At 37.3% G+C, this 46,489-nt stretch carries 44 protein-coding genes, 2 pseudogenes and 1 other annotated feature (1 of these 47 only partly in view); of the genes and pseudogenes, 10 read left to right on the top strand and 36 right to left on the bottom strand.

Annotation, left to right across the window (positions count from 1 at the left end; translation table 11 throughout):
• Positions 1 to 135: 135 nt before the first annotated feature.
• Complete coding sequence (locus tag CO726_RS11735) at positions 136 to 1,203, bottom strand: AI-2E family transporter (protein WP_099684356.1); 1,068 nt, start codon at positions 1,201 to 1,203, stop codon at positions 136 to 138.
• A gap of 176 nt (positions 1,204 to 1,379) precedes the next feature.
• On the opposite strand from CO726_RS11735, the gene CO726_RS11730 reads away from it, so the two are divergent.
• Positions 1,380 to 1,592: a hypothetical protein gene (locus CO726_RS11730; RefSeq protein WP_000242555.1), complete on the top strand. Its 213-nt coding sequence runs from the start codon at positions 1,380 to 1,382 to the stop codon at positions 1,590 to 1,592.
• A 35-nt stretch (positions 1,593 to 1,627) separates the two neighbouring features.
• On the opposite strand, the gene CO726_RS11725 is transcribed toward CO726_RS11730, so the two are convergent.
• From CO726_RS11725 to cymR, 7 genes are all read right to left on the bottom strand, one after another.
• Positions 1,628 to 1,756, bottom strand: a complete 129-nt coding sequence (locus tag CO726_RS11725) for a YrzQ family protein (protein WP_001053553.1) — start codon at positions 1,754 to 1,756, stop codon at positions 1,628 to 1,630.
• Positions 1,757 to 1,774: 18 nt separating this feature from the next.
• Positions 1,775 to 1,963 carry a hypothetical protein gene (locus CO726_RS11720; protein ID WP_000469281.1) on the bottom strand — a complete coding sequence of 63 codons (189 nt, stop codon included), beginning with the start codon at positions 1,961 to 1,963 and terminating at the stop codon, positions 1,775 to 1,777.
• Between the two features lie 127 nt (positions 1,964 to 2,090).
• The gene (recD2, locus tag CO726_RS11715; protein WP_099684355.1) at positions 2,091 to 4,427 is read right to left on the bottom strand and encodes an SF1B family DNA helicase RecD2; all 2,337 of its coding nucleotides are present in this window, start codon (positions 4,425 to 4,427) and stop codon (positions 2,091 to 2,093) included.
• A gap of 97 nt (positions 4,428 to 4,524) precedes the next feature.
• Positions 4,525 to 5,184, bottom strand: coding sequence for a tetratricopeptide repeat protein (locus tag CO726_RS11710; protein ID WP_099684354.1), 660 nt, complete (start codon positions 5,182 to 5,184; stop codon positions 4,525 to 4,527).
• 110 nt (positions 5,185 to 5,294) lie between these two features.
• On the bottom strand, positions 5,295 to 6,410 hold the full coding sequence (mnmA, locus tag CO726_RS11705) for a tRNA 2-thiouridine(34) synthase MnmA (RefSeq protein ID WP_099684353.1): 1,116 nt from the start codon (positions 6,408 to 6,410) through the stop codon (positions 5,295 to 5,297).
• Between the two features lie 16 nt (positions 6,411 to 6,426).
• Complete coding sequence (locus CO726_RS11700) at positions 6,427 to 7,572, bottom strand: cysteine desulfurase family protein (protein ID WP_099684352.1); 1,146 nt, start codon at positions 7,570 to 7,572, stop codon at positions 6,427 to 6,429.
• Positions 7,573 to 7,607: 35 nt separating this feature from the next.
• The gene (cymR, locus tag CO726_RS11695; protein WP_000704116.1) at positions 7,608 to 8,024 is read right to left on the bottom strand and encodes a cysteine metabolism transcriptional regulator CymR; all 417 of its coding nucleotides are present in this window, start codon (positions 8,022 to 8,024) and stop codon (positions 7,608 to 7,610) included.
• 445 nt (positions 8,025 to 8,469) lie between these two features.
• On the opposite strand from cymR, the gene CO726_RS11690 reads away from it, so the two are divergent.
• Positions 8,470 to 9,756 carry a replication-associated recombination protein A gene (locus tag CO726_RS11690; protein ID WP_099684351.1) on the top strand — a complete coding sequence of 429 codons (1,287 nt, stop codon included), beginning with the start codon at positions 8,470 to 8,472 and terminating at the stop codon, positions 9,754 to 9,756.
• A gap of 37 nt (positions 9,757 to 9,793) precedes the next feature.
• Positions 9,794 to 10,435 carry an RsfA family transcriptional regulator gene (locus tag CO726_RS11685; RefSeq protein ID WP_099684350.1) on the top strand — a complete coding sequence of 214 codons (642 nt, stop codon included), beginning with the start codon at positions 9,794 to 9,796 and terminating at the stop codon, positions 10,433 to 10,435.
• 334 nt (positions 10,436 to 10,769) lie between these two features.
• Here CO726_RS11685 and CO726_RS11675 read toward each other — a convergent pair whose 3' ends face one another.
• From CO726_RS11675 to CO726_RS11620, 13 genes and pseudogenes are all read right to left on the bottom strand, one after another.
• Complete coding sequence (locus CO726_RS11675) at positions 10,770 to 11,537, bottom strand: tRNA threonylcarbamoyladenosine dehydratase (protein WP_099684348.1); 768 nt, start codon at positions 11,535 to 11,537, stop codon at positions 10,770 to 10,772.
• A gap of 203 nt (positions 11,538 to 11,740) precedes the next feature.
• The gene (gene aspS, locus CO726_RS11670; protein WP_099684347.1) at positions 11,741 to 13,516 is read right to left on the bottom strand and encodes an aspartate--tRNA ligase; all 1,776 of its coding nucleotides are present in this window, start codon (positions 13,514 to 13,516) and stop codon (positions 11,741 to 11,743) included.
• A 12-nt stretch (positions 13,517 to 13,528) separates the two neighbouring features.
• Positions 13,529 to 14,800 carry a histidine--tRNA ligase gene (gene hisS / locus CO726_RS11665; RefSeq protein ID WP_033656406.1) on the bottom strand — a complete coding sequence of 424 codons (1,272 nt, stop codon included), beginning with the start codon at positions 14,798 to 14,800 and terminating at the stop codon, positions 13,529 to 13,531.
• 69 nt (positions 14,801 to 14,869) lie between these two features.
• Positions 14,870 to 15,101, bottom strand: a binding site (T-box leader).
• Positions 15,102 to 15,155: 54 nt separating this feature from the next.
• A complete protein-coding gene (locus tag CO726_RS31760; protein WP_016086173.1) occupies positions 15,156 to 15,332 on the bottom strand; it encodes a hypothetical protein in 177 nt (58 codons plus the stop codon).
• A gap of 82 nt (positions 15,333 to 15,414) precedes the next feature.
• A pseudogene (locus tag CO726_RS31755) lies at positions 15,415 to 15,577 on the bottom strand (YrdB family protein); the annotation flags it as partial.
• Between the two features lie 14 nt (positions 15,578 to 15,591).
• The gene (locus CO726_RS11655) at positions 15,592 to 16,287 is read right to left on the bottom strand and encodes an alpha/beta fold hydrolase (protein WP_099684346.1); all 696 of its coding nucleotides are present in this window, start codon (positions 16,285 to 16,287) and stop codon (positions 15,592 to 15,594) included.
• Positions 16,288 to 16,415: 128 nt separating this feature from the next.
• Positions 16,416 to 16,856, bottom strand: a complete 441-nt coding sequence (locus CO726_RS11650) for a D-tyrosyl-tRNA(Tyr) deacylase (protein WP_001266956.1) — start codon at positions 16,854 to 16,856, stop codon at positions 16,416 to 16,418.
• Positions 16,857 to 16,873: 17 nt separating this feature from the next.
• Positions 16,874 to 19,057, bottom strand: a complete 2,184-nt coding sequence (relA, locus tag CO726_RS11645; protein ID WP_099684345.1) for a GTP diphosphokinase — start codon at positions 19,055 to 19,057, stop codon at positions 16,874 to 16,876.
• A gap of 209 nt (positions 19,058 to 19,266) precedes the next feature.
• Positions 19,267 to 19,779 (bottom strand): adenine phosphoribosyltransferase, encoded by a 513-nt coding sequence (locus tag CO726_RS11640; RefSeq protein ID WP_000346214.1) that lies wholly within the window; start codon positions 19,777 to 19,779, stop codon positions 19,267 to 19,269.
• 47 nt (positions 19,780 to 19,826) lie between these two features.
• Positions 19,827 to 22,166, bottom strand: coding sequence for a single-stranded-DNA-specific exonuclease RecJ (gene recJ, locus CO726_RS11635; protein ID WP_099684344.1), 2,340 nt, complete (start codon positions 22,164 to 22,166; stop codon positions 19,827 to 19,829).
• 101 nt (positions 22,167 to 22,267) lie between these two features.
• On the bottom strand, positions 22,268 to 23,161 hold the full coding sequence (locus tag CO726_RS11630; protein WP_099684343.1) for a cation diffusion facilitator family transporter: 894 nt from the start codon (positions 23,159 to 23,161) through the stop codon (positions 22,268 to 22,270).
• Positions 23,162 to 23,316: 155 nt separating this feature from the next.
• Positions 23,317 to 25,581, bottom strand: a complete 2,265-nt coding sequence (gene secDF, locus CO726_RS11625) for a protein translocase subunit SecDF (protein WP_099684342.1) — start codon at positions 25,579 to 25,581, stop codon at positions 23,317 to 23,319.
• Positions 25,582 to 25,851: 270 nt separating this feature from the next.
• Positions 25,852 to 26,136, bottom strand: a complete 285-nt coding sequence (locus tag CO726_RS11620; protein ID WP_099684341.1) for a post-transcriptional regulator — start codon at positions 26,134 to 26,136, stop codon at positions 25,852 to 25,854.
• Between the two features lie 171 nt (positions 26,137 to 26,307).
• Here CO726_RS11620 and spoVB point away from each other — a divergent pair, with 171 nt between their 5' ends.
• Entirely contained in the window at positions 26,308 to 27,867 is a 1,560-nt protein-coding gene (spoVB, locus tag CO726_RS11615) for a stage V sporulation protein B (RefSeq protein ID WP_099684340.1), read from the top strand.
• 29 nt (positions 27,868 to 27,896) lie between these two features.
• On the opposite strand, the gene CO726_RS11610 is transcribed toward spoVB, so the two are convergent.
• Positions 27,897 to 28,544: a DUF421 domain-containing protein gene (locus tag CO726_RS11610; protein ID WP_099684339.1), complete on the bottom strand. Its 648-nt coding sequence runs from the start codon at positions 28,542 to 28,544 to the stop codon at positions 27,897 to 27,899.
• Positions 28,545 to 28,647: 103 nt separating this feature from the next.
• On the opposite strand from CO726_RS11610, the gene CO726_RS11605 reads away from it, so the two are divergent.
• Entirely contained in the window at positions 28,648 to 29,031 is a 384-nt protein-coding gene (locus tag CO726_RS11605) for a TIGR04086 family membrane protein (protein ID WP_099684338.1), read from the top strand.
• Positions 29,032 to 29,067: 36 nt separating this feature from the next.
• On the opposite strand, the gene yajC is transcribed toward CO726_RS11605, so the two are convergent.
• Genes yajC through ruvA form a run of 6 tightly spaced genes read right to left on the bottom strand, consistent with a single transcriptional unit; the run spans position 29,068 to position 33,401 of the window.
• Positions 29,068 to 29,328, bottom strand: a complete 261-nt coding sequence (gene yajC, locus CO726_RS11600) for a preprotein translocase subunit YajC (RefSeq protein WP_048531388.1) — start codon at positions 29,326 to 29,328, stop codon at positions 29,068 to 29,070.
• Between the two features lie 27 nt (positions 29,329 to 29,355).
• Positions 29,356 to 30,495 (bottom strand): tRNA guanosine(34) transglycosylase Tgt, encoded by a 1,140-nt coding sequence (tgt, locus tag CO726_RS11595; RefSeq protein WP_000125372.1) that lies wholly within the window; start codon positions 30,493 to 30,495, stop codon positions 29,356 to 29,358.
• A 12-nt stretch (positions 30,496 to 30,507) separates the two neighbouring features.
• Positions 30,508 to 31,560, bottom strand: coding sequence for a tRNA preQ1(34) S-adenosylmethionine ribosyltransferase-isomerase QueA (queA, locus tag CO726_RS11590; RefSeq protein WP_099684337.1), 1,053 nt, complete (start codon positions 31,558 to 31,560; stop codon positions 30,508 to 30,510).
• Positions 31,561 to 31,579: 19 nt separating this feature from the next.
• Positions 31,580 to 31,780 (bottom strand): DUF2905 domain-containing protein, encoded by a 201-nt coding sequence (locus CO726_RS11585; protein ID WP_099684336.1) that lies wholly within the window; start codon positions 31,778 to 31,780, stop codon positions 31,580 to 31,582.
• Positions 31,777 to 32,778 (bottom strand): Holliday junction branch migration DNA helicase RuvB, encoded by a 1,002-nt coding sequence (gene ruvB, locus CO726_RS11580; RefSeq protein WP_000344450.1) that lies wholly within the window; start codon positions 32,776 to 32,778, stop codon positions 31,777 to 31,779. The genes CO726_RS11585 and ruvB overlap by 4 nt, the downstream gene beginning before the upstream one ends.
• A 5-nt stretch (positions 32,779 to 32,783) precedes the next feature.
• Positions 32,784 to 33,401 (bottom strand): Holliday junction DNA helicase RuvA, encoded by a 618-nt coding sequence (gene ruvA / locus CO726_RS11575; protein WP_000464511.1) that lies wholly within the window; start codon positions 33,399 to 33,401, stop codon positions 32,784 to 32,786.
• Positions 33,402 to 33,589: 188 nt separating this feature from the next.
• Here ruvA and CO726_RS11570 point away from each other — a divergent pair, with 188 nt between their 5' ends.
• Entirely contained in the window at positions 33,590 to 34,534 is a 945-nt protein-coding gene (locus tag CO726_RS11570; RefSeq protein WP_099684335.1) for an iron-hydroxamate ABC transporter substrate-binding protein, read from the top strand.
• A gap of 27 nt (positions 34,535 to 34,561) precedes the next feature.
• On the opposite strand, the gene CO726_RS11565 is transcribed toward CO726_RS11570, so the two are convergent.
• The 3 genes from CO726_RS11565 to CO726_RS11555 form a co-directional block, all read right to left on the bottom strand.
• Positions 34,562 to 35,074 (bottom strand): BofC C-terminal domain-containing protein, encoded by a 513-nt coding sequence (locus CO726_RS11565; RefSeq protein ID WP_099684334.1) that lies wholly within the window; start codon positions 35,072 to 35,074, stop codon positions 34,562 to 34,564.
• A gap of 120 nt (positions 35,075 to 35,194) precedes the next feature.
• Positions 35,195 to 36,124, bottom strand: coding sequence for a DMT family transporter (locus CO726_RS11560; RefSeq protein WP_099684333.1), 930 nt, complete (start codon positions 36,122 to 36,124; stop codon positions 35,195 to 35,197).
• A gap of 67 nt (positions 36,125 to 36,191) precedes the next feature.
• A complete protein-coding gene (locus CO726_RS11555; protein WP_098760970.1) occupies positions 36,192 to 36,512 on the bottom strand; it encodes an ArsR/SmtB family transcription factor in 321 nt (106 codons plus the stop codon).
• Positions 36,513 to 36,958: 446 nt separating this feature from the next.
• Between CO726_RS11555 and CO726_RS11550 the strand changes: the two genes are divergently transcribed.
• A complete protein-coding gene (locus CO726_RS11550; protein ID WP_136699566.1) occupies positions 36,959 to 37,393 on the top strand; it encodes a branched-chain amino acid ABC transporter substrate-binding protein in 435 nt (144 codons plus the stop codon).
• 33 nt (positions 37,394 to 37,426) lie between these two features.
• Here CO726_RS11550 and CO726_RS11545 read toward each other — a convergent pair whose 3' ends face one another.
• From CO726_RS11545 to nadB, 5 genes and pseudogenes are all read right to left on the bottom strand, one after another.
• Positions 37,427 to 38,071 carry a YhcN/YlaJ family sporulation lipoprotein gene (locus CO726_RS11545; protein ID WP_099684331.1) on the bottom strand — a complete coding sequence of 215 codons (645 nt, stop codon included), beginning with the start codon at positions 38,069 to 38,071 and terminating at the stop codon, positions 37,427 to 37,429.
• 1,882 nt (positions 38,072 to 39,953) lie between these two features.
• A pseudogene (safA, locus tag CO726_RS33150) lies at positions 39,954 to 40,110 on the bottom strand (SafA/ExsA family spore coat assembly protein); the annotation flags it as partial.
• A gap of 374 nt (positions 40,111 to 40,484) precedes the next feature.
• Complete coding sequence (nadA, locus tag CO726_RS11530) at positions 40,485 to 41,591, bottom strand: quinolinate synthase NadA (RefSeq protein WP_099684328.1); 1,107 nt, start codon at positions 41,589 to 41,591, stop codon at positions 40,485 to 40,487.
• 30 nt (positions 41,592 to 41,621) lie between these two features.
• Positions 41,622 to 42,455 (bottom strand): carboxylating nicotinate-nucleotide diphosphorylase, encoded by an 834-nt coding sequence (gene nadC, locus CO726_RS11525; RefSeq protein ID WP_099684327.1) that lies wholly within the window; start codon positions 42,453 to 42,455, stop codon positions 41,622 to 41,624.
• Between the two features lie 19 nt (positions 42,456 to 42,474).
• The gene (nadB, locus tag CO726_RS11520; protein ID WP_099684326.1) at positions 42,475 to 44,004 is read right to left on the bottom strand and encodes an L-aspartate oxidase; all 1,530 of its coding nucleotides are present in this window, start codon (positions 44,002 to 44,004) and stop codon (positions 42,475 to 42,477) included.
• A 152-nt stretch (positions 44,005 to 44,156) separates the two neighbouring features.
• Between nadB and CO726_RS11515 the strand changes: the two genes are divergently transcribed.
• The 3 genes from CO726_RS11515 to CO726_RS11505 all read left to right on the top strand — a co-directional run.
• The gene (locus CO726_RS11515; protein WP_099684325.1) at positions 44,157 to 45,299 is read left to right on the top strand and encodes an IscS subfamily cysteine desulfurase; all 1,143 of its coding nucleotides are present in this window, start codon (positions 44,157 to 44,159) and stop codon (positions 45,297 to 45,299) included.
• A complete protein-coding gene (locus tag CO726_RS11510) occupies positions 45,299 to 45,841 on the top strand; it encodes a transcription repressor NadR (protein ID WP_000812272.1) in 543 nt (180 codons plus the stop codon). The genes CO726_RS11515 and CO726_RS11510 overlap by 1 nt, the downstream gene beginning before the upstream one ends.
• Positions 45,842 to 45,927: 86 nt before the next feature.
• Positions 45,928 to 46,489: the 5' portion of an MOSC domain-containing protein gene (locus CO726_RS11505; protein ID WP_099684324.1), read on the top strand. The gene runs 86 nt beyond the window's last position; the window shows 562 of its 648 coding nt (coding positions 1-562); its start codon is at positions 45,928 to 45,930; the stop codon falls past the right edge of the window.

The following is a 46,489-nucleotide window of genomic DNA, read 5'->3' as shown; positions in this document are numbered from 1 at the left end:
AAAAAAATCGCCTCTGCTTTCGTGTTTTTGTTGGTGTGGTTACTTACAATTATACAGGACAAGGCGATTTTTTTGTGCAAAAAAAGGGCTGCCCATAAGTCGGTTTCACCGACTTATGGGACAGCCCCTTTCCTATTACACATCTTCTTTTTTCCAAAGAGGCCTTACATGAACGATCACTGTACGAATGACAGCTAAAACAGGAACTGATATTAATAACCCTACAATTCCTGCCACTTCTCCCCCAACTAGTAATGCAAGCATAATAATAACAGGATGCATACGAAGTGACTTACCAACAATGTAAGGAGATAAAATGTTACTTTCAACGAATTGCAAAATAGCAATCGTAATCCCTGCCTTAATGAGTAAACTCGTTGATACAGTTGCGGCAATCATCAATGTCGGAATCGCCCCTAAAATAGGACCGAAGTACGGAATTATATCTGTTACTCCAATAATAATGCCAAGTAACAATGGATATTTCATACCGATAAACCAAAAAGAAAGAGCAGATACGCCCCCTAATACTAAACAAACAAATAACTGTCCTCGAATATAACTTCCAAGTGATTTATCAATTTCTTTCGCCAGCATTTGCCCCGTACTACGCCACTTACTCGGAACTAGTTTCCAAAAGATATGATAAAACTCACCGTAATCTTTTAATATGTAAAATACAATGAACGGAATTAAGAAAATAATGAGTAACGAATCCAGTACACCACGAGCTGTGCTCATCACTTTATTTAGAAGCGCTTGTATCTTCGTTTCTACTCCAACAAAAATTTGTTTCACCTTTTCATGAATAAAGGACGGGAAGTTCGCTGTCTGTTCCGTAACACCATCCATCCAAGAATCATACATTTTTGTAAACTGCGGAAATTGTTCATTGATTTCTTGTAATTGCTTAATCACAATTGGCGTTCCTTTATAAATTCCATAACCAATTCCGCCAAAGAAAAGGATGTAAATGAGCAAAATAGCGAGTGTGCGTGGCATCCCTTCCTTATGAATTTTTTCAATTAAAGGATGCAATAAATACGCAATAAAGCACGCAATAAGAAACGGTGTAATTGCCACTTTAAATACAAAAATAATCGGTGCCCATAGTGGCTTAATTTTTAAAAAGACGAGCAAACAAAGAAATACAAGTAATAATAACCCTAAACGATATATCCAAATGATTTTAAGATTCTTCACACGAAAAACCTCCTCCCCCTTTATTTTGAAAATAAATAGGGTAGGTTATGTGCAAAAGTTTTAAAATCTTTTCGTGCAGACCATACTGTTTTGTAAAGACGTACATATACATAACATAACAAGGACAACCACCCCTGAAAATGCAGCATGAGACAATATAATCAGGAGGGCTCATAATGGTTTTATTTATGCTCGTATTATCAGCACTTTTTATGATTCTTGAATGGGTTTGTATCGGATTTGGTATTTGGAAAGGTTTCTTTATTCGTTCCTCACGAAAAGAAAGAGCGAAGCAATTATTTCATTACGGCATGCTTGGCGTTGGATGTTACGGTCTATCTTATCTCTTCTCTGAAATTGGACTTTTATATTTGCATACAAGTGCATAAAAAAACTCCCTTATGATGAAGGGAGTTTTTTACGCTTATAAATAAGATTTAATCATCTTACGTGCTTTTTTCATATTGCGTTTTGAAAATACATCTTGTTTGCGAGCATATTGATACGCTGCCGCTCCAACACCTAATGCGATTAATGAATTGCGTAGATTCAAAGTAAATCCCCCTTTTCGTTATCCGATCGTTCTTTCATTCTCATCAAATAAATCATCAAGAGAGCTTAATGAACCATCTTCTTCTACTTGATGCGTATGGATTTTCCCCTTTGAAACCGATAATTCGATATAACAATTCCAGCAATAAAATTGGTTGACACCTATTTTTCCAATGTCTTTCCCTTTGCAATTTGGACAAATAAACATATGGCTTTCATCTCCTTACAGTCTCCCAGATTCTATTCGCCATTATGTCCAAACCGCATTCATTTATACATTACTGGAGCCTTTCAACGTTATACGTTTGAAAGTTTCACTATATAATTTCACCTTGTTACATGAAATCATACGGTGAAATGTTTTCCACGTCCATTTCTTCGCCATTAACTGTTACCATCTGTACTTCTCCTTGTGATTCCTGCAAGCGACTAGCTAAAGTCGTTTGACGCATTGCATCATCAAGACGATTTACACCAGACTGGAAAGCGGCTTCCTCCCCGCAAATAATAAGGAACTTCTTACTTCTTGTAATACCAGTATAAATTAAATTACGACGTAACATACGATTGTAACTTTTTACTATCGGCATAATCACGATCGGAAACTCACTACCTTGCGATTTATGAATCGAACAGCAATAGGCATGTGTAATTTGATTTAAATCTGGTTTTGTATATGTTACTTCAATTCCATCAAATGAAACGATAATCATATCTTGTTGTTCAACATTTTCTTTCGCATAAAACACCGAAACAATTTCTCCGATATCACCATTAAACACTTGGCTCTCCGGCTGATTCACGAGTTGCAGTACTTTATCGCCTCTTCGGTATACAACATCACCGTAAGCAATTTCTTTACTCTTTTCCCTTTTCGGATTAAACACTCCTTGCAACGCTTCGTTTAGCACATTAATACCAGCCGGTCCACGATACATTGGGGCCAATACTTGTACATCTCTTGCGCTAAACCCTTTTGTCTTAGCATTTTCACAAACCTTCTTAACAACCTCAACAATTTGAGTTCCTGTACAGCCGATAAATGAACGATCTTTTTGATTTTGCGCTAAATCTAACGGGAGTGTTCCATTTTTTATCGCATGGGCAAGTTGAATAACTGATGAGCCCTCCGCCTGACGATAAATTTCAGTAAGCTTTACTGTTGGGACTGCACCTGCATTCAATAAATCTTTCAACACTTGTCCAGGCCCTACAGATGGCAATTGATCTTCATCGCCTACAACGATAACTTGAATGTTCGTCGGCAATGACTTAAACAGCTGATTTGCAAGCCAAATATCGACCATTGAAAATTCATCAATAATGAGCAATTTCCCTTGTACCGGATCCGTTTCATTACGCTGGAAAGACCCTTCTGGCGTCCAACCAAGTAAACGGTGAATTGTACAAGCTGGAAGCCCTGTCGATTCACTCATTCGCTTCGCTGCTCTTCCTGTTGGGGCCGTTAATAATATCGGAAATGGATTATCATCACTGTATTCATTCGGATTTAACGATAATCCGTGAAGTGACGCATACATTTCAACAATTCCTTTAATAACTGTTGTTTTCCCTGTTCCTGGTCCACCTGTTAATAACATCATCGGTTTATGAAGTGCTGTTTGAATCGCTTCTTGCTGAAACGGTGCATATTGTACGTTCAGTTGTTCTTCAATTTCACCTAATGTTTTTAACACTTCTGCTTCTGGAAATGAAGGTGTTTCTTCTTGATTCATAAGCCTGCGAATGGACTTTACAACACCTTTTTCAGAGTAGAACAACGTTGCTAAATACACTCGTTCTTCTTCTATGATGACTTTCCCTTCACTTTGCATCGTTTCAATACAGCCTATAATATCTTCCTCAATTACTCTTCCCTCTTGATTGTTTAAAAGTGACATCGTTTCTCTTACAAGTTGATCTTTCCTCATATAAACGTGACCAAGTTGTAATGAGACATTCTCTAATGTGTAAAAACATCCTGCGCGTACACGGTCGTCGTGATTACCCGATATCCCTAACGCACGCCCTATATCATCCGCTCTTCCAAAACCAATCCCGTCCACTTCTTCAATAAGTTGATACGGATTATTACGAATCACTTCTAATGTCATCTCTTTATATTGCTGGTAAATCTTAATAGAAAGTTTCGTTCCAAAACCGTAACCATTTAAAAAGCTCATTACTTTCTCTAATCCTTGATGTTCAACAATTGTCTCATATATTTCCTGAGCCTTTTGTTTATTAACAACACCATTTAACGCCTCAGGGTCATCCATAATTTTAGAAATAGCATGTTCTCCGAGATGATCTACAATTTTTTCAGCTGTACGCTTTCCTATTCCTTTAAATAAATCACTCGCTAAATATTGCACCATACCGGCTTTTGTTTGCGGCAATTCTTTCTTAAATGTTTCAACCATATATTGTTTTCCATACTTCGGATGGTCTTTAAAATGACCTGTCAATGTAAACACTTCATCTTCATGCATGCGGGGAAAATGACCGTTTATCATCACTTTTTTTTCGTCGTACGTTTCATTCGTTTCAATGACTTTCATACTGACAACGGAATAGAGGTTTTCTTCGTTGTGGAAAATGGTATGAAGAACTTGCGCTTTTATAAACTTTTTCTCTTCCTCAAACAAATCCATTGCATGTTGATTTCCCATCTTTCCTCTCCTTTCCGAATTCTTTTCACTTTAATGAGCAGTACATCCCCCACCTCTTTAGATGAGGGATAACTACCCATTAAACTATATTTTTATCTTATTCAGCTTCTTGCTCTAATAAACGAACGCCATTACCCGCTAAAAAGTGGTCTGGCTGAATTTCAGTTGCTTTCTTAAATAAAGCAAGAGCCTTCTCGTTATTTTCTTCAAATACGTACGCAACACCTAAATTATAATACGCATCTGCATGCTCTTCATCCATTTCTAATACCTTTTCAAAATAAGGTTTCGCCTCTTGGATATGTTCTAATCGTGCGAAACAAAGTCCGCATTGGAACACAGCTTCTACATCGTTTTCATCTAATTCTGTTGCTCTTTGTAAAAACGGCAGTGCAAGACGATCATTTCCAAGTTGCACATGTGTAATACCTAGCATAAATGTTACATCTGCTGATTGTAAGCCCGCTTGCATCGCTTGTTCAAATACAGCTTTCGCCTCTACAAATTGCTCTTGACCGTAATATACGTTTCCTAATCCATAATAAGCAGCCGCAGATTTATCCTCTAACTCTAATGCACGTTTATAAAATAAAACCGCTCTCTCACTGTCACCTAGTACATCTAATAAGTTCGCAAAATTAATGTATCCAAGCGCATCTTTCGGATTTTCTTCGATTGCTTCTGTGAAATTTTTAGCAGCTTCTTCCCAGTTTCCTTCTTGCATATATTGAATACCTGTTTCAAGTTTATTTGACATGTCCTTCACCTCTACAACAAATTATAACAAAGAATGTATTTTCCAAGCGAACGAAAATTCGCCTTATGTAAAAGAAACCTCTAACCGCGAATCGGCAGAGGCTTCTCGTTTTATCCTAAATAATCCAATTTCTTACCGCTACGGTACACTTCATCAATTGTAGCACCGCCTAGGCACTCATCTCCATCATAGAAAACAACTGCTTGTCCTGGTGTAATTGCACGAATTGGCTCGTCACAAAGAATACGAACTGTATTTTCATCAACGATTTGAACCGTTACTTTATTGTCTTCTTGACGATAACGGAATTTCGCTGTGCACTTAAATTCTTTTTCTTTCGCTTCATTACTTACCCAGCCGATATTCGTAGCAATAACTTCATCACCATATAGAAGTTCGTTATGGAATCCTTGATCAACATATAAAATGTTTTCTTTCAAGTTTTTCCCAACAGCAAACCACGGATCACCGTTACCACCAATACCAAGGCCATGACGTTGTCCAATTGTATAGTACATTAAACCGTCATGCTTTCCTTTCACTTCACCAGATAATGTTTGCATCACACCTGGTTGTGCTGGTAAATAGTTACCTAAGAAATCTTTAAAGTTACGCTCACCAATAAAGCAAATACCTGTACTATCTTTCTTCGCCGCTGTCGCTAAACCAGCTTCTTTCGCCATTTCACGAATTTGTGGTTTCTTCAGTTCACCCAGCGGGAACATTGTTTTTGATAATTGCTCTTGGCTTAATTGATTTAAGAAATACGTTTGGTCTTTATTGTCATCAACGCCGCGAAGCATTTTATATTCGCCGTCCATATAAGCAACGCGTGCATAATGACCTGTCGCTACATAATCAGCACCAAGCGCAATTGCATGCTCTAAAAATGCTTTAAATTTAATTTCTTTATTACACATTACATCTGGGTTTGGTGTACGACCAGCTCGGTATTCATCTAAGAAGTACGTAAATACTTTATCCCAGTATTGTTTTTCAAAGTTTACTGCATAATACGGAATACCAATTTGGTTACACACTTCAATTACATCATTGTAATCTTCTGTTGCTGTGCAAACACCATTCTCATCTGTATCATCCCAGTTTTTCATAAAGATTCCGATTACATCATAACCTTGTTCTTTTAATAAAAGAGCTGCTACAGATGAATCGACGCCACCGGACATCCCGATGACAACGCGTGTTTCGTGAGGTAGTTTGTTCATCATGTCACCTCCCATGCTAATTTTGTGTTAATCGCTTCACGATTTTCACTGTTTCGTACGCCGCTTTCTCAATTTGCTCTTTCGTATTTCCAAGTCCGAAACTAAAGCGTACGGATGAACGTATTTGATCGGAGTCTTTTCCGAACATCGCCACTAATACATGTGATGGATCAATCGAACCAGCTGTACAAGCTGAACCACTTGACACTGCAATACCAGCTAAATCCAAGTTCACAAGAAACGGTTCAATGTTCATTCCTGTAAAACTAATATTAAGCACATGTGGTAAGCGATATTCTAAGTTTCCGTTTACCTCGAAAGTAATGTCTTCATTTTTGAAGACAGATACCATTATATCTTTAAACTCTTCATATTGGGCATTTTTTTGCTCACGAGTTTTTTCAGCTAACAAAATTGCTTGTTGCAAACCAACGATACTCGGTACATTTTCCGTACCAGCACGGCGTTTTCTTTCTTGCTCCCCGCCTATTAATAACGGTTCAAATTTCACATTTGCACCAGCGTATAAGAATCCTACACCTTTTGGTCCGTTAATTTTATGAGCTGAAATGGATAATAAATCAATGCCAAACTCTTTCACATCAATTTCTACTAAACCGTAAGCTTGTACCGCATCTGTATGGTAATAAGTTTGATGCTCTTTTAGCAGCTTCCCTATTTCCATAATTGGTTGCATCGTTCCAACTTCATTATTCCCAAACATAACGGATACAAGAATTGTCTCTTCTGTTAATGCCTTTTGTATGTCAGAAACTTGAACGCGTCCTGTTTCATCAACAGGTAAATATGTCACTTCAAACCCTTCACGCTCTAACAATTCACACGTATGCAAAATTGCATGATGTTCAATTTGCGTCGTTATAATATGTTTACCTTTATGACGGTTCGCACGCGCTACACCGATAAGTGCTAAATTATCAGCTTCTGTACCACCGCTCGTAAATATAATTTCATTCGGATTCGCATGAATGCTACGTGCACAAGCGCGTCTCGCCTCATCTACTGCATGGCGCGTTTGACGTCCATAAAAGTGAATGCTAGACGGATTTCCGAATGTTTCTGTCATATATGGAATCATCTTTTCGACCACTTCTGGGTGAGTCGGAGATGTCGCAGCATGATCTAAGTAAATGCGTTCCATTAAATCTCCTTCTTTCCAAATCGTTTCACAAGGAATTAAATGTAAAACATATAGCCCCCGTGATTTTCTTCCTCATAACGTACTAAATCTTCTAACGTTGTACTATCTAACACTTCTTGCACCGCATCACGAACACGCATCCATAATTGGCGTTGTGCTGGCTCTTCTTCTTCTATCATTTCCACAACACTAATCGGCCCCTCTAATACACGGATTACATCCCCAGCTGTAATGTTAGCTGGCTGATCAGATAATACATATCCGCCATATGCCCCGCGCGTACTCTTTACTAGACGAGCATTACGAAGTGGTGAAATTAATTGCTCTAAGTAATGTTCCGATAAGTCATGTGCCTGCGCGATTGATTTTAATGAAATTGGACCTTCACCAAACTTTTTTGCAAGATCGATCATAATTGTTAAGCCGTAGCGGCCTTTCGTTGAAATCTTCATCTATTTTGCACCTCTTTTCAAATTTTCACTTCTATTGGTTACACCTTATTTATCCCGCTATTTGCGGGCAGTAAAACTCCCACCTCAAAATTAGGCTGGAGCAAAGAAGTTAGGTGGAAGATCAACTGCCCGTAAACGCCCAATTGGTTCAACTAATAATCAGTGAGAGATGAACAAAACCCCTACTAATTAAAGTTTCACTTTATAAAAGAACACAATTTAAAATCCTATGAAATTATAGCATAATATAGTATTATAAGAAATTTCAACTTGTGTATCAAAATGATAACATAAAATCCCATTGAAAAACTCGGGAATTATTAAAATTGAAAGAAAAATAAAAATATTCATATTCATTTTTCCCACAAAACAGCATCCTATTTCAAATTCTACTAAAAAAAATGATACGATAGAAAGAGATTATACTTTAAGGGAGACGGTAAAAATGAAACAACCACTCGCACATCGAATGCGCCCTACAAATATTCAAGAAATTATCGGACAACAACATTTAGTTGGTGAAGGAAAGATTTTATGGCGAATGGTCCAAGCAAATCATTTTCAATCTATGATTTTATACGGCCCTCCAGGCACTGGCAAAACATCCATTGCGAGCGCCATCGCAGGAAGTACCGGAACCCCTTTTCGCCTATTAAACGCTGTTACTCATAATAAAAAAGATATGGAAGTTGTCGTACAAGAGGCAAAGATGCATCGCCACCTCGTTTTAATTTTAGATGAAGTACACCGTCTAGATAAAGCAAAACAGGATTTTCTATTACCTCATTTAGAAAGCGGACTCCTTACATTAATTGGAGCAACGACAAGTAATCCATTCCATGCTATTAATTCTGCCATTCGAAGTCGGTGTCAAATCTTCGAATTACATGCATTAACAGAAGATGATCTTTTAATTGGCTTAAAACGAGCACTTGAAGATAAAGAAAAAGGGCTTGGGGAATATGATGTAACTGTTACGCCTGAAGCATTACACCACTTTGCAAATGCATCAGGCGGAGATATGCGTTCCGCTTATAATGCACTTGAACTAGCTGTTTTATCTAGCTTTACAACTGATGACAAAGCTACGGAAATTACGCTAGAAATCGCAGAAGAATGCTTGCAAAAAAAGAGCTTCGTTCACGACAAAGGTGGAGACGCTCATTATGACGTATTATCGGCATTTCAAAAATCGGTGCGTGGAAGTGATGTAAATGCAGCACTTCATTATTTAGCACGTCTTATTGAAGCTGGTGATTTACAAAGCATTGGTAGACGACTTCTTATTATGGCATATGAAGATATCGGACTTGCTAGCCCGCAAGCTGGACCGCGTACACTAGCAGCTATAGAATCAGCTGAACGAGTTGGATTCCCAGAGGCACGCATACCACTTGCAAATGCTGTTATCGAGCTTTGCCTATCACCAAAATCAAACTCAGCTTATAAAGCACTTGATGCTGCATTACACGATTTACGTAACGGTCAAACAGGCGACATCCCAAGTCATTTAAAAGATAGTCATTACAAAGGCGCAGAATCACTTGGAAGAGGCATTGGATACTTATATCCGCACGACCATCCAAATGGCTGGGTACAACAACAATACTTACCTGATAAAATAAAAAACAAGCAATATTATAAACCGAAAACGACAGGAAAATTTGAACAAGCACTTTCTACTGTTTATGAAAGATTACAAAGTTCGAATAAAACGAAAAATAAAGGGTAACATAAGCGAAAACGTCACCATTATGGAGGCTTCGCTTATGAAAACACGTCAAGATGCATGGACAAAAGAAGACGATCTCCTTTTAGCAGAAACTGTTTTACGACATATTCGCAGCGGCAGTACACAAATAAAAGCATTCGATGAAGTCGGCGATACATTGAACCGCACTTCAGCAGCTTGCGGTTTTAGATGGAATGCCGAAGTAAGGCCGAATTACGAAGATGCAGTACAACTTGCAAAAAAACAACGTAAAGAATTAAAGCGCTCTGAAGCTAAAATAGAAAAAGAGCATTTCACGAAAACGAAACAACTCGTAATCGATGCCGATTTTTCAGAAGATACTATACCAAGTAAACAAGAACTTACAATGCAAAATGTCATCTCGTTTTTGCAAAACTTGGAGCATACCAACCCTTCACTCGTAAAGTTACAAACTGAAAATGATGTATTACAAGCTCAACTCACGTCCCTGAAAAGAACGAATCATGAACTTGAAGCAAAATTAGCAGTGCTCTCAAAAAAACAACAAGCAATCGAAGAAGATTACGCAATGCTTGTTAGAATTATGGACCGTGCTCGAAAACTTGTTTCAGTCGAAGAACAAGAAGAACAGATCGCTCCGATTTTCAAAACGGACCAAAATGGGAATTTAGATATTATTTATTCTGCAGAGAATTAAAAAACTCCCCACCAAAAATAAAAAGGTGGGGAGTTTTTTACAACAATAAATTGGATAATTATAACTATAATGTTATTATAAACCTAATGACTTTTCTCAAAAGGAGTTGGTAATCATTTCATTAATAATCTTCAAAATAACTCTCGGCCTTCTCGTCCTGACTTTAGCTCTTTTCACCATTCACAGTTTAAAAAAGACGTCCGCCTATAAATCAGACAAATATGATCATTACTTACTAGCCTTACTTACATTTGAACTAGTAGTAATGCAAATATCCCTATTTCTTTAATACATATAAAAAAGCATATATCCGAAATGGATATATGCTTTCACTTTATTCTTGCCCTACACGTTTCACTTCTACGTTTTTAATACGTTCACGCACAACGTGACTTGCCATAATTAAGCCTGCCACAGATGGTACGAATGCATTTGATGAAGGAGGTAATTTCGCTTTACGAATTTTTGCATTTTCGTCTGGTACGATTTCTTTACGCACTTCTTCACGAATTACGATTGGGTTTTCGTCAGAGAAGACAACTTTCACACCTTTTTTAACACCCTCTTTACGAAGCTTCGTACGAATGACTTTCGCAATTGGATCTGTATGTGTTTTAGAGATGTCCGCAATACGGAAACGAGTTGGATCCATTTTATTTGCCGCACCCATGCTTGAGATAATTTTAATTTTACGACGTAAACACTGTTTAATTAAATGAATTTTAAACGTGATTGTATCAGATGCATCCACTACGAAATCTAAACCGTGTTTAAAGAACTCTTCATATGTTTCATCAGTATAAAACATTTCTAGTCCGATTACTTCACACTCTGGGTTAATGTCTGCAATACGCTCTTTCATTAATTCTACTTTTGAACGTCCTACAGTAGATACTAAAGCGTGGATTTGACGGTTTACGTTTGTAATATCTACAACATCTTTATCAACTAATACAAGACGCCCAACGCCAGAACGTGCTAACGCTTCAGCTGCAAAAGAACCTACGCCGCCAATTCCTAAAATACCGACTGTACTATTTTTTAATATTTCAAGTCCTTCTTTACCGAAGGCTAATTCATTACGTGAAAATTGATGTAACATTCAGCTCTACACTCCTATTACAAAAATGGTCTACCATGTATTCTAGCGTTTTTCCGACTATTTGTATAGAAAAAGTTATAGAATTCCTAAAAATACATATTTCGAGAATAAAAATATAGTGTAAACTGGCGTTTTACTTCTTCTCTCAATCATCCATTAAAAAAAGTCTAGATGGTATTAGTATAACCATCTAGACCCTATTCTTACTTCTCTTCTTTTACGCTTAATTTTAAGTTTAACTCTTCAAGCTGTGTTTCTGCAACTGGGCTTGGAGCTTCTGTTAATAGACAGCTTGCGCTTGCTGTTTTCGGGAATGCAATTGTATCGCGAAGGTTCGTACGACCTGCAAGTAACATTACAAGACGGTCTAAACCTAATGCGATTCCGCCGTGTGGTGGTGTACCATATTCAAATGCTTCTAATAAGAATCCGAATTGCTCTTGTGCTTCTTCTTGTGAGAATCCAAGTGCTTTGAACATTTTTTCTTGTACGTCACGCTCGTAAATACGAAGTGATCCACCACCAAGCTCATAACCATTTAATACAAGGTCATATGCTTGTGCACGTGCTTTTTCTGGTGCTGTTTCTAATAGCTCAACGTCTTCACGGAATGGCATTGTGAATGGGTGGTGAGCTGCGAAGTAACGATCTGCATCTTCATCGTACTCAAGAAGTGGCCAATCCGTTACCCATAGGAAGTTAAATTTACTTTCATCAATTAACTCAAGCTCTTTACCTAGACGTAAACGAAGTGCACCTAAGCTATCTGCAACAACGCTCTTCTTATCTGCTACAAATAGTAATAAGTCACCAGCAGTAGCTCCTAGCGTAGTCATTAACACGTTTGCATCTTCTTCACCGAAGAATTTCGCAATCGGTCCTTTTAAGCCGTCCTCTTCCACTTTAAGCCAAGCTAAACCTTTTGCACCGTATACTTTTACGAATTCAGTTAATGCATCGATATCTTTACGAGAGTATTTACTCGCAGCGCCTTTTGCATTAATTGCTTTTACTTGTCCGCCGCTTTCTACAGCACTTGTAAATACTTTAAAGCCACAACCTGCTGCAAACTCAGATAAGTCTGTTAGTTCCATTTCAAAGCGTGTATCTGGCTTATCAGAACCGTAGCGAGCCATTGCATCAGCATATTTCATACGAGGGAATGGTGCACTCACTTCTACACCTTTTGCATCCTTCATAACTTTCGTCATCATGCGCTCCATCATATCTAAAATTTCATCTTGTGTTAAGAATGAAGCTTCGATATCGATTTGCGTGAATTCAGGTTGACGGTCCGCGCGTAAATCTTCGTCACGGAAACAACGTGCTACTTGGTAGTAACGCTCAAATCCGCCGACCATAAGAAGCTGTTTAAATAGCTGCGGAGACTGTGGTAATGCATAGAATTCACCGTCATGTACACGGCTTGGTACTAAATAGTCACGAGCTCCTTCTGGCGTGCTCTTCGTTAAAATTGGTGTTTCCACTTCTAAGAATTCTTCTGTGTCTAAGAAGTTACGAATTGTTTTTGTTACGTCGTGACGCATTTTGAATGTGTTGAACATTACAGGACGACGTAAGTCTAAATAACGATATTTTAAACGCACATCTTCTGATGCATCTGTATCATCAGCAATAATGATTGGCGTTGTTTTCGCTGCATTTAATACGTTTACTTTCGTTGCTTGTACTTCAATACGACCAGTTGCCATATTGTCATTAATTGCGCCTTCACCACGCTCAACAACTGTACCTTCTACGTGTAATACGTACTCGCTACGAATTGTTTCTGCTACTTCTAGCGCTTCTTTTGATGTTTCTGGGTTAAATACAACTTGTACGATACCTGTACGGTCACGTAAGTCAATAAAGATTAATCCACCTAAATCACGGCGTTTCTGTACCCAACCTTTTAATTGAACTGTTTGTCCAACTGCTTCTACTGTTACTTTTCCACATGCATGTGTTCTTTCAGCCACTGTAAGTTCCCCCTATATTAATTTCTCTGCTACGTATGAAGCAAATACATCTAACGCTACTTCTTCTTGTTCGCCTGTTGCCATATCTTTTAAGTTAATGATGCCTTTATCTAGCTCATCTTCTCCTAATACAGCTACAAACTTCGCTTTTAAACGATCTGCTGATTTAAATTGCGCTTTCATTTTGCGATCTAAATAATCTTTTTCAACCGATAATCCAGCTTTACGAAGATCAAACGCAACTTTTGCAGCATGGTCTTTTGCTTTTTCACCAAGCGCTACAACGTAACAATCGATACTATGTTCAATTGGTAATTCGATGTTTTCAGCTTTTAGCGCCATAATTAAACGTTCAATACTCATCGCAAAACCGATACCTGGCATTTCTGGTCCGCCGATTTCTTGTACAAGTCCGTTATAACGTCCACCACCGCTTAATGTAGTGATCGCACCGAAACCTTCTGCTTCACTCATAATTTCAAAAACAGTGTGTTGGTAGTAGTCTAAACCACGTACTAAGTTCGGATCTTTTTCAAACGGAACATCCATCATCGTTAATAGCTCTTGAACTTTGTCGTAGTATACTGCTGAATCTTCGTTTAAGTATTCTGTAATAGATGGTGCTGTTCCCATTAATTCATGGTTACGGTCCTTCTTACAATCTAAAATACGAAGAGGGTTCTTTTCTAAACGAGATTGACAGTCAGAACAGAACTCGCCGATACGTGGCTCAAAGTGTGCGATTAACGCATCACGGTGCGCTTGACGGCTCGCCGCATCACCTAAGCTGTTTAATACAACTTTAATATTTTTTAAGCCCATGCCGCGATAAAACTCTACAGCAAGTGCAATTACTTCTGCATCAATTGCAGGATCGTTACTACCGATTGCTTCAATACCGAATTGTACGAATTGACGATAGCGACCTGCTTGCGGTCTTTCGTAACGGAACATTTGACCGATATAGTATAATTTCGTTGGTTGTGTTGCGTCACCGAACATTTTGTTTTCAACGTAAGAACGTACAACAGGCGCCGTACCTTCTGGACGTAATGTTAAACTACGCTCTCCACGATCTTGGAATGAGTACATTTCTTTTTGTACGATGTCTGTCGTATCACCAACACCACGTAAAAATAACTCAGTATGTTCAAAAATTGGTGTACGAATTTCTTTATAATTGTAACGACGGCAAATTTCGCGTGCTTGCCCTTCGATATACTGCCATAACTCAACAGTGCCTGGAAGAATATCTTGCGTTCCGCGTGGGATTTGAATAGACATATTCAGTTCCTCCTCAAATTGTTTTAATCTTAATAAAAATAAAAAAACTCCCGCCTCTACTGTTTGAACAGTAGGGACGAGAGTATTATACCCGTGGTGCCACCCTAATTGAAGCACGTATGCTTCCACTTTTTTTAATAACGCTTAAATATGCGTTCATCCCTACTAAGCATATATGCCGTTCAAGTTGAAACCTCTAGAGTGTCATTCAATCAGTCATCATGCAGAAATGTTTTCAGCCTAAGACATTTCTTCTCTTTCCATGTGTGTCTCATTTACTCTTCTCTATCAACGGTTATATTCATATGTAAATATAAAATTACTATACGTTTGTTGAGTAGGATTGTCAAGTACTCTAAGAGCGTTCAATCTGCTTCTTGAGACGCTTTACATCTTGAAGAGAAATGCCAAACTCAGAAGCGAGCTCCATCGAAGTATTGTTTTGCTCTTTTGAAATAAATTCATGAAAATTCACGTTAAACAGTTGATTTGCACCATTTGTAACAGAATGCCCTTTTTCATTCATACGCATACGTATATCCCTCACATTCAATATGGATGTTTTACTTTTTATTGTTCCATATTGATTAAAGAGTTATACATAAACGAAAAAGCTATTGACTCAAAATAAACATTAGTATTGGATTTATAACAATGAGCTAGTCCACTTGCTAGCATATGATGCTTCAAATAATATAACGATACAATACCTACCCCAATTACGAGAATTTCTAACATTACATGTAATACACCTTGTGCTTCCAATTCTTCTATAGGAAGTAAAGCATACATTAAATTACTTCTACACTCTGATTCAATATACGAACCAACGCCTCTGGATTAGTTTCCATTACCCAATGCCCACCAACTTCAATAGAAAAAACTTCCCATTTTCTGTCCCTTGCTTTTTTTGCTGATTCTAAAAAGATAGGCGTCATTGGCCAATGTTCTGGATTATCCTTTACTTCTACGTATATATGCGGTATAAGTTGTGCTTTAGAGTTTTTTATTTCAACCGATTGTGTAAAAGCAAACAATGACATCGCTGATTTTTTTTCATCTGTTGTATTTCTAGGAAGAACACGCCATCCTTCCCCGTATACTTTTACTTCTTCTATAAAATGTGCGGCCATTTCCGGTCCAGAAATATCCATAACAGAATCACCATTTTCCGGAAGCATTGCATCCACGTATACTAGCTCCTTAATAAACTCGGGAATCACTTCTGCCACTCCTGTAATTACCATCCCAGAATAGCTATGCCCTACTAAAATCACATCTTTTAGGCTCTCATATTTAATAGTATTAACAATGTCTTGAATAAATGTTTTCAACCCTATATGAGGTTGCATGAGATGCGTTCGTTCCCCAAGGCCAGTTAATGTAGGAGTATATACACTATGCCCCTCTTCCCTTAAAAGTTGAGCTAGTTTTTTCCAAACATAACCGCCATCCCATGCTCCATGAACGAGTACAAATGTTTTCATAAGATTTGCCTCCTATAATCCCCCGATTATATCTTTTATTGTCTTAACTATCATAACAATAATTAACAAAATATACCATTAAAAATACAAAAGAAGAGAGGGGCTCTCCCCTCTCTTCCTCAGCAACACTATTTACTTTCTACAATTAAGGTCACCGGACCATCATTGATTAAAGAAACATCCATCATTGCTCCGAACTTACCTGTTTCTACATGCAATCCTTGCTTACGAACTTCCTCATTAAAGAAATCATATAAACGCTCCGCATAGTCAGGCTTTGCAGCATCCATAAAGTTTGGACGTCTTCCCTTGCGGCAATCCCCGTATAATGTGAATTGCGAAATTGATAGAACTTGTCCTTCTACATCAAGTACAGAATGGTTCATCTTTCCGCTCTCATCTTCAAAAATACGTAAGTTCGCAATTTTTTCTGCAATGTAAGTTGCATCTTTTTCTGTATCTTCATGCGTAATGCCAACTAGTAATGTTAAACCGAACGGAATTTGTCCTACGATCTCACCGTCTACTGTGACAGACGCTTCTTTTGATCGTTGTAAAACAACTCTCATCTTTTCTACACTCCCTATTAATGCATCATGCGTCGTACTGCATAAATTTCTGGAACACGTTTAATGCGTTCTACTACTTTTTTCAAATGTTGTAAGTTACGAATCGAGATTGACATATTAATTGTCGCCATCTTATTACGGTCACTTCTACCAGAAACAGCTGAAATGTACGTTTTCGTCTCTGTAACAGCTTGCAATACTTCATTCAATAAACCACGGCGATCGTAACCTGAAATTTCAATATCAACGTTATACTCAATTTCTTTTTCAGGGCTACCTTCCCACTCTACTTCTAATAATCGTTCTACAGCTTCTTCTGTATGAACATTTACACAATCACGGCGGTGAATCGATACACCTCGTCCTTTCGTAATATATCCAACGATATCATCACCCGGTACTGGGTTACAGCATTTTGATAAGCGAATTAACAAATTATCAGCACCGCTTACCTTTACGCCAGAATCCCATTTTCGAATTTTCATCGGTTTACGAACTTCTTTAACTTCCACAATTTCTTCTTCTTCGCGTTGCTTACGGAACTTGTCCGTTAGTCGCGTAACAATTTGTGACGCTGTAATTCCGCTATATCCAACTGCTGCAAACATATCTTCTTCATTTGCAAAGTTAAATTTTTCAGCGACGCGTTTTAAGTTATCAAGCGCTAACACTTCTTTCATCTCATACTCTAGGCCACGCACCTCTTTTTCAACAAGCTCACGGCCTTTTTCAATATTTTCATCTCTACGTTGCTTCTTAAAGAATTGACGAATTTTATTTTTCGCATGAGATGTTTGAGCAAGTTTCACCCAGTCTTGACTTGGTCCATACGAATGTTTCGATGTTAAAATTTCAATGATGTCACCCGTTTTTAATTTATAATCAAGGGTCACCATTTTCCCATTTACTTTTGCACCAATTGTTTTATTCCCGATCTCTGAATGGACACGATACGCAAAGTCAATCGGAACAGATCCAAGTGGCAATTCCATTACATCGCCTTTCGGTGTAAAGACGAATACCATGTCAGAGAATAAATCAATTTTTAATGACTCCATAAACTCTTCTGCATTGGAAGCTTCATTTTGCCATTCTAATATTTGACGGAACCACGTAAGTTTCTTCTCTAATGTACCTGTTGTTTCTGCTGTTTTTCCTTCTTTATACGCCCAGTGTGCCGCGATCCCGAATTCTGCAATTTCGTGCATTTCTTTCGTACGAATTTGCACTTCAAGTGGATCACCTTTCGGCCCAATTACAGTCGTATGAAGAGATTGATATAGATTTGCTTTCGGCATTGCAATGTAATCTTTAAAACGACCCGGCATTGGCTTCCAGCACGTATGAATAATTCCAAGTACCGCATAACAATCTTTAATACTATTTACAACAACACGTACAGCTAATAAATCGTAAATTTCATTAAACTGTTTATTTTGCAGTGCCATTTTACGATAAATACTATAAATATGTTTTGGTCTTCCAGAAATCTCAGGTTGAATTGCAACTTCTTTTAATTTCTCACGAATACCAGTCATTACTTCGTCTAAATATTCTTCACGTTCTGCACGTTTACGCTTCATTAAATTTACAATACGATAATATTGCTGTGGATTTAAATAGCGCAGTGACGTATCCTCTAGCTCCCATTTAATAGTACTAATTCCGAGTCTATGTGCTAAAGGTGCAAAGATTTCTAACGTTTCATTCGCAATGCGACGCTGCTTCTCTTGCGGCAAATGTTTCAATGTACGCATGTTATGAAGACGATCAGCTAGTTTAATTAAAATAACTCGAATATCTTGAGCCATTGCAATAAACATTTTGCGATGGTTTTCTGCTTGTTGTTGCTCATGAGATTTATATTTAATCTTTCCGAGCTTTGTCACACCATCGACAAGCATAGCAATTTCTTTGTTAAATTCCCGTTCAATATCTTCTAATGTAATCTCTGTATCTTCCACTACATCATGTAAAAAACCTGCTGATACTGTAGCTGGATCCATGTGTAAATCAACTAAAATACCTGCAACTTGAATTGGATGAATAATGTACGGTTCACCCGATTTTCTATATTGTTCGCTATGCGCATCACGTGCATATTCATAGGCACGTGCCACTAGCTCAATATCTTCATCCGCTAAATATTGACTTGCTTTCTCGAGTACCTGTTCAGCTGTTAGTACCTGCTCATTTGCCATCGAATCACCTTTTATTGAAAATTGACTTTATCTTTATTAAATAGAATAAATTATATTCTATCATTATAACCCAATGATTGTGAATTGTGAAAAGGAAAAGATTTTACTGACATTTCACCATAATTTTTTGTTCAATTATACAAAAGTACCCGCTCCTCTCCAAGAGATTCACGGGTACTTTTTATCACCGTAGTTTTACTATATAGTGATTAGTATTTTTCTAACACTAATACATCGTAACCATCTAACATTTTACGACCATCTAAGTAAGTAAGTTCTACTAAGAATGCAATTCCTGCTACAACTCCTCCTAGTTCTTCGACTAGTTTAATTGTCGCTTCAATTGTTCCACCTGTAGCTAATAGGTCATCTGTAATTAGTACGCGTTGACCTGGCTTAATTGCGTCTTTATGGATTGTTAACACGTCTTTACCATATTCTTTACCGTAGTCAACTGTAATTACTTCACGTGGTAATTTTCCTAATTTACGAACTGGCGCAAACCCTACTTCTAATGCGTAAGAAACTGGGCAACCGATAATAAAGCCACGAGCTTCTGGCCCTACTACAAGATCGATATCTCTTTCTTTTGCATACTCAACGATTGCATCTGTTGCTGCTTTGTATGCTTTACCGTCGTTCATTAACGGTGTAATGTCTTTAAACACAATACCTTCTTTTGGATAATCCGGTACAATTGCGATATGTTGCTTGAAGTCCATATTTCTGAATCCTCCTCAGATCTAAAAGGTTTGTAAATACAAATCCTTTACCCTAACTGTTCTACTTCTTTATGATTACGAATCGTTTCAAACCATGTATATAGTTGCTGATATGTGCTATAAACCAATTCTTTTTCTAATTGTAAGTGGTTCATTTTTTCACGATATGTGTTCGATTCAATTAAATCACGCTTTTGTTTTTTGTCTGCCATAAAAATGACGCCATCTTTTATTGTAACAAATTCTAACTCAAAAAACACCTGTGTCATGAAATTTACTGTATCTTTTGACCAACCTTTATGTTGACATAGTTGTGCTCCATATTGTCTTAAAGAAAATGGTGCTTTTTGGCTCAAGAACGAATAGTACCATTTAAAGTGTTCTCTCGTTGGAACGGTACTAAATAAATGATTATTCTCTTGATAAAATAGTGTATAAATTCGCGACGGGAACCCGACTTTAAATAGCTCTCGTAATTCATCTGTTCCTTTTGGTAAGTCAAGTAACACAACGTATTGATCACCTAATTGGGTTACTTCTGATGCATGTATAATATACTCTTTATAGCCTTCTAAAGAAAATTTATTCAATACCTCTTTAGAAAAATACACCATCGTTATTTTTTCTTTCGGAAGTTCTGCTAAATTTGCTTCTACGTTACGCATACTACGCCAATCAAATAATTGCCATGCTTCTACAGCAATATCTTGTACCATTAATTGTGGCTTCTTAAAATTATTCCATTCATTGATAGACGCTTCTCCTATTACAGATACCTTTGCAACTGGAGAAATTTCTTTCGCATACGCACCAAAACCGAATCCAATTGTATCCAGCGTTGCTTGTCCATCACGAAGAGCCATCTTTAAATGTGAACCATCTGATCCGATTGCACGAATACTTTCTAGCTCTGCATCTTTCACTGCAATACGTGGCTTTGGATTTCCAACACCAAATGGCGCTAACTTTTGCATATCTTCAATTGCTGCAAGTGTTACATCCTCCACTTTACAAAAGACATCCACGGCTGTAATTGGAATAAAATCTTCTTCTGTTAAAACTGTATCTGCCTGCTCATTTAAACGGCGGCGCAATTCATCTACATCATTCATATGTAGCGTCATTCCCGCTGCCATCGGATGTCCTCCAAAGTGTGGCAATAACTCTCTACAATCTGACAAGTTTGCAAACAAATCGAATCCTGCAATACTACGTGCTGAACCTTTTGCTGTTTCTTTTACAGGATCAATGCATAATACAATTGTCGGACGATAAAAACGTTCAACTAATTTAGAAGCGACAATTCCAATTACACCTGGATTCCAGCCTTCTTTTGCAAGCACTAACACTTTATTGTCTTCTGGCGGGAAATTATTTTCCACTTCAGCGATAGCTTCTTCTGTAATTTGCTTTACAATATCTTTTCGCAGTTTGTTCAGCTCATCAATTTCTTCAGCCAGCTCTTTTGCTTCTTCTGGATCATCTGATAATAAAAGGTGTACAGCAGGTGCTGCATCTTCTAAACGTCCAACTGCATTAATACGCGGTGCAATTGAGAAGCCGATACTCTCTTCTGTAATTTCACTTTGCGAAACGTTAGCAACTTTAAATAGCGCCTTTAGTCCGATATTTTTCGTCATGCGCATATGTTTTAAACCGCGCTTCACTAGCAATCTATTTTCACCATGAAGTGATACTAAATCGGCTACTGTACCAATTACTGCAATTTCTAATAAATGTTCTGGTACACGGCCTAATAATGCATGTGCAACTTTAAACGCAACACCTACACCAGCTAAATAGTGAAACGGATACACACCGCCATCTAATTTCGGATGAATAATCGCAAGTGCTTCTGGCATTTCTGGTGGCGGCTCATGGTGATCCGTAATAATAAGATCTAACCCAAGTTCCTTCGCTACCTTCGCTTCATGTACTGCTGCAATACCAGTATCGACAGTAATAATCAGTGAGAATCCTGCGCTATGCGCCCAACGAAATGCTTCTTCGTTTGGTCCGTACCCTTCTGTAAAACGGTTTGGAATATAAAATTCTACATCTGCCCCTAATTCTTGCAAAGCAAGATATAAAACAGTCGTACTACTTACTCCGTCCGCATCGTAGTCACCAAATATTAATATTTGCTCTCCATTTTCAATCGCCTTATTTACACGTTCTACCGTTCTATCCATTCCTTCTAATAAAAATGGATCATGAAATTCTTGATTTTCTGTATTTAAAAAATCTAAAATCTTATCTTCTGTATCTAGTCCTCTACCGAGGAATAACGAAACGACAAGTGGTGATAATTGTAATTTACTTGCTAATTCACTCACTCGCTCGCCATTATATTCTTTTTCTTTCCAACGCGTCTTCGGTTGTAACACGAAATCACCCCTTAACCTGTTCATTATACAAGACAGATTAAGGGGTGACAATATAATGCAAACTACGATGCAATATCTATATACTAAAATGTTAACAATGTTTAATTTGGAGAATACGGATTTATATGTACAAACACATTTTGTACGTTATCTTGTTTCATAAGTGTTTCTTTCACATGCTTTCCAATGCGGTGCCCTTCTTCTACAGTAATGTATGGGTCTACAGAAACTTTAATATCAACAATAACGTAATGACCATGCTCCCTTGCATATAAAGAACCTATTTTTTTCACACCATCGATTTGATGTACTGCTTCTCTAAGCGGAATAACATCTTCCTCATGAAGAACGTGATCAAGCGTTGCATGAATTGCTTCTGCTCCAATACTCCATGCCATTTTTGCAACAAGAAGTGAAACAAATAATCCTGCAATTGGATCGGCATATACAAGCCAATCTAACCCGAACTTACCACCCATAATTGCTGCACAAATACCGATTAAAGCTGCAATTGAAGAAAATACATCCGAACGGTGTTCATATGCATTTGCAATAATTGCATCGCTATTTACCCTTTTCCCTAATCGGAATTTATATTGAAACATTCCTTCTTTCACGATAATCGAAAGAACAACAGCAAAAATCGTAATTCCTTTCGGTGGCTCTAGTTCTTGCGAAAAAGCTTTTATAGACGAAATTGCTATCTCGATTCCCACAATAAATAATAATACTGCAACAATAATCGCTGAAATCGATTCCGCTTTACCATGACCATACGGGTGATCTTCATCGGGCGGTTGCTTTGCTGCTCGCAATCCAAACAGTACAGCAAGCGAACCAATTACATCTGATGCAGAATGCACCGCATCCGCTAATAGTGCTTTACTGTTCCCAATATAACCAATTACCGCCTTTACAATCGCTAATATAATATTACCAACGATCCCGACAATAGCACCGAACTCGGCCTGTTTAAAACGTTCATCTTTTTCCATAATTAAAATCCCTTCTTTTCTTAACCTATCTTTTTATTGTAACAAAAACAGCGATAACATCACCACTTTCTTCCATCTTCCTTTTGTTAAAAAGTTGCTATCTTATTGTATCCACAAACGAAAAAAGAGATGCCTCATAAAGAGACATCATCTTTTTATACTTGCGGTTCAGATTCTACTTTCTCAACCTTCTTCTTGTTTTTCCCCTTTTTCAAACGACGGTTTTCAAGCATTAACCAAATTTGAGAAGCAACGAAAACAGAAGAGTACGTACCTACAACTAATCCAACAAGTAACGCAAACGAGAAGTTACGTAGTGACTCACTACCGAAGATAAGTAACGCAATTACTGGGAATAACACTGTTAATACGGTGTTAATCGAACGACCAAGCGTTTGACGAATACTTGCATTTACGATTTCTTCTAAGTCTTTTATATCGCGAACTCGTTTTTTCTGTTTGTATAATTCACGGTTTCTATCGAATGTAACAATTGAGTCATTAATAGAATAACCGATGATTGTTAATACCGCAGCGATAAACGTTAAGTCTACCTCTAATTGGAAAATACTAAATATAACAATCATAACGAACGCATCATGTAATAATGCAAGCACTGCAGATAATGCGTACGTAAATCGGAATCGAATACTTACGTATAAAATGATAACCGCAGAAGCAATTAATACTGCGATAAATGCATTTCGTGCAATCTCTTTACCGATTGTCGGTGAAACTGTACTTACGTTTGGATCTGTACCATATTTATCGTGGAAGAATGTTTTTGTTTTCGCAATTTCATCTTTTGATAGAACACCTAATGTACGAACTGCGAACCCTTTATTGTCATCTCCAGTCGGTACAATATTTTCTTCCTTCACGTCAATTTTCAATTCTTTAAAATCTTTATGAACATCAGACACAGTAAGTGTTTGTTTTGATTGCAAGTCGATACGGGTACCACTCGCAAAGTCAATACCAAGATTCAATTTGAAAATTGGTAGTATAATTGCACCTGCAATTACAACTACAATCGAGAAAACAAGGAATTTATGACCGATATTTACGAAGTTAATACGATCAAATCTTGTCGGCGGATGTACTACGCCTTTTGTTAATGGAATAATATCCTTTTGTTTCACACCAAAGTATCCTGGTTTTTTATCGAAGTAACGGCTCTTTACAAGTAAACTTAGTAAGAAACGGGTACCGAATACGTTCGTAATAAAACCAACTAAAATACTTACGATTAAACTTGTTGCGAACCCTTTTACAGAACTATTACCATAAACGAATAACACACCAGCTGCTGCAAGTGTTGTAATGTTCGCATCTAAAATCGTTGCTAATGAACGATGGTTACCAGCACGGAATGCTGACATCATTGACTTACCAATTTTCAGCTCTTCTTTCAGTCTCTCGTACGTAATAATATTCGCATCAACGGCGATACCTACCCCGAGCACTAACGCCGCAATACCTGGCAACGTAAGAACTGCATGCATCCAGTTAAAGACAAGTAATGTAACGAAAATGTATAGCCCTAACATAATAACCGCTACAAGTCCTGGTAAACGGTAGAATACAAGCATAAATAAGAAAATAAGAGCGATACCAATCGCACTAGCGAAAATCGTTTGCTCTAACGCTTGTTGACCAAATTTTGCTCCAACAGATGTTGAATACATTTCTTTTAAATCAACAGGAAGTGCACCTGCATTTAATAAAGATGAAAGTTCTTTCGCACTTTCAACTGTGAAGTTTCCACCTACGATAGATACTTCAGCTTGGTTAAATACTTGTTCTACTGTTGCTGCTGATAAAAACTTCGGATTCGGTTTTGCTGATTCTGCTTTATACGAATCTTTTCCTTCTTCAAAATCAAGCCAAATTACCATTAAATTCGTTGGTGGTGGCATTTTTGAAATCTTTTCTGTTACTTCACGGAATTTTTCAGCGCTTTTTAACGTAAGTCCAACACTTGGACGACCTTTATCATCAAATGTTTGCTTTGCTCCGCCGCCTTTTAAATCCGTTCCGTCCATAAGAAGGTTGTCATCTACATCACGGAATGTTAACTTCGCTTGTGTTGATAACATTTCACGTGCTTTTTGCTGATCTTGTACACCAGCAAGCTGTACACGAATTCGATCTTGCCCTTCAATTTGAATGTTCGGCTCACTTACACCGAGTGCATTGACACGGTTTTCAAGAGCACCTACTGTACTTACAAGTGCCTCTCGGTCAATTTTATCACCTTTTTTGGCTGGTTTTACTTCATACAGAATTTCAAAACCACCGCGAAGGTCTAGTCCTAGACTAATTCCTTTTGCTATGTCTTTTCCTGCCGCACCAATGACTCCACCGATTAATAAAACGATGAGGAAAAAGGCGGCAATTCTCGTACCACGCTTTGCCATATGTACCCTCTTTCTGCTACTAACACTTTAAATAAATCTCTTACGATTCACTTTTACACGTGTGCATACGCCTAGTTAGTAGACTTCCTTTCTATAATTTTGCTAGTTCCTCACTAGCTGTGTCGGTAAGTTTTTCACAATACCTACACTTTCAGTATTTATTTTCTCTCTTCACTACCTCCTTTATATATGATCTTAGACATAATTATTTCCTCATTATCAATACCTATCATTATACTGCAAAAGGAAGAACAAACCAATTGCAGTCGGTTATTTATTTTCATATTCATCAAATGACCAAAGTGGCGCTTGATATGCTTCAACAGTTAAATAAGTCATATATTCATTAGCACTTACTCTTAATACGTCATTAACTAATTCATATAATCTAACATCGCTGTCTATCTTCTTCCACTTTTTCACTTTAAGAAACTTCCAAATATCATCATCTGTTACTCGGTCATAACCGAACATGTGGAACTCTTCTACTTTACTTTCTAAAACGACTTGTAACTGTCCGCGGTATGATTCTACCAAAGCCTCTCTATCTAACATATATAACATCTCCTTCTTATTTCGCACGAAAAGTCGCTTTTAGTCCCGCTCTAATGGACAGCAATAACTACTTTCAAGAGCACTCTCTTAAATGCTTGTCATTCTTGTCTCGTACGTGCATATAAATTATTGTAAATCATTCCACTGATTTTGAGAAGGTAGGAGAAGACCATGACGAGACAAAGCTTTTTAAAAGGCGCATTTATTTTAATGATAGCCGGCTTCATTACCAAAATCCTAGGATTTATTAACCGAATTGTAATGGCACGTATTTTAGGAGAAGAAGGCGTTGGCCTTTATATGATGGCTGTTCCTACATTTATTCTAGCAATTACATTAACACAAATCGGCCTTCCTGTCGCAATCGCAAAATTTGTAGCAGAAGCGGAAGCTGTGAACGACAAACAAAGAGTTAAAAAAATATTAACAGTATCATTAGCCATTACATCCGTTATTAGTATTATTTTAACAATTGGAATTATGCTCCTCACACCTATTTTAGCAAAAACATTATTAACGGATGCACGAACGTACTATCCATTAATGGCCATTTTGCCTGTCGTTCCTGTTATAGCTGTGTCTTCTGTTTTACGCGGTTACTTTCAGGGGAAACAAAATATGAAACCTAGCGCTTACGCCCAAGTTATAGAACAAGTTGTCCGTATTACAATTATCGCTATATGCATTCAATTATTTTTACCTTACGGCGTAGAATATGCAGCAGCCGGCGCTATGTTATCAGCCGTTCTCGGTGAAGTTGCATCATTATTATTTTTACTTACTTTATTCCAGCGTGAAAAACATTTATCTATACGCTCTGGATTTTTCACTACTGTAAAGGAGAGCAAAGGAACATTTTATTCTCTTATGGATATCGCTCTTCCGACTACAGGAAGTCGTTTAATCGGCTCCGTTTCATACTTTTTTGAACCTATTGTCGTTATGCAAAGCTTAGCGATTGCCGGCGTTGCTGCTTCTGTCGCAACCCAGCAATACGGTTTATTAAACGGATATGCCTTCCCACTTCTTTCACTGCCAGCCTTTATTACATACGCTCTTTCTACAGCACTCGTTCCATCTATTAGTGAAGCGATGGCCAAAAGACAACATAAATTAGTGGAACACCGCTTACAACAAGCTCTTCGGATCTCATTGATTACTGGTGGGTGGTCAGTCGTTATATTATACGTATTTGCTTCTCCTGTTTTAACTCTTATGTATGGATCGGATAGTGCAACTGCATTCATCCAGCTTCTTGCACCTTGTTTTTTATTTCATTATTTCCAAAGTCCACTTACCTCTGTGTTACAAGCTTTAAACTTAGCACGAGCTGCCATGATGAATACATTTATTGGCGCAATCGTGAAATTAATCGTTATTTTTGTACTAGCTTCAAGGCCAGAGTTTCAAATGATGGGGGTTGCCCTCGCAATTGCAGCAAATATAGTAACGGTAACATTCCTTCATTACGCTACTGTTTTAAAGAAAATTACATTTACCATTTACGCAAAAGACTACATTTTCGGCGGACTTGCCATCGGTATTGCAGGCTCCTTCGGCTTTTACCTTCATAAGTATATGATTTTCTCTCATTCACTTGGCGTACAAACATTATGGGAAATCACTTTAACAACACTCGTTTATATTGTGCTCCTTTTCATTTTCAAGCTCATTCGAAAAGAAGAGTTAAGTCGTCTCCCTATCATTCGAAAACTTTCATTTTTGAAATAAACAGGCTTACTATTTCATATAGTCAGCCTCTAGTTTTCTTTCAAATCAACAAAAAATTGTCCATTTTGAAAGCTACAGTATAAAATTTGTGTTGTATCGTTATAACCTAAGTTTTTTAATTTCTCAATAAGCCATTCATCTGTATGCTCAATCATTTGTAAATGATTAGATTGAATTTCTCCATCAATAATAAGAGGAAGAGTAAACTGCAATGCATCCTGTTTACCTTTTTGTTTTTGAAAGACAGATAACTTCCCAGATGGTTCTAAAATAGCGTATGCTACATCTCGGATATCTCCAACTCCTTGCTCCCTCAACTGCATCATTAAGTCATCTATATTATAACGTTGCTTTCTCATCTTCTTTTCATCAATCTTTCCCGCATTTACAAGAATAGCCGGCTCACCTTCTATTAAATGCCGAAACCGTTGAAACTTTAATGAAATAACTGACAAAATGATTTGTATACACATAAGAAAAGTCATCGGAACTAATTGGTGCCAAAGTGATTTGTCGGTATTTTCAATTGCGACTACAGCCATTTCGCCAAGCATAATGAATACGACTAAATCTAATACACTTAGCTCTCCAATTTCACGTTTACCCATAAGACGAAAAATAATTAAGATGATGATATACAAAAGCATCGTCCGGCCAATGATTGATACCCATTCCATTTCTACATCTCCTTTTTTATCTATAGACTCCCCTTTAAAAAAGAAACTAGTCTAACTTCAGCAAAAGGAAAATATGCTTGTATTAAAAAGGGGGAATGTATAAATGGATGGAACGAAAAAATTATCAACTGCAATCGGATTCGGTGTCGTTACCTTATTAATTCTCGCAACAATTATTAGCATGGTTATGGCTCTTTTATTGAAATTTACAGATATGAATGAAGGGACATTAGCCGTCACTATTTTTATACTAGCTCTTTTATCTATGCTTATATCTGGGTTTACTGCCGGCAAAAAAGCTCAAGGAAAAGGTTGGCTAGTAGGCTTCACAACAGGAATGACATTCACTATACTTGTTTTTCTAGTTAACTATTTAGGCTTCTCTCAAACTTTATCGAACTCACAGTTACTTTATCAATTAGCATTAATGGGCGCGAGTACACTCGGTGGTATTTTCGGTGTAAATATGTCAAAACAAAATAACTAAAAAAGGCCCTGCACATTTCCTGCAGGGCCTTCCTCATTAGTTTTTCACAACTTCGCGAATCGCATTGCGATCGAAAGTTAAGTGTGAACCACCAGATTTAATAACGATTTTCGTATCATCTACTGATTCGATTGTACCGTGTAAACCACCGATTGTTACGATAGCATCACCTTTTGCTAACTCACTTTGCATTTGAGCAACTGCTTTTTGACGTTTTTGTTGCGGGCGAATTAATAAGAAATAGAAAATCGCAAACATCGCAACGATCATAACGATATTCATCATACCTGGATTCATCTTTTGTTCCTCCTTTTAAATTATGTATTAGAAGTTTTTAGCATTCGGTTTATTAAAGCCATACTGTTCAAAGAATTCTTCGCGGAAATCGCCAAGACGGTCTTCACGAATAGCTTGTCTCACCTGCTCCATTAAGTTTAACAGAAAATGAAGGTTGTGATAAGACGTTAAACGAATCCCAAACGTTTCATCACATTTCATTAAGTGACGAATGTACGCACGAGAGTAATTTTTACATGTATAGCAATCACAGTTTGGATCAAGCGGACCGAAGTCTCTTGCGAATTTCGCATTTTTTACAACAAGGCGACCTTCACTTGTCATACATGTACCATTTCGAGCGATACGAGTTGGAAGTACACAGTCAAACATATCAATACCACGAATTGCCCCATCGATTAATGAGTCAGGAGAACCTACTCCCATTAAGTAGCGTGGCTTATTATCTGGAAGAAGTGGTGTTGTAAACTCAAGTACACGGTTCATAATATCTTTCGGCTCACCTACAGATAAACCACCTACAGCGTAACCAGGGAAGTCCATTGAAACAAGGTCTTTTGCACTTTGACGACGAAGCTCTTCGAACTCTCCGCCTTGTACAATACCGAATAAACCTTGATCTTGCGGACGTTCATGCGCTTTTAAGCAACGTTCTGCCCAGCGGCTTGTACGTTCTACAGATTTCTTCATATATTCAAAAGTAGCTGGGAATGGTGGACACTCATCAAATGCCATCATAATATCTGAACCTAATGCATTTTGAATTTCCATTGCTTTTTCTGGTGATAAGAATAATTTATCTCCATTTAAGTGGTTACGGAAGTGAACGCCTTCCTCTTCAATACGACGGAAGTCACTTAAACTGAATACTTGGAAACCACCAGAGTCCGTTAAGATTGCACGATCCCAGTTCATAAATTTATGCAAACCGCCTGCTTCACGAACAATTTCGTGACCCGGACGTAACCATAAGTGATACGTATTACTTAAAATAATGCCAGAATCCATTGCTTTTAATTCTTCTGGTGACATTGTCTTAACTGTTGCAAGTGTACCAACTGGCATAAATGTTGGTGTATCAAATGAACCGTGCGGCGTATGTACACGTCCTAAACGCGCACCCGTTTGTTTACAAGTTTTAATAAATTCATAACGAATTGCTGTCATAATTTACTCCTTTTATTTGTTTCCTATTTTAGCGTGAGATGCAACGAACATTGCATCACCGAAGCTAAAGAAACGATATTTTTCTTTTACTGCTTCATTATAAGCATGAAGTACATTATCTCTATTTGCAAATGCACTTACAAGCATAATTAATGTTGATTTCGGTAAATGGAAGTTTGTAATTAAACCATCAATTGCTTTAAATTCATAACCTGGGTACATAAAAATATCTGTCCAGCCAGAAGCAGCACAAAGCTTGCCATCATGATCTGTCGCAATTGTTTCTAACGTACGAGTTGATGTCGTACCTACCGTAATAATACGCCCACCATTCTCTTTCACACGATTTAATAATGCCGCTGTCTCTTCAGACATATGGTAATATTCTGCGTGCATATGGTGTTCTTCAATCGTATCGGCAGAAACTGGTCTAAATGTTCCAAGCCCTACGTGAAGTGTAATAAATGCTAACTCAACGCCTTTTTGTTTTAACTTCTCCAGTAACTCTTCTGTGAAGTGAAGTCCTGCAGTCGGCGCTGCTGCTGAGCCAATTTCTTTCGCATATACTGTTTGATAGCGATCGCGATCTTCTAGCGTCTCTTTAATATATGGAGGAAGTGGCATTTCCCCAAGTTCATCTAAAATTTCATAGAAGATGCCGTCATATGAAAATTCAAGCTGACGTCCACCTTGATCTGCAGTTCCAATGCAAGTTGCTTTTAATTTCCCTTCGCCAAAAGAGATAATAGTTCCTTCTTTTACACGTTTCGCCGGCTTAACAAGCGTTTCCCACTTATCGCCTTCCTCTTGCTTTAGAAGAAGTACTTCAATGTGTGCGCCTGTATCTTCTTTCACACCGTGCAAACGAGCAGGCATTACTTTCGTTTCATTTAAAACTAAGCAATCTCCCTCATGTAAGTAAGAAAGAATGTCCGTAAAATGTTTATGCTCAATATCCCCTGTTTCACGGTCTAACACCATTAATCTTGATGTTTCACGCTCTTCTAATGGGACTTGTGCAATAAGTTCTTCTGGTAAATGAAAATCAAACAGATTTATATCCATAACTATATCCACCTATTTCTTATTTGAATCGATTTATTATATACATAATAAAAGATAATACAATACTTAACACAATACATGTAATGATAGGAAAATAAAAGGTAACGTTTCCTTTTTTGACAAAAATATCGCCTGGAAGCCTTCCAATGAACTTCCAAGCTAATCCAACAACGATAAGTAAGATACCTGCTGTAATAAGCAATTTTGGAATCTCCGTCATACTTTTGGCATCTCCATTCCGAAATGCTCATATGCAAGCGGCGTTACGATTCGGCCCCTTGGCGTTCGTTGTAAAAAGCCAATTTGTAATAAATATGGCTCATATACATCTTCAATCGTATGAGATTCCTCTCCAATTGTTGCCGAAACTGTTTCTAACCCGACTGGGCCACCACGGAATTTCTCAATAATACCAAGCAATAATTTATGATCGATATGATCTAGACCTAATTTATCTACTTGCAGTAGTTCTAACGCCATTTGTGTAATTTCCATTGTAACTGTTCCGTTACCACGAACTTGTGCGAAATCTCGTACACGTCGTAATAAACGATTTGCAATACGAGGTGTACCACGAGCACGTCTTGCAATTTCTAGTGCGGCTAACGAATCAATTTCAACTTCGAATACTTCTGCTGTACGTTCAACAATCGCAGAAAGCTGATCTACTGTGTAATACTCTAATCTTGAAAGTACACCGAAACGGTCACGAAGCGGTGCTGATAATGCTCCCGCACGTGTCGTTGCTCCAACTAATGTAAATGGCGGTAAGTCTAAACGTACAGATCGTGCTGATGGTCCTTTTCCAATTACAATATCAAGGCAGAAATCTTCCATCGCAGGATATAGTACTTCTTCAATTGATCTATGCAAACGATGAATTTCATCAATAAATAATACATCCCCTGGCTGAAGCGCTGTTAATACAGCTGCTAAATCTCCTGGTCTTTCAATTGCTGGGCCTGAAGTTGTTCTAACATTAACGCCCATTTCATTAGCAATAATATTCGCAAGCGTCGTTTTACCAAGTCCTGGCGGTCCATATAGAAGCACGTGATCTAACGTTTCTTCGCGCATTTTCGCCGCTTCAATAAACACCTCTAAATTATGTTTCGCTTTATCTTGGCCAATATACTGACGGAGCGTCTGTGGCCGCAATGAATATTCTAAATCCGCATCTTCATATGCAGATTCCCCTGAAAGGAGACGTTCGTCCATTATACTCACCTCTTACCATTTAGTAAAAGACTAAGCGCCTTTTTAATATACTGATCCGTCGTTAATGATTCTTTTAATAACTCTGGTACAACGCGAGAAACTTCTCGTTCTGCGTATCCAAGTGCGCGCAGAGCTTCCAGCGCCTCATCAAGCTCAGCTGAGGAACCTTTCTTCTCATCAAAACGTTCTGTGTCTGAGAATAAATCAACAAATGCATCTGGTACGACATCCGCTAGTTTTCCTTTTAAATCTAAAATCATTTGGCGCGCTGTTTTCTTTCCGACACCCGGGAATTTCACTAAAAACTTCTCATCTTCATGTTCAATCGCTTGAACGACCTGTCCTGTTTGACCAGAAGCTAATATTGCAAGAGCGCCTTTTGGTCCAATGCCAGACACACCTAACAACTTTGTAAATAATAAACGCTCTTCACGTGTTTTAAACCCGTAAAGTGCCATAATATCTTCTCTCACATAATGATATGTATAGACACGGATTTCTTGCTTACTTCTTTGAAATACATACGGATTCGGTGTGAAAATTTGATAACCAATTCCATTATGGTCAATTACAACATATTCCGGTCCTACATACTCCACGTAACCTGTAACATATTCAAACAAAATACGATCTCTCCCTCTTAAATCATGTATTCCATTTTAACATATTTAATGATAGAAAAGCGAGACTACCCCAACAAATGTTCTCTATTTGAAGCTTCTGTTATTTTCCATTGACAGAAAGTATGAAGGACATTAATATACATATGTCGATAATGATTATCAATATTAATTAAAGGGGTTACATCAGGATGAAACGTAAGCTATTTATTTTATTTACTATTATGCTAGTTGTTCTTTCTATCGTTGGCTGTTCTTCTCAAAAAGAAGAAACAAAAACAAAAGAACAACCGAAAACAAAAGTTGTAAAACATGCTAAAGGAGAAACTACAATTCCAGTCAATCCAAAGAGAATTGTTGACTTATCTGGATCAACAGAAGAATTATTACTTCTTGGACACAAACCTGTTGGTACAGCAAATACATATAAAGATAAAATCCAAAAGCATTTAACAGACAAACTAGATGGAGTAAAGGCAGTAGGTTGGTACTGGGCACCTAAAGTTGATTTAGAAGCTGTTACTGCTTTAAAACCAGACTTAATTCTTTTAAATAATCGTCAATTGAAGATTTATGATCAATTAGAAAAGGTTGCACCGACAGTAGTTCTAGAAACAAACTTAGAAGACTGGCGTGGTAAGTTTAAAGAAGTAGGTAAACTATTTGACGAAGAAAAGAAAGCAGACAAATGGATTGCAGACTACGATAAAAAAGCAGACTCTTTATCTAAAAAGATTAAAGAGAAAACAAAAGATGAAAACTTTATGTTCGTTGCAGTTACACCACAAAACTTCCGTGTGTACGGTAGCTTCGGATACGGTGACATCATCTTTAACGACTTAAAACTTCCAGCAACAAAAGGCACAGATTTAAAACAAACGATGGCACAAGTATCGCTAGAAGGTCTTGTTGCATTCCAACCTGACCAAATGTTCGTTGTAAACTTCGGCGGAGAAGCTGATAAAGTGTACGAAGACTATAAAAACAGTGCCGTTTGGAAAGACAATAAAGCAGTAAAAAACAATCACGTATATGAAGTATCAAATGAAGTCTTCAATACAAAAGCATTCAATCCAATCGGAAAAGATATGCTAATCGATGAAATCGCAAAACAAATTTTAGATAAAAACAAGTGAAAAAGCAGCTCACCATGAGCTGCTTTTTCACTTGTTTTGCACTGCGTATTGCTTCATTTTTTCAATCGTCTTCACAAAACCTTCTTTTGATTTTATACGAATTCCACGCTTCAATTTCGCACGCTCATAACTCTCAAGCTTTTTCATATCAATTTGAAAGAAGGAATGAATCGCATTATCACTTTTCGGTACACCTTTGAAAATTTGTAATATCCCTTCCTCTGAAACACCAAAATATCCGCTCGTTTTCAATAACGGAGAAATATCATCAACTTTCTTTTGTAATACAATTTGTACATCATCACGATCAACGAGCTGCCATTCTTTATATTGCTGTAAAAACTTTTCTAAGTTCACCACTTTTTCTGTAAAAATTTCCTCACTTACTTCTCCATCAACATACATTCGCTCTAACAAAATTGTAACTTCAGGTTCTTTTTCTGTCACTTCTGGTACTGGCCCTTCCGCCTTCACATTCGTTTCATAGACTAAGCAAAACATCATCACGAACGCTTGTATTGCAATCAGTATCCATTTCATTTCCGTTCACCTCTTTTAGGCAAAATCAAACTTTCATTAGTAGTTTTTCCGGAAATGGGGGTTTTATCCCTAGTTCATAGAATGCCACCATTAAGAATTATAGAGTTCAATTATTTCTATCTATTTCGAAACACATTGATTATGTGAAAACTTCTTTATATCTTTATTTGATTGTATCGTCGCTATGTAAACCCCAATTAGTACGATTATCATTCCGACTATTTGTTGCCACGTAACAATGGCTCCATACAATACAACTGATATACCAGTTGCCACAATAGGAGTTAGATTCAAATACATACTCGCTTTACTTGCACCTAGCTCTTCTACTCCTTTATTAAACACGATATATCCAATTAATGTCCCGCATATCACCATGTACAACATCTCTATCCATCCCTGTAAAGAAAGCGTTATAACCTTTCCCCAGCCATCTTCATATAGAGAAAGGCCTGCCAAAAACACAGTACCTAATACCGTCATACTCATTGTAGTTAGCAAAGGAGATACACCATGCATAACTTTTTTCCCTGTTAAACTATATAGCACCCCACAGATTAAAGCAGCTATAAATAAAAGATCCCCATTATTAAATGATAACGACATAAGTTTATGCACTGAACCACTCGTAATAACAACTATTACGCCAATCAGGGATAAGATTAAACTTATTCCTATTTTTAAACTCCAAGACTCTTTAAAAAATAATATTGCTCCTAATGTCACAAAGACTGGCATTGTAGCAATGATAAGCGAGCCATTCATAGTAGAAGTATAATGAAGTCCCATAAAGAAAAAAACGTTGTAGCCAAAAATACCTGTTAGTGATACAAATAACAACCCTTTCCAATTCTGTAATAACAAACTTGTATTCCACTCAGATTTCATAAAAACTATGCCTATTAAAATAAAACCAGCTAAACCAAAACGAATTGTTGCTGCAGTAATTGGTGGAATCTCCGTAATAATATGCTCCGCTGTCGCAAAAGAGCCACCCCAAAACAAAGGAACAAGTAACATAATTACGTACATACGATTTATACTATTCATTTTTATTTCCCCTTTTCCACAAAATATGTTTATAAGTTTAAACTTGTTTACCTATTGATCAAAAAAATTAATAATTTGACTCTATCGCTTGAATTAAATCTTTTACCTGTTTTAAAAATTCTCCAGCCACTATAGAATAAAAAATTTCTTTTCCATTCCGATCGGCTTCAACTAGTTCTGCTTGTTTTAAAATTTTTAAATGATGCGAAACAGCCGGTCTAGAAATCCCCATTTCATCTGTTATTTGTGTTACATTCATGTGTTTGTTTTCTAATAACAGCATAATAATTTGCTGACGATTCTCATCTCCCAACGCCTGAAATATAGGTGTTACGACCTGAAATTTCTCTAATACAACTTCTGTATTTCTACATTCAAAATTCTCCATATCCTACTCATCCCAACCTTTTATGTCTAAAAAACATATAATATATTACCATTAAATAGTAACTCTTTCATATACTCTTGTAAATAACTTTATTTTCTGACTTTAATTCCGATAAAAAAAGGAAGATTGGATTCCTCCATTCTTCCCATTACATTCATATAAAATGAAAGACGCCTGCAAAGCAGGCGTCTTGATGCGTTTACGGCGAGAGACCAGGCGACCACATTCGCGTGTTTAGCACTTAAGCATATCTCTCGTCTTACGTAAATTAGCTCATCGCTTTGCTAATATAACATTAATAAAATATAAGTGCAACATGTTTATAAAAAATATTTTATCCCCTTTTTTATCCAAACGGATTATATGTAAGTTATAAATTGATAATTGTAATATATACGTTACAATTGATATAACAGCGAAATCATAATAAACAGGAGATGGATATTATGAAAAAAATAAAGGATGAACGTCTCATTCTGAAAACATTAAAAAACATACGTATTGCTTTTCTTTTTCAATCACTTGGTATAATTGGAATTTTAGGTTATATCGGATTCACTGAGGGAATGGATCAAATTACGAAATCCCCATTATGGTTATTATTTATGCTTACGAGTATTTTAATTGCTTATTTACAGTTAAGCGTTTCAATTGATGTAGAAGAGAGCGAAAAAGATACAAAGTTAACTCCTTATTACAAAATTATTTTACGTTCTCTTATTGTTGGAATTATTATAGCTATTATTTATATCATTTTCAGTCCAGAAAGACCTCTCTTTGAAGCAGTTTTAACAGGTAGTATTTTCTTCATATGCTTTTTAGCGTCTTACTCCGTTAGTTATTTTATTAAAAAGCGTCGTTTACAAGACGACGATGAATAAAGAGGAAGGGCTTCCCCTTCCTCTTTTGTTTTTCTATCGCACTGTACCAGTTAAACCGTAACGAATGTCTCGGAACATATTTGTTATGTCACGATTAAAATCGTTTGTAACAGTACCGTTACGTAGTCGTGTACTCATTGCATCGACACGAGTAAACATATCATTTCTTACAGAAACATATACGTTTCTGTTTCCTACTTCATTTGAAACCGCTTGACGAATTTCGTTCGCCATCGCCGTTTCATTTGTCACTGTGTTACGTGGTTTTACCGCAATCGCTACATCGTTTCCATATACAACTGTAGACACACGGTCTACGTTATTCATACGTTTCACACGATTTGTTATTCTTTCTGCTGTTTTACCATCATTATTAATGTATGAGTTGTTCATTGTAATATTACGAGTTGGATGCGGATTAGCAATTTGCCCGTTGTAATTTACATCGCGGTAATAGTTGTATCCTGTATCGTTACGACCATTTCTATATGTTACATAATCTGTATAACGATCGTTACGCGCCACATTATCACGATACTGATGTGTATCATTATAAGATGTACGCTCGTAATTGTAGTTACGTCCATCCATTGCATTGTTATCTTTTGGTGTACCACATGCAGCTAACGCACTGGTAACTAACAAAGAAGCAGCAATCACTTTTACTTTCGTATTCAATACAAAAACCCCCTCTGTTAGAATGAACTTCTCTTCTGAAAAGCTCCCTCTTATGATGAGTAACAGAGAAGGTTTTTACACTGTTAATATTTCACTGGGGATTTTCTAACATTTGATGTAAATCTTCCATTTTCAGAACGACTCTACATACAAAAAAGGTGGGAATAATCCCACCTTTTTTAAACTTCTTCTTCATCCTCTTCTTCTGAAACTGGCTCCCCAAATACATTTGGCGGATCTGGTTGATAATACATTGTTCCTGGCTGTGGTGCATATGCTGATTGAGTTGGTTGATAATATAAAGGATTCGCGTATTGTGGCCCACCAGGTTGCGGACTATATAGCCTACTCTCTCCTCCACACCCACAATCTTCCTCTCCTTGCACGAGCGGCGGCATATTATCATCCATTGGCATCATATTTGGATTTGGCATAGACGTATATTGCGGTCCAAATGGCGCTCCTTGCTGATACGGCATTTGATATGGATTTTGCTGTTGATAATAAGGATTCGGCGGCATCATAGGCTGTTGGTATGGCATCATATTCGGTGGTTGATTATTATCCATGATCGGCATCATATTTGGCATTTGATTATTATCCATAATCGGCATCATATTCGGTGGTTGATTATTATCCATGATCGGCATCATATTTGGCATTTGATTATTATCCATAATCGGCATCATATTTGGCATTTGATTATTATCCATAATCGGCATCATATTTGGCATTTGATTATTATCCATAATCGGCATCATATTTGGCATTTGATTATTATCCATAATCGGCATCATATTTGGCATTTGGTTGTTATCTATTATCGGCATCATATTTGGCATTTGATTATTATCCATAATCGGCATCATATTTGGCATTTGGTTGTTATCTATTATCGGCATGATGTTTGGTATTAGGTTATTATCCATAATTGGCATCATATTTGGTGGTTGATTGTTATCCATGATTGGCATAATGTTTGGTGGTTGATTATTCTCCAACATTGGCATGATGTTTGGCACTTGAATATTTGGCGGTATTACTTGCGGAATCACTACATTCTCTTTCGATACATTTGGTGACACTATATTCCCTACATTTTCTTTCTTCACTTGCGGTGACACTATATTTCCTATATTTTCTTTCTTTACTTGTGGTGATACTATATTTCCTACATTTTCTTTCTTCACTTGCGGTGACACTATATTCCCTACATTTTCTTTCTTCACTTGCGGGGATACTATGTTTCCTACATTTTCTTTCTTTACTTGCGGGGATACTATATTTCCTACATTTTCTTTCTTTACTTGCGGGGATACTATGTTTCCTACATTTTCTTTCTTCACTTGCGGGGATACTATGTTATCTTTTTTCGTTTGCGGAGAAATGATATTGTTAGGTTTCATTTTATTAATTTGAGGAGCAATTAACTCGCTTCCTTTTTTTATTACATCTGAAATTTTATATTCTTTTTTTGCTTTTATTGGTGGTTGCGGCGGCTGTGGTAATACATTTACCGAAAACTTCGTGTTTTCTTTTTCTGCTGGTTTTTGTTTTTCTATAACAGATGGTTTTTGAATAACAGACGGTTTTTCAACTGGTTTTTCTATTTGAATTGGCTTTTCTTTTTGTACCTCTTTTTGTGGCTTTACCTGCACTTCTTTTTGCGGTTTTACTTGCATTTCCTTCTGTGGTTTTACCTGTACTTCTTTTTGTGTTTGTTGCATAGCAGGTTGCTGTGTAATTGGTGCTGATTGATACGTAACTTCTTCCTCATCTTCTATTCCAAGTGGAGTTGGCGTTGCTGCAAATTCTTTTTGTTGCACTTCTTTTACGTATTGTTTTGGAGGTGCTGAACCTGCTCCAGCATGTTGTTTTACGTGAACGCTGCTTGATGGCACTTTAATTTTCATACCTGGCATGATTAAATCTGGATTACTAAGTTGTGTATTTGTTTTTTTCAACGTATCAAAATCCACTCCGTACTTTTTCGCAATTTTCCAAAGGGTATCCCCTTTTTGCACGATATGAATTTTCAAATTTTCCCCCTCCTGTATAACTTATCTATAAGTAACAAATCTCATGAAGTAACCCTTTCTAAATAACGTTAACTTCTTTTCACTTGTATCACTTCTTCGATTTTTAATATCATTAGAAGTGGAATACGCATAAAGTGAAACTTTAATCAGTGGGGAGGTTCATCCCCCACTAATTATTAGTTGAACCAATCGGACGTTTACGGGCAGTTGATCTCCGCCTAACTTCTTTGTTCCAATCCAACTTTAAAGTACGAGATTTACTGCCCGTTAACGCGGGATAAAAAAATCGCAATGATTTCTTCAAAACAATGTATGCCCATTTCGTTCTCGTTATGATTATATGTATGAAAAAAAGCAACGGAAATACCGTTGCTTCACACACGCTCTAACATACGATTTAATGCAAGAACCGCTTCCTCGGTCACTTGTTTATCGACGCTAATAACGTTAATTTCTTCTCCTCTTTCTATCGTTTCAAGTGCCCATAATAAGTGCGGCAGATCAATTCGGTTCATCGTTAAACACGGACACATAAATGGATTCAGTGAAACAATTTCTTTATCTGGATGTTGCTGAATAATTCGGTTCACTAAATTCATTTCTGTACCAATTGCCCATTTACTTCCAGATGGCGCTGACTCAATCATATCAATAATATATTTCGTTGATCCTGCATAATCCGCAGCAGCTACAACTTCATAGCAACATTCCGGATGTACAATAATATTCATATCCGGATGATTTTCCCGTACGTTCTCAATGTTTTTCACTGTAAAGTTTTGATGAACAGAGCAATGCCCTTTCCATAAAATCACTTGAATTTCTTCTATATTTCCATCATACTCCAATGAATCTGTATGCGGGTCCCATACTGCCATTTTATCTAACGGGATACCTAAATCGTACGCTGTATTTCTTCCTAAATGTTGGTCCGGTAAAAAGACAAGGCGCTCTTTTTGTGTAAACGCCCAAGATACCATTTGTTTTGCATTAGAAGAAGTTACTGTTGCTCCTCCGTTGCGACCGCAAAACGCTTTAATTGCAGCTGTAGAGTTGACATACGTTAACGGAATCATCGTATCTCCAAATAATTTTGTGAGCTCTTTCCATGCCCTTTCTGTTTGTTCGATATCTGCCATATCTGCCATCGAACAACCTGCACGCATATCTGGTAAAATAACGATTTGATCATCAGTCGTTAACATATCTGCCGTCTCTGCCATAAAGTGTACACCACAAAACACAATATATTTTGCGTCTTTATTGCTCGCTGCAACTTGCGCAAGCTGAAGTGAATCCCCTGCTGCATCAGAAAATTGTACTACTTCATCTTTTTGATAATGATGTCCCGGAATAAATAGTGTTTTTCCCATTTTTTCTTTAATTTCACGAACACGCTTTTCCATATCTTCTGTTGACATCGTGTAATAACGCTCTGGTAACATGGTTTCAATCGGTTGCACTTTTTCTAAAATGCTCATATTCCTTTCTCCCCCTCTAAACTACTTTCCTTACGCCTCAATATTGAAACTAATATCAAGTGCTTTCACTGAATGTGTTAACGCGCCAAGTGAAATATAATCTACCCCTGTTTTTCCGTATTTCGATAAATCTTCAATTGTAATGCCTCCCGATGCTTCCGTAACGATGGCACTCGGTACAATCTTTGAAAACTCCCGAATCTCATCTGGCGTACGGTTATCAAACATAATAATATCCGCACCAGCAGCTACAGCTTCTCTCACTTGCTCCTCCGTTTCTGTTTCCACTTCTACTTTCACCATATGTCCTAATTTCTCTTTCACCGATGTAACAGCTTTCGTAATAGAACCAGCAAAAGCAATATGATTGTCTTTGATCATGACACCATCATATAAACCGAAACGGTGATTAAATCCGCCTCCGCACACGACTGCATACTTATCAAACATACGTAGCCCCGGCATCGTTTTTCGCGTATCACAAATACGTGTATGGCTGCTATCTAAAGCAAGAACAGCTTTATGTGTCATCGTCGCTATCCCGCTCATACGCTGGATAACGTTTAATATAACGCGCTCTGCCGTTAATAACGAAGCAATTGGCCCTTGCACAGTTGCTATTATTTCGCCCTTTTCTACAAGATCTCCATCTTTTTTATGGAGCTCCACTTCAATTCTCTCATCAATTAATTTAAACCCTTCTTCAATGACTAAACGTCCCGTAAAGACCCCAGTATCCTTCGCAAGAAACGTTCCTTTTGAAAGTAAATTATCTGGAAAAATAAGCTGAGATGTTACATCCCTTTCTCCTATATCCTCTAGAAAAAATCGATTTAATGCTTCTTTCACTTTTATCGCGTTCATACAGCCCCTCTTCCCTTCATCACACAAGTTGTAGTTTTCTTTTCACTCGAACGATCTCTTTTTTTACGCTATTTCTATCTGGATAATCACTTCGATAATGGCCACCAATGCTTTCTTCTCTTTGCAAAGCTGATACGACTATAAGCTCACAAACTGTTAACATATTAATAAGCGTTATCTCTTCATTTGTAAGAGCAGTATATTGTAATATCATATTTTGAACACCGTACTTACTAAGCCACCTCTTCGCATAAGATAAACTTTGCTCTGTTCGTACAATCCCAACATATTTCATCATGCATTCTTGTATTTCTTCTTTCGTCGGCAAATGATTCAGAACGATAAATTTCTTTTCCTTCTCAGCGAAGTTGTTCAATCTGTCTTTTGTCGCTTTCGTTAAAATATGTTGTCCGATTCTTTTTCCAAACACAAGACCTTCTAATAATGAATTACTTGCTAACCTATTTGCTCCATGAACACCATTACAAGCTACTTCACCGACCGCATATAAATTTGGAATGGACGTCTCTCCATCACAGTTCGTTTTCACACCGCCCATATGAAAGTGAGCACCAGGTACGACTGGAATGCATTTTTCATTTATATCAACACCATTCCTTTTACACAATGATGATACAGTCGGAAAACGTTCTTCGAAATTTTGGATAGACTCGATATTCAAATACACTTTTTCACCCGCCAAAAGCTGTTCATGAATCGCTCTTGCCACTACATCACGCGGCGCGAGATCATGATCAGGGTGTATATCCATCATAAAACGTTGCCCTTTTCCATTTATAAGGACAGCTCCTTCTCCGCGAACAGCTTCAGAAACGAGGCCACAGCATCGCTCGCTCGCGTATAACATTGTTGGATGAAATTGTATAAACTCTAAATCTACAAGCTCTCCGCCTCCACGGTACACCATTGCAAGTCCATCGCCTGTAATTGTCTCATCATTAGAAGTAAAGGCGTATAAACCGCCAATACCGCCTGAAGCTAACACCGTATAATCTGCATTGTAACGTTTCAATTCTCCTTTATTGTTGCGAGTTAAAACCCCAACACATTTATCTTTTTCTATAATAAAATCGAGCACCATTTCCTGTTCCACTACCGTAACGTATGGAGCTACTTCTTGAATAAGATGCTCTAATAAATTCTTTCCTGTTGCATCGCCACCTGCATGTAAAATACGACGTTTTCGATGTGCGCCTTCTTTTCCAAGATGAGGACCTGTTTCATCTCCATCAAATTTCATTCCATTTTCAATAAGGTTATTAATTTCTTTCGGTCCTTCCTCGACTAAATAACGGACCACTTCTTCATTGTTATAATGACACCCTGCTACTAACGTATCTGCAAAATGATCATTAGGATTGTCATATGTAGCTACCGCTGCGGCAATTCCACCTTGCGCTAAATGTGTATTATTATTACGTTTCGTCTCCTTTGTGATAATAATCACATTCTTTTCGTGACAAATCTCTTTTGCAACACGAAGTGCCGCAACACCACTTCCAATAATTAAGACATCTGCACTTGGCATAATTGTTGCCTCCTACTTTACACTTTTCAACTGTCTTGACACCTATATTTACATAGTTTTAAAATAATGACAAGAGTTTTTTTATAATTCTTATTTTCACTCCCATTTAAAAAATACAAGAAATGTAACTCTTACTAGAGAGAGGACCTTACATGATGATATATCTTGATTATGCAGCTACTACACCTATGAGTGAAGAAGCGTTACAAACATATATGAAAGCAGCATCACAATACTTCGGAAATGAACAAAGTTTACACGATATTGGAGGAACAGCCTCTTCTTTATTACAAGTTTGCCGAAAAACATTTGCTGAAATGATTGGCGGAAAGGAACAAGGCGTATTCTTCACAAGCGGTGGGTCCGAATCCAATTACCTTGCGATTCAATCCCTTCTAAATGCACGAAATAAGAAGCATATTATTACGACACCTATGGAACACGCATCCATTCGAAGTTATTTTCAATCCTTACAATCACAAGGGTATACAATTACTGAAATTCCTGTTGATAAAGACGGGCTAATTCATTTAGATGATTTAGAAACAGCTATTACAGAAAATACGGTTCTAGCAAGTATACAGCACGGAAACTCTGAAATCGGAACCGTTCAAAATATCGCAGAGATTGGGGCACTTCTCAAAAAATATAACGTTTTATTTCATTCAGATTGTGTGCAAACATTTGGTAAACTTCCTATCAATGTTTTTGAGATGGGAATTGATAGTCTGTCTGTTTCAGCACATAAAATATACGGACCAAAAGGTGTTGGTGCTTGCTATATAAACCCGCAAGTTCGCTGGGCACAAATATTTCCGAGAACCTCTCACGAAAAAGGGTTTCGCCCAGGTACAGTGAACGTTCCTGGCATCGCATCTTTTTTAACAGCTGCTAAAAATATATTAAAAAACCAACAGGAAGAAAGCTTACGTTTTAAAGCGTTACGATCCTACTTTTTAGAGCAATTACAAACGCTTCCACTAGAAATTGAAGTGGAAGGTCATTCTACTTCTTGTTTACCACATATTATTGGGGTTACAATAAAAGGAATAGAAGGTCAATATACAATGCTAGAATGTAATCGCCGTGGTATTGCCATTTCTACCGGCAGTGCTTGCCAAGTCGGTAAACAAGAACCTTCGAAAACAATGCTTGCAATTGGAAAAACGTATGAAGAGGCAAAACAATATGTCCGCTTCTCTTTCGGACAACGGACAACGAAAGATCAAATTGATACTACTATTCATGCACTACACACAATTGGAAATCAATTTTATAGAGGTGTTAAATCATAATGAAGCAAAATGAACAAAAAAAGATTTTAGGTGAAGAAAGACGGCAGCTTATCCTTCAATGGCTTCTTGCTGCAAATGAACCGTTATCGGGGAATGAACTATCAAAAAAGACGAACGTAAGTAGACAAGTTATCGTGCAAGATATTTCCTTGCTTAAAGCAAGAAACGAACCAATTATTGCAACTGCTCAAGGCTATTTATATTTAAAACCACAAGAGAAACAACAAGCTTTCGAACGCGTAATCGTATGCCAACATAAACCAGCAGAAGTACGTCAAGAACTTACAATGCTTGTTGATCACGGCGTTACAATTAAAGATGTAAAAGTAGAGCATCCTGTATACGGTGACTTAACAGCATCTATTATGGTAAGTAATCGCTTTGATGTAGAGCAATATTTACAAAAAATCGAAAATACAAATGCTTCCTATCTATCGCAACTAACAGATGGTATTCACTTACATACAATTGAAGCAGATTCAAAAGAAAAGTTAGATGCTGCTTGCGAGGCACTAGATAAAGCAGGATTTCTCGTTTATTAATGTAAAGCACAGAGTTTTTTATCATACTCTGTGCTTTTATTTTTTAGATGTTATAATATTGTAAACAATTACAAAGGAGATCCAATATGGGAATTGAACTCGTTCACTTTAGCACTGGTAAACCGAAACAAATGAAATATGGCGAAGACAAAGAAATGATAACAGGTATATGTAAAGATTCTACGGAAGAAGCTTTCCTCTCAAAAGATGGATTCGTTGGTGATGACGTAGCGGATTTAAAACATCATGGTGGGCCTGATCGCGCCGTTTGTGTATACCCATATGAACATTACGCACTGTGGGAAGAAGAATTTCAAACTACGCTTCCCGCTTCCACATTTGGTGAAAATATTACTGTAACAAATATGTTAGAGCGTGACGTATGCATTGGAGATACATATCAACTAGGTGAAGCAATTATTCAAGTAACGCAAGCAAGAGTACCTTGTAGCACGATTTCAAAACGCCTTGACATCCCTAGCATACTGCCGCGCATTGTAGCAACTGGATTTACTGGCTACCTATGCCGCGTTCTTCAAGAAGGTACTGTACGTAAAGATTCTAAAATTACATTACTAGAGCGTCCACCGAGCAATGTTTCTGTTTTGTTCTCTAACGAAATTTATTTTCATAATAGAAAAGATAAAG

This window comes from Bacillus fungorum, assembly GCF_002746455.1.
Lineage (GTDB): Bacteria > Bacillota > Bacilli > Bacillales > Bacillaceae_G > Bacillus_A > Bacillus_A fungorum.
The sequence above is the reverse complement of the archived record's forward strand: the minus strand, read 5'-3'. Positions and strand labels throughout refer to the sequence as shown.

Excerpts from the sequence above, each read along its gene's own strand:
- CO726_RS11685 (WP_099684350.1), top strand. The coding sequence starts at position 9,794 with ATGAAAACACGTCAAGATGCATGGACAAAAGAAGACGATCTCCTTTTA.
- cymR (WP_000704116.1), bottom strand. The coding sequence starts at position 8,024 with ATGAAGATTTCAACGAAAGGCCGCTACGGCTTAACAATTATGATCGAT.
- relA (WP_099684345.1), bottom strand. The coding sequence starts at position 19,057 with ATGGCAAATGAGCAGGTACTAACAGCTGAACAGGTACTCGAGAAAGCA.
- CO726_RS11640 (WP_000346214.1), bottom strand. The coding sequence starts at position 19,779 with ATGGACTTCAAGCAACATATCGCAATTGTACCGGATTATCCAAAAGAA.
- CO726_RS11620 (WP_099684341.1), bottom strand. The coding sequence starts at position 26,136 with ATGTTAGATAGAGAGGCTTTGGTAGAATCATACCGCGGACAGTTACAA.
- CO726_RS11690 (WP_099684351.1), top strand. The coding sequence starts at position 8,470 with ATGAAACAACCACTCGCACATCGAATGCGCCCTACAAATATTCAAGAA.
- hisS (WP_033656406.1), bottom strand. The coding sequence starts at position 14,800 with ATGTCTATTCAAATCCCACGCGGAACGCAAGATATTCTTCCAGGCACT.
- CO726_RS11550 (WP_136699566.1), top strand. The coding sequence starts at position 36,959 with ATGAAAAAAATAAAGGATGAACGTCTCATTCTGAAAACATTAAAAAAC.
- CO726_RS11605 (WP_099684338.1), top strand. The coding sequence starts at position 28,648 with ATGGATGGAACGAAAAAATTATCAACTGCAATCGGATTCGGTGTCGTT.
- queA (WP_099684337.1), bottom strand. The coding sequence starts at position 31,560 with ATGGATATAAATCTGTTTGATTTTCATTTACCAGAAGAACTTATTGCA.
- CO726_RS11515 (WP_099684325.1), top strand. The coding sequence starts at position 44,157 with ATGATGATATATCTTGATTATGCAGCTACTACACCTATGAGTGAAGAA.
- CO726_RS11720 (WP_000469281.1), bottom strand. The coding sequence starts at position 1,963 with ATGTTTATTTGTCCAAATTGCAAAGGGAAAGACATTGGAAAAATAGGT.
- CO726_RS11630 (WP_099684343.1), bottom strand. The coding sequence starts at position 23,161 with ATGGAAAAAGATGAACGTTTTAAACAGGCCGAGTTCGGTGCTATTGTC.
- nadA (WP_099684328.1), bottom strand. The coding sequence starts at position 41,591 with ATGAGCATTTTAGAAAAAGTGCAACCGATTGAAACCATGTTACCAGAG.
- CO726_RS11560 (WP_099684333.1), bottom strand. The coding sequence starts at position 36,124 with ATGAATAGTATAAATCGTATGTACGTAATTATGTTACTTGTTCCTTTG.
- CO726_RS11610 (WP_099684339.1), bottom strand. The coding sequence starts at position 28,544 with ATGGAATGGGTATCAATCATTGGCCGGACGATGCTTTTGTATATCATC.
- ruvB (WP_000344450.1), bottom strand. The coding sequence starts at position 32,778 with ATGGACGAACGTCTCCTTTCAGGGGAATCTGCATATGAAGATGCGGAT.
- CO726_RS11730 (WP_000242555.1), top strand. The coding sequence starts at position 1,380 with ATGGTTTTATTTATGCTCGTATTATCAGCACTTTTTATGATTCTTGAA.
- CO726_RS31760 (WP_016086173.1), bottom strand. The coding sequence starts at position 15,332 with ATGCGTATGAATGAAAAAGGGCATTCTGTTACAAATGGTGCAAATCAA.
- tgt (WP_000125372.1), bottom strand. The coding sequence starts at position 30,495 with ATGACAGCAATTCGTTATGAATTTATTAAAACTTGTAAACAAACGGGT.
- recD2 (WP_099684355.1), bottom strand. The coding sequence starts at position 4,427 with ATGGGAAATCAACATGCAATGGATTTGTTTGAGGAAGAGAAAAAGTTT.
- CO726_RS11570 (WP_099684335.1), top strand. The coding sequence starts at position 33,590 with ATGAAACGTAAGCTATTTATTTTATTTACTATTATGCTAGTTGTTCTT.
- nadC (WP_099684327.1), bottom strand. The coding sequence starts at position 42,455 with ATGAACGCGATAAAAGTGAAAGAAGCATTAAATCGATTTTTTCTAGAG.
- CO726_RS11675 (WP_099684348.1), bottom strand. The coding sequence starts at position 11,537 with ATGTTACATCAATTTTCACGTAATGAATTAGCCTTCGGTAAAGAAGGA.
- mnmA (WP_099684353.1), bottom strand. The coding sequence starts at position 6,410 with ATGAACAAACTACCTCACGAAACACGCGTTGTCATCGGGATGTCCGGT.
- CO726_RS11650 (WP_001266956.1), bottom strand. The coding sequence starts at position 16,856 with ATGAGAGTTGTTTTACAACGATCAAAAGAAGCGTCTGTCACAGTAGAC.
- CO726_RS11555 (WP_098760970.1), bottom strand. The coding sequence starts at position 36,512 with ATGGAGAATTTTGAATGTAGAAATACAGAAGTTGTATTAGAGAAATTT.
- CO726_RS11510 (WP_000812272.1), top strand. The coding sequence starts at position 45,299 with ATGAAGCAAAATGAACAAAAAAAGATTTTAGGTGAAGAAAGACGGCAG.
- nadB (WP_099684326.1), bottom strand. The coding sequence starts at position 44,004 with ATGCCAAGTGCAGATGTCTTAATTATTGGAAGTGGTGTTGCGGCACTT.
- CO726_RS11655 (WP_099684346.1), bottom strand. The coding sequence starts at position 16,287 with ATGAAAACATTTGTACTCGTTCATGGAGCATGGGATGGCGGTTATGTT.
- CO726_RS11700 (WP_099684352.1), bottom strand. The coding sequence starts at position 7,572 with ATGGAACGCATTTACTTAGATCATGCTGCGACATCTCCGACTCACCCA.
- yajC (WP_048531388.1), bottom strand. The coding sequence starts at position 29,328 with ATGAATCCAGGTATGATGAATATCGTTATGATCGTTGCGATGTTTGCG.
- CO726_RS11565 (WP_099684334.1), bottom strand. The coding sequence starts at position 35,074 with ATGAAATGGATACTGATTGCAATACAAGCGTTCGTGATGATGTTTTGC.
- secDF (WP_099684342.1), bottom strand. The coding sequence starts at position 25,581 with ATGGCAAAGCGTGGTACGAGAATTGCCGCCTTTTTCCTCATCGTTTTA.
- CO726_RS11585 (WP_099684336.1), bottom strand. The coding sequence starts at position 31,780 with ATGACGGAGATTCCAAAATTGCTTATTACAGCAGGTATCTTACTTATC.
- spoVB (WP_099684340.1), top strand. The coding sequence starts at position 26,308 with ATGACGAGACAAAGCTTTTTAAAAGGCGCATTTATTTTAATGATAGCC.
- CO726_RS11710 (WP_099684354.1), bottom strand. The coding sequence starts at position 5,184 with ATGTCAAATAAACTTGAAACAGGTATTCAATATATGCAAGAAGGAAAC.